General features: G+C 57.5%; 46 protein-coding genes and 2 pseudogenes (1 of these 48 cut by a window edge). 34 read left to right on the top strand and 14 right to left on the bottom strand.

Annotated elements, in window-relative coordinates:
• Positions 1–110 precede the first annotated feature (110 nt).
• The 3 genes from JWU58_RS12890 to JWU58_RS12880 are packed head-to-tail and all read right to left on the bottom strand — an operon-like array spanning position 111 to position 3,385.
• Positions 111–1,034 carry an HlyD family secretion protein gene (locus tag JWU58_RS12890; protein ID WP_420893289.1) on the bottom strand — a complete coding sequence of 308 codons (924 nt, stop codon included), beginning with the start codon at positions 1,032–1,034 and terminating at the stop codon, positions 111–113.
• Positions 1,035–1,059: 25 nt separating this feature from the next.
• The gene (locus tag JWU58_RS12885; protein WP_016774855.1) at positions 1,060–1,260 is read right to left on the bottom strand and encodes a DUF1656 domain-containing protein; all 201 of its coding nucleotides are present in this window, start codon (positions 1,258–1,260) and stop codon (positions 1,060–1,062) included.
• The gene (locus JWU58_RS12880; RefSeq protein WP_206422100.1) at positions 1,250–3,385 is read right to left on the bottom strand and encodes an FUSC family protein; all 2,136 of its coding nucleotides are present in this window, start codon (positions 3,383–3,385) and stop codon (positions 1,250–1,252) included. Before JWU58_RS12880 ends, JWU58_RS12885 begins: the two co-directional genes overlap by 11 nt.
• A gap of 170 nt (positions 3,386–3,555) precedes the next feature.
• Here JWU58_RS12880 and JWU58_RS12875 point away from each other — a divergent pair, with 170 nt between their 5' ends.
• The 3 genes from JWU58_RS12875 (at position 3,556) to JWU58_RS12865 (ending at position 7,914) form a co-directional block, all read left to right on the top strand.
• Positions 3,556–4,611: a tetratricopeptide repeat protein gene (locus tag JWU58_RS12875; protein ID WP_206422099.1), complete on the top strand. Its 1,056-nt coding sequence runs from the start codon at positions 3,556–3,558 to the stop codon at positions 4,609–4,611.
• Positions 4,612–4,744: 133 nt separating this feature from the next.
• On the top strand, positions 4,745–6,247 hold the full coding sequence (locus JWU58_RS12870; protein WP_024013082.1) for an ATPase domain-containing protein: 1,503 nt from the start codon (positions 4,745–4,747) through the stop codon (positions 6,245–6,247).
• On the top strand, positions 6,244–7,914 hold the full coding sequence (locus JWU58_RS12865) for an ATP-binding protein (protein WP_016774859.1): 1,671 nt from the start codon (positions 6,244–6,246) through the stop codon (positions 7,912–7,914). Before JWU58_RS12870 ends, JWU58_RS12865 begins: the two co-directional genes overlap by 4 nt.
• 91 nt (positions 7,915–8,005) lie before the next feature.
• Here the strand turns inward: JWU58_RS12865 and JWU58_RS12860 are convergent, their stop codons facing one another.
• The 5 genes from JWU58_RS12860 to JWU58_RS12840 are packed head-to-tail and all read right to left on the bottom strand — an operon-like array spanning position 8,006 to position 14,532.
• The gene (locus JWU58_RS12860; protein WP_016774860.1) at positions 8,006–8,383 is read right to left on the bottom strand and encodes a response regulator; all 378 of its coding nucleotides are present in this window, start codon (positions 8,381–8,383) and stop codon (positions 8,006–8,008) included.
• Between the two features lie 44 nt (positions 8,384–8,427).
• On the bottom strand, positions 8,428–9,642 hold the full coding sequence (locus tag JWU58_RS12855) for a hybrid sensor histidine kinase/response regulator (RefSeq protein WP_016774861.1): 1,215 nt from the start codon (positions 9,640–9,642) through the stop codon (positions 8,428–8,430).
• Positions 9,636–10,229, bottom strand: a complete 594-nt coding sequence (locus tag JWU58_RS12850; protein ID WP_206422098.1) for a chemotaxis protein CheB — start codon at positions 10,227–10,229, stop codon at positions 9,636–9,638. The genes JWU58_RS12855 and JWU58_RS12850 overlap by 7 nt, the downstream gene beginning before the upstream one ends.
• Positions 10,226–11,059, bottom strand: coding sequence for a CheR family methyltransferase (locus tag JWU58_RS12845; RefSeq protein ID WP_016774863.1), 834 nt, complete (start codon positions 11,057–11,059; stop codon positions 10,226–10,228). The genes JWU58_RS12850 and JWU58_RS12845 overlap by 4 nt, the downstream gene beginning before the upstream one ends.
• Positions 11,059–14,532 carry a response regulator gene (locus JWU58_RS12840; protein WP_122706356.1) on the bottom strand — a complete coding sequence of 1,158 codons (3,474 nt, stop codon included), beginning with the start codon at positions 14,530–14,532 and terminating at the stop codon, positions 11,059–11,061. Before JWU58_RS12840 ends, JWU58_RS12845 begins: the two co-directional genes overlap by 1 nt.
• Before the next feature lie 267 nt (positions 14,533–14,799).
• Here JWU58_RS12840 and JWU58_RS12835 point away from each other — a divergent pair, with 267 nt between their 5' ends.
• From JWU58_RS12835 to JWU58_RS12725, 25 genes and pseudogenes are all read left to right on the top strand, one after another.
• Positions 14,800–15,159, top strand: coding sequence for a response regulator (locus JWU58_RS12835; protein WP_016774866.1), 360 nt, complete (start codon positions 14,800–14,802; stop codon positions 15,157–15,159).
• A 118-nt stretch (positions 15,160–15,277) separates the two neighbouring features.
• Positions 15,278–16,582 carry a glycosyltransferase gene (locus JWU58_RS12830; RefSeq protein ID WP_206422097.1) on the top strand — a complete coding sequence of 435 codons (1,305 nt, stop codon included), beginning with the start codon at positions 15,278–15,280 and terminating at the stop codon, positions 16,580–16,582.
• A 98-nt stretch (positions 16,583–16,680) separates the two neighbouring features.
• Complete coding sequence (locus JWU58_RS12825) at positions 16,681–17,544, top strand: PI-PLC domain-containing protein (RefSeq protein WP_206422096.1); 864 nt, start codon at positions 16,681–16,683, stop codon at positions 17,542–17,544.
• Positions 17,545–17,632: 88 nt separating this feature from the next.
• Positions 17,633–18,538: an AraC family transcriptional regulator gene (locus JWU58_RS12820; RefSeq protein WP_206422095.1), complete on the top strand. Its 906-nt coding sequence runs from the start codon at positions 17,633–17,635 to the stop codon at positions 18,536–18,538.
• Between the two features lie 342 nt (positions 18,539–18,880).
• On the top strand, positions 18,881–20,191 hold the full coding sequence (locus JWU58_RS12815; RefSeq protein WP_039761571.1) for an ABC transporter substrate-binding protein: 1,311 nt from the start codon (positions 18,881–18,883) through the stop codon (positions 20,189–20,191).
• A gap of 156 nt (positions 20,192–20,347) precedes the next feature.
• Positions 20,348–21,274 (top strand): carbohydrate ABC transporter permease, encoded by a 927-nt coding sequence (locus tag JWU58_RS12810; protein WP_206422094.1) that lies wholly within the window; start codon positions 20,348–20,350, stop codon positions 21,272–21,274.
• An 8-nt stretch (positions 21,275–21,282) separates the two neighbouring features.
• Positions 21,283–22,113 carry a carbohydrate ABC transporter permease gene (locus JWU58_RS12805; protein WP_016774872.1) on the top strand — a complete coding sequence of 277 codons (831 nt, stop codon included), beginning with the start codon at positions 21,283–21,285 and terminating at the stop codon, positions 22,111–22,113.
• A 166-nt stretch (positions 22,114–22,279) separates the two neighbouring features.
• Positions 22,280–23,383, top strand: a complete 1,104-nt coding sequence (locus JWU58_RS12800; RefSeq protein ID WP_206422093.1) for an ABC transporter ATP-binding protein — start codon at positions 22,280–22,282, stop codon at positions 23,381–23,383.
• A 15-nt stretch (positions 23,384–23,398) separates the two neighbouring features.
• Positions 23,399–24,874: a mannitol dehydrogenase family protein gene (locus JWU58_RS12795; protein WP_206422092.1), complete on the top strand. Its 1,476-nt coding sequence runs from the start codon at positions 23,399–23,401 to the stop codon at positions 24,872–24,874.
• 123 nt (positions 24,875–24,997) lie between these two features.
• Complete coding sequence (gene xylB, locus JWU58_RS12790) at positions 24,998–26,494, top strand: xylulokinase (protein WP_206422091.1); 1,497 nt, start codon at positions 24,998–25,000, stop codon at positions 26,492–26,494.
• Positions 26,495–26,507: 13 nt separating this feature from the next.
• A complete protein-coding gene (locus tag JWU58_RS12785; RefSeq protein WP_110600416.1) occupies positions 26,508–27,446 on the top strand; it encodes a carbohydrate kinase family protein in 939 nt (312 codons plus the stop codon).
• A gap of 44 nt (positions 27,447–27,490) precedes the next feature.
• Entirely contained in the window at positions 27,491–28,111 is a 621-nt protein-coding gene (locus JWU58_RS12780; protein ID WP_016774877.1) for a transglycosylase SLT domain-containing protein, read from the top strand.
• 275 nt (positions 28,112–28,386) lie between these two features.
• Complete coding sequence (locus tag JWU58_RS12775) at positions 28,387–30,459, top strand: type VI secretion system Vgr family protein (protein ID WP_206422090.1); 2,073 nt, start codon at positions 28,387–28,389, stop codon at positions 30,457–30,459.
• Complete coding sequence (locus JWU58_RS12770) at positions 30,456–31,280, top strand: DUF4123 domain-containing protein (RefSeq protein ID WP_130929799.1); 825 nt, start codon at positions 30,456–30,458, stop codon at positions 31,278–31,280. The genes JWU58_RS12775 and JWU58_RS12770 overlap by 4 nt, the downstream gene beginning before the upstream one ends.
• A 49-nt stretch (positions 31,281–31,329) precedes the next feature.
• Complete coding sequence (locus JWU58_RS12765) at positions 31,330–32,190, top strand: hypothetical protein (protein ID WP_206422089.1); 861 nt, start codon at positions 31,330–31,332, stop codon at positions 32,188–32,190.
• Positions 32,191–32,201: 11 nt separating this feature from the next.
• Complete coding sequence (locus JWU58_RS12760) at positions 32,202–34,430, top strand: lipase family protein (RefSeq protein WP_130929797.1); 2,229 nt, start codon at positions 32,202–32,204, stop codon at positions 34,428–34,430.
• Positions 34,431–34,558: 128 nt separating this feature from the next.
• Positions 34,559–36,064 (top strand): annotated as a pseudogene (gene tssI / locus JWU58_RS12755) (type VI secretion system tip protein TssI/VgrG); the annotation flags it as partial.
• Positions 36,055–36,921: a DUF4123 domain-containing protein gene (locus JWU58_RS12750; protein WP_122611354.1), complete on the top strand. Its 867-nt coding sequence runs from the start codon at positions 36,055–36,057 to the stop codon at positions 36,919–36,921. The pseudogene tssI and the gene JWU58_RS12750, both read left to right, overlap by 10 nt.
• Positions 36,922–36,954: 33 nt before the next feature.
• Entirely contained in the window at positions 36,955–39,204 is a 2,250-nt protein-coding gene (locus tag JWU58_RS12745; RefSeq protein ID WP_241196163.1) for a hypothetical protein, read from the top strand.
• A gap of 38 nt (positions 39,205–39,242) precedes the next feature.
• Positions 39,243–40,262, top strand: coding sequence for a hypothetical protein (locus JWU58_RS27285; RefSeq protein ID WP_241196162.1), 1,020 nt, complete (start codon positions 39,243–39,245; stop codon positions 40,260–40,262).
• Between the two features lie 4 nt (positions 40,263–40,266).
• Positions 40,267–41,241 (top strand): tetratricopeptide repeat protein, encoded by a 975-nt coding sequence (locus tag JWU58_RS12740; protein WP_110645398.1) that lies wholly within the window; start codon positions 40,267–40,269, stop codon positions 41,239–41,241.
• Between the two features lie 6 nt (positions 41,242–41,247).
• Positions 41,248–41,997: an SEL1-like repeat protein gene (locus JWU58_RS27280; RefSeq protein WP_241196161.1), complete on the top strand. Its 750-nt coding sequence runs from the start codon at positions 41,248–41,250 to the stop codon at positions 41,995–41,997.
• Positions 41,994–42,386, top strand: coding sequence for a sel1 repeat family protein (locus JWU58_RS27275; RefSeq protein ID WP_241196160.1), 393 nt, complete (start codon positions 41,994–41,996; stop codon positions 42,384–42,386). The genes JWU58_RS27280 and JWU58_RS27275 overlap by 4 nt, the downstream gene beginning before the upstream one ends.
• A 270-nt stretch (positions 42,387–42,656) precedes the next feature.
• Entirely contained in the window at positions 42,657–42,926 is a 270-nt protein-coding gene (locus JWU58_RS12730; RefSeq protein ID WP_123442378.1) for a DUF2790 domain-containing protein, read from the top strand.
• Between the two features lie 90 nt (positions 42,927–43,016).
• Positions 43,017–43,415 carry a hypothetical protein gene (locus JWU58_RS12725; RefSeq protein WP_122746120.1) on the top strand — a complete coding sequence of 133 codons (399 nt, stop codon included), beginning with the start codon at positions 43,017–43,019 and terminating at the stop codon, positions 43,413–43,415.
• On the opposite strand, the gene JWU58_RS12720 is transcribed toward JWU58_RS12725, so the two are convergent.
• Positions 43,412–43,681 carry a DUF1652 domain-containing protein gene (locus JWU58_RS12720; protein WP_123442377.1) on the bottom strand — a complete coding sequence of 90 codons (270 nt, stop codon included), beginning with the start codon at positions 43,679–43,681 and terminating at the stop codon, positions 43,412–43,414. The two genes, JWU58_RS12725 and JWU58_RS12720, sit on opposite strands and share 4 nt — an antisense overlap.
• A gap of 369 nt (positions 43,682–44,050) precedes the next feature.
• On the opposite strand from JWU58_RS12720, the gene eco reads away from it, so the two are divergent.
• Positions 44,051–44,536, top strand: coding sequence for a serine protease inhibitor ecotin (gene eco / locus JWU58_RS12715; RefSeq protein ID WP_016774886.1), 486 nt, complete (start codon positions 44,051–44,053; stop codon positions 44,534–44,536).
• Positions 44,537–44,572: 36 nt separating this feature from the next.
• On the opposite strand, the pseudogene ilvA reads toward eco, so the two are convergent.
• Positions 44,573–45,562, bottom strand: a pseudogene (gene ilvA, locus JWU58_RS12710) (threonine ammonia-lyase, biosynthetic); the annotation flags it as partial.
• Between the two features lie 286 nt (positions 45,563–45,848).
• On the opposite strand from ilvA, the gene JWU58_RS12705 reads away from it, so the two are divergent.
• Both JWU58_RS12705 and pncA read left to right on the top strand, forming a co-directional pair.
• Complete coding sequence (locus JWU58_RS12705; RefSeq protein WP_159894620.1) at positions 45,849–46,016, top strand: hypothetical protein; 168 nt, start codon at positions 45,849–45,851, stop codon at positions 46,014–46,016.
• 50 nt (positions 46,017–46,066) lie between these two features.
• Complete coding sequence (gene pncA / locus JWU58_RS12700) at positions 46,067–46,693, top strand: bifunctional nicotinamidase/pyrazinamidase (protein WP_206422179.1); 627 nt, start codon at positions 46,067–46,069, stop codon at positions 46,691–46,693.
• 5 nt (positions 46,694–46,698) lie between these two features.
• Here the strand turns inward: pncA and JWU58_RS12695 are convergent, their stop codons facing one another.
• Together JWU58_RS12695 and JWU58_RS12690 are read right to left on the bottom strand one after the other, a co-directional pair.
• Positions 46,699–48,000, bottom strand: a complete 1,302-nt coding sequence (locus JWU58_RS12695) for an ATP-binding protein (RefSeq protein WP_123442375.1) — start codon at positions 47,998–48,000, stop codon at positions 46,699–46,701.
• 4 nt (positions 48,001–48,004) lie between these two features.
• Positions 48,005–48,706 carry a response regulator gene (locus JWU58_RS12690; protein WP_016774890.1) on the bottom strand — a complete coding sequence of 234 codons (702 nt, stop codon included), beginning with the start codon at positions 48,704–48,706 and terminating at the stop codon, positions 48,005–48,007.
• 254 nt (positions 48,707–48,960) lie between these two features.
• Between JWU58_RS12690 and JWU58_RS12685 the strand changes: the two genes are divergently transcribed.
• The 3 genes from JWU58_RS12685 to JWU58_RS12675 all read left to right on the top strand — a co-directional run bounded on the left by JWU58_RS12685 (position 48,961) and on the right by JWU58_RS12675 (position 54,028).
• A complete protein-coding gene (locus JWU58_RS12685) occupies positions 48,961–50,118 on the top strand; it encodes an efflux RND transporter periplasmic adaptor subunit (protein WP_123442374.1) in 1,158 nt (385 codons plus the stop codon).
• 15 nt (positions 50,119–50,133) lie between these two features.
• Positions 50,134–53,232 carry an efflux RND transporter permease subunit gene (locus JWU58_RS12680; RefSeq protein ID WP_123442373.1) on the top strand — a complete coding sequence of 1,033 codons (3,099 nt, stop codon included), beginning with the start codon at positions 50,134–50,136 and terminating at the stop codon, positions 53,230–53,232.
• Positions 53,233–53,386: 154 nt separating this feature from the next.
• The gene (locus JWU58_RS12675) at positions 53,387–54,028 is read left to right on the top strand and encodes a DUF1345 domain-containing protein (RefSeq protein ID WP_123442354.1); all 642 of its coding nucleotides are present in this window, start codon (positions 53,387–53,389) and stop codon (positions 54,026–54,028) included.
• Between the two features lie 67 nt (positions 54,029–54,095).
• Here JWU58_RS12675 and JWU58_RS12670 read toward each other — a convergent pair whose 3' ends face one another.
• Together JWU58_RS12670 and JWU58_RS12665 are read right to left on the bottom strand one after the other, a co-directional pair.
• Positions 54,096–56,744: an autotransporter outer membrane beta-barrel domain-containing protein gene (locus JWU58_RS12670; protein ID WP_241196159.1), complete on the bottom strand. Its 2,649-nt coding sequence runs from the start codon at positions 56,742–56,744 to the stop codon at positions 54,096–54,098.
• Between the two features lie 247 nt (positions 56,745–56,991).
• Positions 56,992–57,671, bottom strand: the final stretch of a protein-coding gene (locus JWU58_RS12665; protein ID WP_206422087.1) for a hypothetical protein. Its footprint extends 2,152 nt past the window's final position; the window shows 680 of its 2,832 coding nt (coding positions 2,153–2,832); its start codon lies beyond the right edge, outside the window — the gene reads right to left on this strand; its stop codon occupies positions 56,992–56,994.

Below are 57,671 nucleotides of genomic sequence, written 5' to 3'. Positions count from 1 at the left end.
GCTCCGCGTGGGAATGCCTCGAGGGACGCTCCGCGTCCAGTGACGCGGAGCGTCACGGGCTGCATTCCCACGCGGAGCGTGGGAACGATCAACACAGCTCCTACCGGGGATCAGGGTTCCAGGACGGTGACGGTGGCGGTTGTACCGGCGCGCAGGCGATGCTTGCCGGCAAAGTCGCCATCGATACCGATACGCACCGGCACCCGTTGCGCCAGTTTCACCCAGGTGTAACTCGGGTTGATGTTCGCCAGCAGACGACTGCCCGGCGCGTTTTCGCGGTCGGCGATGGCGAAGGCGATGCTTTCTACCGTGCCGCCGAAACGCTCACCGCTCATCAATTGAATGCGTACCCGATCACCCTCCTCGATTCGCGGCAGCTTGGTTTCCTCGAAGTAACCACTGACATAGAACGAATCGCTGTCGACCAGCGCCAGCAGTGCGCCGCCGGCTTGTGCATAGTCACCCTGGCGGGTCAGCAGGTTGGTCACGTAACCGCTCACTGGCGATTCAACGCGGGTGCGCTGCAAGTCCAGTTCGGCTTGGGTCAGCGCGGCAATTGCCAGTTGCACATTGGCTTCGGCCAGCCCGAGGTTGGCCTGATTGCGCAACAGATCCGCCTGGGCAACCGCCACGTCGGTACTGGCCTTCTCCCATTCTTCACCGGAAATCGCGAAGCCCTGTTTCAGCGTGCGCCGCCGGCGCTCCTCGCTTTGACGTTGTTTGAGCAACGCCTCACTGGCGACGATTGCCGCTTGCGATTGCCCCAGCGAGGCCTTGGACACTTCAACCGAACGCCGGGCGTGCTCGACCGCCAGTTGATAGCGCGCCGGATCGATCTCCAGCAACAATTGGCCCTTGTCGACATGCTGGTTGTCCTGCACTGCCAGTTTGACGATTCGCCCCGAAACATCCGCCGACAGCGTCACCACATCCGACCTCACCCGAGCATCCCGTGTCCACGGCGCGCGGGTGTAATACTCCCAGGCGAACCAGCCGAGGACGATCGCCAGGATCACCACTGCCACGGTCATCATTCGTGCAACTAGTGCTTTCAAGACATCAGGCTCCCATCAACAGAATCAGCGTGGCGCAGACACAGGCATACAGTGCGCCTTCGAACAGTGCTTCATGCCACACCAGGCGCAGCACGCCGAGGCGCCGCAGACACCAGTCCAGCAACATGAAAATCGGAATCGCCAGTAACAGTGCCTGGGCAATCGGCGGCAGATAAACCCCGCCAATTTCGAAATCAATGGGCAAGTTGCGGTTCTCCTTCCAGGCCTTGAGGTTGCAAATAGTCGCCGTGCCGCTCGAGGAACGACACCACAATCAGCAGCGCCACACGCATGCGAAACACCGACCATAGATGTTCATGACTGACGGCGTGCAGCTCGTCCAGCTCGTCTCCGAGCTGGTGCAACGTGGCCAGCAGCGCCGCAAGCTGGACATCGTCGCGACCGGCAACCAAACGACCAGTCTTGCGCAACGCCGACGCCAGGCGTTGGCCGAACGCATCGGTAAGTAGCGCGTTGTTCTGCGCCTGCTGTCGCAGCTGATGCATCGCCACGCCCAGGGCCACGCATGCCAGGCTGATTTCATACAAACGCTGCATGGCACGATCGTTCGCCGCTGGCAGCAGGCCGAGCATGCTGGTCAGGCGATCGGTCATCCGACTCTCGAAAGCGAATTGTTGTTCATCGGTCGCAGGCAATTTGCTCAGCTGGTACACCTGCTCCCGCGCTTCGCCGTACAGGCGGCGGATGCGCAAGCCCGGGCGGAACGGGAAGATCAGCGCATAAACGATCAGGGCCAGCATCGCTGCGCTGACGTAGGCGCCGGCAAATTCGAACCATTGAATCGCTGTGTTCTGCCCAGTGCCGGTATTTTGCGGTCCGAGCATGAGAAAACTGGACAGGCCAAGGCCCATGCCGATACCGGCGGTGGCCGGACTGGAAATGCCCACAGCAATGGCATACAGCAGCGGCGCCAGCAGCAAGGCCAGCAGCTCGAAATCACTGATCGCCGGCACCAGCATGAATTGATAGAACGCCGACACCACCAGCGCCAGACCCAAGCCTCGCGCATAGCTTTGCGCAGCCATCAGCGGACGCGGAAAAGTCGCCATCAGCGAGCAGAGAATCCCCACCAGAATCATTCCGCCGCGCGCGCCATCCCAGGCCGTTTCGATCCAGATCAACCCGCTGACCAACAGCGCGGTAAAGGCGCGGATCGCATTCATCGAGGCCAGGGTGAAATCCAGATGCAACGGACTGCTCTGGCCGCGATAGAGACAACTGGCCGGGCGCCCTTCCTGAATCGCGTCGCTCAGTTCGAGGATCTGCTCAAGTTGCTGCAACAGGCGCGCCTGCTCCCAACGCAGCGCCCAAGCCAATGAACGCAGGGTCGCGCTCATGTTCTCGGTCTGCTGCTCGGCCTTGTACGCCAATGCTTCGAACTGTTGCTGCAAGGTGACGAAACGCTGCCGATCGGCGCCAGACAGCGCGCGGCCCTGTTGCGCCAGCTGCTCAAGCAACGCCAGTTCCTCGGCACGCAGCTGCTGGACCTCCAGCGGCAGATCGCCCTCCCAGCGTTCGATGAGCAATTCACGCTGATGACGCAGCGCGGTCAGTCGCGACGTCAGCAGCATCAGTTGGTTGCCGAGCAGCAATACCAGGTTGTCGGCACTGCGCAAACGTGGGGCATCGAAATACAAATGACGTCGTAAACCTTCCAGTGCGCTGATCTCGCCGAGCAGCTGCATTTGCCTACGCTGGAAATCGGCTTCGCTTTCTTCCGTACGAAGCACCTCGGCAGCGTGGCTGGCCGCCAGTTTGATGACCTGATCGATTTTGGCGAAATAGCCCTTGGCGACGGCTTCAGGCCGGGCCGTCAGCAAACTGACCACACAGACACAGGCCACCGCCAACAAAGTTTCGGTGACACGGGTAACCGCTAGCAGAAAGGTGCCGTCCTGATCCGGAATCGCCAGCAAGGCCACAACCACTGCGGTGTAGCCACTAAGCACGAACGCCTGGGAACTGGTGTAGCGCAGCAAGGTGCCGCCCGCCGTGCACAGCGCCAGCCACAACGCCAATGTCGTGATGAACGGCAGCGGCGCCTGAGGGAAAATCGCCATGATCAGCACCGCCACCGCCGCACCCACGGTGGTGCCGATCACCTGGCCGAAACTGCGCGCCAGTGCCATCCCTGCCAGTGGCTGGCTGACGATGACCACGGCCATGATTGACCACTTCGGCTGTTCGAGATCGAAGATGAACGCCAGATAAAGGGTCAACAGCCCGGCGGCGATGGTCCGCAGGGCAAACAGCAGAACAGCCTGACCGGGATGGATCAAAGCCTTGAAATAGGTGTACAGCGCAGACATGGGCACTCTCTTTAAAACGACTTCTGCAAGCGTAGACATTGCAGCAAAAGCCTGACGGATTTCACAGTCGACACGTGTTGTAGGACGATTCGCTGGCAACGGTTTGACTCACGCGCCAAGCTGAACGAAGCTTGCCGCTCTGCTCAAGTTCGAAGCTTTCGGAAACCCGCATGACTCAGTCCCGCCGCAACCTGCTGATCGGCTTAGGCCTCGTACTGATCCTCGGCGTCGTCTGGCTGTCCTGGCGCAGCAGCACTCCGACCATTCCCGATGCTATCAAACATGGCTACAGCGAAGCGCTGAACGCCGCGCGCACCGGTGAACCCGGAGCGGCGCGCCAGTTGTACCAGCAATTGGGCCGCCCGGACATCTCGGTCAAGCGCCGGGTCTGGCTGCATGGCGAACTGCCCAACTACCCCAGTCCGCAGGCGTTGAAGCTGGCGGACATCGACTTGCATCACGAAGCGCCGCAAGTGCGCGTCGCAGCGATCAAAAGCATCGTCGGTCTGGTGCCCGGCGGCCAGCGCAGTCTGCTGCTCGGGCCGTTGCTCGATGATGAAGAACAAACTGTCCGTTTCGCCGCGATCAATGCCCTGCTCGGCCTGGCCCCGGACGAGCTCGGCCTGTATTTCGCACCGCTACAGCAGACCATCGACGGCTGGCAACAGACCCTGGAAAGCCAGCCGGAAAGCGCCGCCAACTATGCGCAACTGGCCCGTCTCTATATTCACAACGCCGAATACAAGCTGGCCCAACAGGCTTTGGACAATACCCTGCGTCTGGAACCCGGTAACCTGGCGGCGCTGGTCATGCAGATCGATGTGCTCGACCGCCAGGGCCAGAGCGATGCCGCTCGCCAGTTGCTCGCCCGCCAACTCAAGGCGCAGCCTGATTCCGCCTATTTGCAACATGCCCTCGGTCTGTGGCTGCTGCACCATGGCCAGCGCGAATACGCCCTGCTCGGCCTGTCCAAAGCGGTCGAGCTGGAACCGGACAACAAGGATTATCGCTACGACCTCGCCACCACCCTGCACAGCGCTGAAGAACTGGAAGCGGCGCAGAAACAACTGCAGGAAATCGTTCAGCGCCACCCCGCCGACCGCAAGGCGCGGGTGTTGTTGATCAACTATTGGAAGGAAAGCGGCCAATTGCAGAATGTGCAGATTCTGCTGGCGCAACTGGAGCAGCTGAATCCGGACGACCCGGCCCTGCAACAGGGTCTTTAATCAAGGTAAAGCGGGTGCAATCAACCACCTGTCGAAAGAAAAAGCGGAACCGTGAACATGCCCTGAGGTCAAGTTATTCAGGCGGTTCACTTAAGCCAGCCGCCGGATTACCCTAGTCATAAGAGGGCGTTTTTTGACTACATCAAACGAGTTGATCAGTGCAAAGGCCGCCGTCGGCATTGTAGGTCTGGATGACATCCTTGCCGGTGGCCTGTCTCGCGGCCATGTGTTTTTGCTCGAGGGGGAACCCGGAACCGGCAAAACCACCGTGGCTTTGCATTTCCTCCGCGCCGGTGCGCTGGCCGGGGAACGCTGCTTGTACATCACTCTCTCGGAAACCGAGAAAGAACTGCGTCAAGGTGCGCTCTCCCACGGCTGGGAGCTGAACGAAAACATCAAGATCTTCGAGCTGACACCGCCGGAAAGCCTGCTCAATGCCGAACATCAGCAAAGCCTGCTGTATTCCTCGGACCTTGAACTGGGCGAGGCGACCAGGCAGATTTTCGAAGTGGTCGAACGCTTCAAGCCGACCCGCGTTGTGCTCGACAGCCTTTCGGAGATTCGTCTGCTGGCGCAGAGCTCCTTACGCTATCGTCGGCAGATTCTGGCGATCAAGCACTACTTTGTGCGCTACGACGCCACCGTCCTGCTGCTCGATGACCTGACCACAGAATCCCTCGACAAGACCGTGCACAGTGTCGCCCACGGCGTGATCCGCCTTGAAGAGCTGACGCCTAGCTACGGCGCCGAGCGTCGTCGGGTACGAGTGGTCAAGTATCGCGGGCAGAAATACCGTGGCGGTTTCCACGATTTCACCATCATGGGCGACGGCGTCCATGTTTTCCCACGCTTGGTAGCGGCGGAACATCGCGGCGACTACCCACGTCTGCAGCTGTCCAGCGGCATCCCGCAAATGGACGCCCTGCTCGGCGGCGGCATCGAGACCGGTTCCAGCACGCTGATTCTCGGCCCGGCCGGTACCGGCAAATCGATGATTTCGATGATCTTCGCCGCCGCAGCGGTGGCCCGAGGCGAAAAAGCCGCGCTGTTCATTTTCGATGAAGAGCTGGGCCTGCTGTTCGAACGCATGCGTCATCTCGGCATCGACCTCAAAGCCTTGCAGGCCACCGGTAATCTGCTGATCGAACAGGTAGACGCCGCCGAATTGTCTCCCGGTGAGTTGTCCCATCGCGTGCGCCGTTGCGTCGATGAGCTGGGTATCAAAACCGTGGTGATCGACAGCATTAACGGCTATCAAGCGGCGATGCCGGAAGAAAACGCGCTGGTGCTGCACATGCACGAGCTGCTGCTGTACCTTAACCGCAAAGGCGCGGCGACTTTCATGACGGTCGCCCAGCACGGTCTGGTGGGCGATATGCAGGCGCCGGTTGATATCACTTACCTGGCCGACACGGTGATTCTGTTGCGCTACTTCGAAGCCCTCGGCAAAGTCCGCCGGGCGATCTCGATTATCAAAAAACGTACCGGCAACCACGAGTCGACCATCCGTGAATACCGGATTTCCTCGCGTGGCATGACCATCGGCCAACCGCTGGAATCCTTCCAGGGCGTGCTGCGTGGCGTGCCGACCTACATGGGAGCGAGCAATCCATTGCTTGAGGATGAAAGCTTGTGACGGTCAACACGCCGTTGGCCGAGCGGGTGCTGGTGCTGGCGCCCATGGGTCGCGACAGCCAGATCGCGTTGATGATTCTCAACGAAGCCGGTTACGGCGGCATGGTGGCGCCGAATCTCGGCGCTCTGTGCACCGAACTGGAGGTCGGCGCCGGGTTGCTGCTGATTGCTGCTGAAGCGCTGCGCGGACCGGAACTGGAAGGGCTTATCGCCTACCTTGACCAGCAACCCGCGTGGTCGGACATGCCCATCGTGCTGCTGACTCATCATGGCGGCGATGAACAAGGTCCGCCGTCGCGTCTCAGCACCCTGCTCGGCAACGTGACTTTTCTCGAGCGCCCCTTCCATCCCGCGACGCTGGTCAGTCTGGTCTCCGCCGCCCTGCGCGGGCGGCGACGACAATATGAAGCACGCGATCGGCTGATCGACCTGAGTGAAAGCGAACGACGCCTGCAATCGACTCTGGAAACCCTCGAGCAACAGGTTGAAGAGCGCACCGCACAACTTCGCCACAACGAAGAAGCGCTGCGCCAATCGCAGAAAATGGAAGCGGTCGGCCAACTTACTGGCGGCATTGCTCACGACTTCAACAATATGCTCACCGGCATCATCGGTAGCCTGGAACTGCTGCGCCGACGTCTGGCCCGGGGCCGCACCGAAGACCTCGACAGTCTGATCGATCTAGGCGTGACCTCCGCCAACCGCGCCGCCGGCCTCACCCACCGCTTGTTGGCGTTCTCGCGTCGGCAATCCCTCGACCCAAAAGCCGTGCAAATGAACACGCTGGTGCTGTCGATGGGCGAGTTGCTGCAACGCAGCCTCAATGAGAGCATTCATCTGGAAATGCGCCTGGACGACAACCTCTGGGTTGCCGAGGCCGATCCCAATCAACTCGAGAGCGCCCTGCTCAACCTGGTCATCAATGCCCGCGATGCGATGCCCGAGGGCGGCAAACTGGTGGTGGAAACCAGCAATCAGGTCCTGCATAGCGACTTCACTGCCGCTTACAGCAATCTGGAGCCGGGCGATTACGTGATGCTCAGCGTGACTGACAACGGTAGCGGCATGCCGCAGAGTGTGGTCAGCCGCGCGTTCGATCCGTTCTTTACGACCAAGCCGATCGGCCAGGGCACCGGCCTCGGACTGTCGATGATCTATGGCTTCAGCAAGCAGTCGCGCGGGCATGTGTCGATCGACAGTGAAGTCGATCAAGGCACCACGGTAAAACTCTACCTGCCGCGTTTCCGTGGTGAAGAAGTGGAAATTCCCGTCTCGGATTCGCAGCAGGCTCCGTATGCGATGGATGGCGAAACCGTACTCATCGTCGAAGACGATCCGGCTGTGCGCGTGTTGGTCAGCGCCGTGCTCAGTGAGTTGGGTTATGCGTTCGTGGAGGCCGGTGATGCCGACGGCGCCATGCCGATTCTAAATTCGACGCAGCGTATTGATTTGCTCATCAGCGACGTTGGCCTGCCGGGGATGAACGGTCGTCAACTGGCGGAGGTTGGTCGGCAATACCGGCCAGGTCTGAAAGTGTTGTTCATCACCGGTTATGCCGAGCACGCGGCGGTGCGCGGTGGCTTCCTCGACTCGGGAATGCAGATGATCACCAAGCCCTTCACCTTTGATCTGCTCACCGCCAAGGTGCGCGAGATGATCAATAGCTGAATCTACAGGAGCTGCCGAAGGCTGCGATCTTTTGACCTTGATCTATAAAAAGCAAAATCAAAAGATCGCAGCCTTCGGCAGCTCCAACATATCAGGCCAGCAATTCCTGAATCTTTTCCTGCAGCACATCCAGATCGAACGGTTTTTCCAGGATCGGTGCCTTGCTGGTGATCGGGCTGCCGGTTTCACGGATTTCCTGCGGGTAGCCGCTGATGAAAATCACTTTGAGGTCCGGTCGCAATTTCACCGCTGGCTCGGCAATCTGCACGCCGGAGATCCCGCCCGGCAGGCGGAAATCGGTAATCAGCATGTCCAGGTGAGGTTTGCTGGCGAGGATCTCGAAAGCCTGCTCGCCATTTTCCGCTTGCAACACGCGATAGCCCTGCCCTGACAGGTAATCCGTCAGGACCATCAAGATAACCGGTTCGTCTTCGACGACGAGTACTACATCTTGCGCATCTACGCTCATGGGAAGCCTTTGTTCGGTCAATAGCTGCTGATACGACCGTGTGGTCACTCAGAGGTTGCGTCGGATATGCCGTTTTCCTGGATCGGCAGACAAACGCGAAACAGGGCGCCTTCGTTGATTTCACTCTCGACGACGATGGAGCCGCCATGGGCGGCGACGATCTGCTCGGAAATGAACAGACCCAGCCCGAGCCCGGCCACCACCGTCTTGGCGGACACCCGTTCGAACTGCTGAAAAATACGCTTCTGGTTCTCTGCGCTGATGCCGATGCCGTGATCCTGGACCTCGACCCGAGCCTCGTCAGCTTCGCGATAGACGCGCACCTGAATCGGGCTGCGACCGCCGTAACGCAAGGCGTTGGTCAGCAGATTGGACACCACTTGCTCGATGCGGAACTCGTCCCAGCAACCTTCGACCGGCTCGGACGCCTCAAAGGAAACGCTGGTTTCCGCCGCTTCCATTTGCGGTGCAAAATTTTGCAGCAGATTGCTGACCAGTTGCACCAGATCGAAACGACTCGGGCGGATCGACAGTTTGCCGGTGCGTATCCGCGAGACATCGAGCATGTCTTCGATCAGACGGATCAGACTTTTGATCTGCCGCTCATCGCGGTCGACCATCGCCTGCATCTTGTCGAGGGTGAACGCCGCGGCGTTGTCCCGCGCCAGGTGCATCTTGCGCAGCTGGGTTTCAAGAATCAGCCCATTGAGCGGCGTGCGCACCTCGTGGGCAACGATGGACATGAAGTCATCGCGCATGCGCACCGCTTGTTCCAGCTCAAGCTGCGTGCTTTGCAGCTGTTGCAGCAGCGCTTCCTGCTCACGGCGGGCCTGCTCGAGCGCCTCGACCTGCTGTTTCATGGCCTTGCTCTGGCGATACAGATCGACGAAAACGTTGACCTTGCTCTTCACCGCATGAATGTCCAGCGGCTTGTGCAGGAAGTCCACAGCACCGCTTTCATAGCCTTTGAACGCGTAGTTGAGTTCACGGCCAGCGGCGCTGACGAAAATGATCGGAATGTTCTTGGTCTTCTCGGTGCCGCGCATCAACTCAGCCAATTCGAAGCCATTCATGCCCGGCATCTGCACGTCGAGAATGGCCATGGCGAATTCGTGTTGCAGCAACAGCGACAGTGCTTCGTCCGCCGACAGAGCCTTGTAGACCGTGCGATCCTCGCGCTTGATCAGCGCTTCCAGCGCCAGCAGGTTTTCTGGCAGATCGTCAACGATCAACAGTTTGGCTTGGATATTACTCAGCATGCGATTCGTTCCAGCTCGACTAGCAGACGGCCGATGCCGTGAATGGGTAGGACATGATCCGGCTGCAGAACGTTCAGTGCAGCCTGGGGCATGGTGGCGACTTGTGCATCATCGGGGTCTTGAACAATGGTCAGGCCGCCGCAGCGCTTGACGCAGGCCAGCCCGCGCGCGCCATCCTGATTGGCGCCGGTCAGCAGCACGGCGGCGAGTGTCTCGCCGTAAACGTCAGCGGCCGATTCAAACAGGTAATCAATAGACGGCCGCGAATGATGTACGCGGTCCTCCAGGCTCAGCGACAGGCTGCGATCCGCTTCGACCGACAAGTGATAACCGGGCGTGGCGAAATACACCGTGCCGGCTTCAATGTCCTGCTTGTCTTCAGCTTCCTTGACCGGCATCGCCACACGGCGGGAGAACACTTCGGCCAGATGACTGCGGCGCTCTTCCGGCAGATGCAGAACGATGATGATCGGCAGCACATAGCCTTTGCGCAATGGCCCGAGCAGGGTCAGCAACGCCTCGACACCGCCTGCGGAGGCGCCGATCACGACGGCCTCGATGCGAGGCAGGCTCGGGGTGTCGTTCATGATTTGCGGTAGATCCGTTCTTGTTTGACCAACGCCTCGAACTGGTTCGAATAGTTGGAAAAATCCAGGGTTTCCTTGCTGCCCAGCACCAGAAAGCCGCGATGCGACAACGATTCATGGAACAGCCCGAACGCCCGGTCCTGCAACTTCTTGTTGAAATAGATCAGCACGTTGCGGCAGGAAATCAACTGGGTTTCGGAGAACACGCTGTCGGTGGCCAGGCTGTGGTCGGCGAACGTCACGTTCTCGCACAGGCTCTTGTCGAAAATCGCGTAGCCATAGGCTGCCGTGTAGTAATCGGCAAACGAACGCTGACCGCCGGCCTGCTGATAGTTGGCAGTGTAGGCGCGGACGTTTTCCATGGAGAAAATCCCTTGCTTGGCCTTCTCCAGCGAGCGCGGGTTGATGTCGGTGGCGTAGATGATCGTGCGGTCGAGCAGGCCTTCTTCGCGCAGCAGGATCGCCATCGAATAGACCTCCTCGCCCGTGCTGCATCCGGCAATCCAGATCTTCAGCGACGGATAGGTGCGCAGCAGCGGCACCACTTCGTTGCGGATCGCCAGGAAGTGCGACGGATCGCGGAACATCTCGCTGACCGGGATCGTCAGCAGTTGCAGCAGCTGCATGAACGCGGTCGGGTCGTGCAGGACTTTTTCTTGCAGGGCCGAGATGGTCGCGCACTCGAACTGACTCAGCGCGTGCTGCACCCGGCGCTTGATCGAAGCGCCGGAGTAGTCGCGAAAGTCATAGCTGTATTTCAGGTAAATCGCCTCGATCAACAAGCGTAATTCGATTTCGCTGTTGCGCTCGGCTGAACTGCTGCGTTCCACTAGATGCGTTCCATTTTCGGTAACCACACACGTATCAGCGAGAACAGACGATCAAGGTCGATGGGCTTGGCCAGGTAATCGTTGGCGCCCGCTTGCAGGCAGCGCTCCTGATCGTCCTTCATGGCCTTGGCCGTCACCGCGATGATCGGCAGCTTGCGCCAGCGCGGATCCTTGCGGATTTCCATGGTGGCTTCGAAGCCATCCATTTCCGGCATCATTACGTCCATCAGCACCAGGTCGATGTCCTCGACTTCATGAAGTTTCTCAATCGCTTCGCGGCCATTACGGCCGATCACCACGACTGCGCCTTTGTGTTCCAGCGCGCTGGTCAGGGCGAAGATGTTGCGCACATCGTCGTCCACCAGCAGCACTTTGCGACCTTCAAAGACTTTGTCGCGGCTGCGCGCGGTCTTGAGCATCTTCTGCCGTTCATGGGACAGCTGCGATTCGACTTTGTGCAGAAAGAGTGTGACCTCGTCGAGCAACCGCTCCGGGGAGCGTGCGCCCTTGATGATGATCGAGCGCGAATACTTGCGCAGTTCGGCCTCTTCATCGCGGGTCAGATTGCGTCCGGTGTAAACGATGACCGGCGGGAACGAGCAGATGTCCTCGGTGGACATGCGCTTTAGCAGATCGTTGCCGAGCATGTCCGGCAGCTTGAGGTCGATGACCATGCAGTCGTAGATGGTCGTGCGCAGCAGCTCCAGCGCGTCCTGGGCCAGGCCGACGGCAGTGATTTCGATGTCTTCGTCGCCAATCAGCCGCGCGATGCTTTCGCGTTGCAGATCGTCATCTTCGACCAGCAACACGCGTTTGACCTTCTGCGTCAGCTTGGCCTCGAGACGGGCGAACACATCCTTGAGCTCTTCGCGGGTGGTCGGCTTCACTGCGTAGCCGATCGCGCCCATGTGCATGGCCGCTTCGACGCGGTCTTCCACGGAAATCACGTGCACTGGAATGTGCCGGGTTTCGGCGCGTTCTTTCAGGCGTTGCAGCACGGTCAGACCGGAATGATCCGGCAGGCGCATGTCGAGCAGGATCGCATCCGGAACGAATTCGCGCGCCAGGTCGTAACCTTCGTCAGCGCCGTGGGCGACCAGACACATGTAGCCCAACTCATGGGCCAGGTCATAGAGGATACGGGCGAAGTTCGGTTCGTCCTCCACCACCAGAATGCAGCGGGTGGCGAACGGTGCCTTGTCGCGATCGTCGGCAAAGCGCGGGATGACTGCCGGAATCGCCGATGCGAGCGGAGCCGCAACAGCAACTGGCGCAGGCGTCACAGGTGCCGGGTGGAAGGTCAGCGGCGCGGCCGGCGTTTCACCGAATTCGTGATACTGACGCGGCAACACCAGCGTAAACGTGCTGCCCTGCCCCGGCACGCTGTCGACGCTGATCGAACCGCCCAGCAACGTCGCCAGATCCCGCGAGATCGACAGGCCCAGACCGGTGCCGCCGTACTTGCGATTGGTGGTGCCATCCGCCTGACGGAACGCCTCGAAGATACTTTCCTGCTGATCCGCGGCGATACCGATCCCGGAATCCTTGACGCTGAAGGCGATGTGATCATTCGGCTGCGCGGTGATGGTCAGGCTTACGGCGCCGTGCTCGGTGAACTTGATCGCGTTGGACAGCAGGTTCTTGATCACCTGCTCCAGACGCTGACGGTCGGTGAACAGCAAGCCCGGTGCGTCCGGCTGAACCTCGACGCTGAAGGCCAGTTTCTTGTCCGCCGCCAAGGGTTCGAACATCGAGCGCAAGCCGTCGACCAGACGATCGACGCGGGTGTTTTCGGCAATCACTTCAAGCTTGCCGGCCTCGACCTTGGAAATGTCGAGAATGTCGTTGATCAGGTTGAGCAGATCGTTGCCGGCCGAATAGATCGATTCGGCAAACTTGACCTGTTCCGCCGACAGATTCTGCTGCGGGTTCTCCGCCAGCAGCTTGGCCAGAATCAGCGAACTGTTGAGCGGCGTGCGCAGTTCGTGGGACATGTTGGCGAGGAATTCGGATTTGTACTTGCTCGAGCGTTGCAGCTCTTCGGCACGCTCTTCGAGCTGGATCTGCGCCTGATTCAGCTCGGTGTTTTTCTTGTCCATCGCATCGCGCTGTTCGGCGAGCTGCTCGTTGGTCTGCTCCAGCTCCACTTGCTGGGTTTCCAGATGCGCCTGGGATTCCTTGAGAATCCGCGACTGTTCTTCCAGCTCTTCGTTGGCAGTCTTCAGCTCTTCCTGCTGCACTTGCAGCTCTTCATTGAGCTGCTGGGTTTCGGCGAGCACTTCCTGCAAGCGCTGACGGTAACGCGCCGCTTCGATCGAGGTGCCGATGTTGCCGGCAATCAGTTCCAGCAGTTCGATGTCGCGCTCGGACAGCGGACGCAGGAAGCCCAGTTCGATCACACCATTGACCCGATCATCATCGCTGGTCGGCACCACCAGCACACTGTGCGGCAGGCCTGCGCCGAGCCCGGAGCTGACTTTGAAATAGTCGCCCGGGACCGCGTCGAGACGGATCAGGCGTGCCTGTTCTGCCACTTGGCCGACGATACCTTCGCCGCTGTAGATCGTTTGATTGAGCTCTTCCTGCTCGCGGGAGAAACCATAAGTCGCCACGCGCTTGAGGCCGCCATGTTCTTCGCGCACATAAAGCGCGGCGACGGCAGTGCCGAGGTATTGCGCGCAGAATTGCAGAATGTTGCGCCCCAGCAGGTTCAGCGTCAGTTGACCCAACACCTGCTCGGCCAGTTGCGTCTGGCCGTTGCGCAGCCACGCCTGTTTCTCGAGGCGTTCGGCGCTGGCCAGTTGGGCGGCGAGGTTGGCGCTGTAGTTGGTCGACAGGTTGAGCAGATCACGGCGGCCGATGTAGGCCAGCAAACCGCTGATGCCAACGATGAAGATCAGGTAAAGGGTGATGCTCCAGATCGTCGTGCGGCGCACATCCTCATTGCGCGTGGCGCGCAGCACCTGCTCGGTCTCGATGACGTCCTCGAATTGCTTGCGGATTTCATCGGTCAGGCGCTTGCCCCGCCCGGCCTTGACCGCACCGCGATAGTCGCCACTGCTGCGCTGCAGATCGATCATAGACTGCGCGTAATTGGCCCACTCCACCTGCAAGGCTTGCAAACGGCGCAGGCGATCGGTCTGCACCGGATTATCGGCGGTCAGCTCCAGCAACGTATTGAGAGCGACCTCGATACGCGGCTTGGCAACTTCGTACGGGTCGAGAAAGTGCTCGTCACCGCTGAGCAGATAGCCGCGCATGCCGGTTTCCAGATCAACGGTGAGCTTCACCGCTTCATTGGCGTTATTGATCACCCGGTCGGTGTGCTCGACCCATTGGATGACCGACAGCAAATAAGTGATCAGCGAGACGAAGAACACGGCGCTGAGCACGCCAACGCCCAGCGGCAGGCTGACGTTGCGACTCAGAAGTTTGCGGAACCGTTGTTCATCAACCGAGGACGGAGAGGACATGGGGCAGCCTTGTCGAACTGTTGAAAACCCGAGAGTTTGCCCCAAAACCCCGCCATGGATCCATTTTTCTCACACAAATGATGGCATTTTCCTACACACGCCTGCGCATTGGACGACGCCAACGGTTATCCTTGCCGCACCGCACTGACCTGTTCTTTTTTGTATCAGCTCGGGAACTTGTGGCTATGCGCCACTTACTCATGCAAGAGTCCGGCAAAATTCGCTTGCCCGGTATCCCCCGATTTCATTTTTTCTGAGAGTCCTGCCATGTCTGCCAATGCCTCCACTATCCTTGTCGTAGAAGATGACGACATCGTGCGCATGCTCATCGTGGATGTGCTGGAGGAGCTGGAATTCACTGTGCTGGAGGCAGATGACGGTAAAGCGGCACTCAAGATTCTCGGGGACGCTGGCAAGCTGATCGATTTGATGATGACCGACCACGGCCTGCCTGGCATGGATGGCCGCGAACTTGCTGAAAAGGCGCGGGAGCTGCGCCCTGCTCTGCCCATCCTGTTTGCCAGCGGTTATGCCGAAACTATCGAAGTACCCGGCGACATGCATGTCATCGGCAAACCGTTTTCGATTGACCAGTTACGCGACAAGGTCAAATCCATACTGGAATAGTCCTGCACATCTACCGGCATTGGCTGGAACCCGAGCAATCGTGATCAACCGGCACTGGCGATGAGCACGCATCACTGTGGTTTAATTGCGCCCTTTTTTACGCGCCGAGAATCCAGTGATGTCCCACTCCGTTCCCACCAAAGTCCTGGTCATCGGCTACGTCTGGCCCGAGCCCCGCTCTTCGGCGGCCAGCGGGCATGTCATGCAGATTCTTGAAGCGTTCCTCGAGCAAGGCTGGGACATCACGTTCAGCAGCCCGGCCGGCCCGGGGGAACACAAAGCTGATCTGACGGCGCTGGGCATTTGCGAAGTGCCGATCGAACTCAACAACAGCAGCTTTGATACGTTCATCAGCGAGTTGGCGCCGGATATCGTGCTGTTCGATCAGTTCATGATGGAAGAACAGTTTGGCTGGCGGGTGGAGAAACACTGTCCGGACGCCCTGCGCATCCTGGAAACCTCCGACCTGCAAAGCCTGCGGCATGCGCGTCATCAGCGTCTGAAAGACCGGCTGAAAATCAACGACGAGCAGACTGATTTCACCGAACTGTTCGCACCGGCATTGCACGAAGAATTCCAGCTGATGGCGAGCACCGATCTGGCCAAACGGGAAATCGCTGCGCTGTACCGGTGTGATTTGAACCTGATGATTTCCGAAGTCGAGATCGACCTGCTGGTGGAGGAATTCGGCCTGCCTCGTCAAATCCTGCATTGGTGTCCGTTGATGATTGATCTTCCGGACACCGCCGCGCCAAGTTTCGAAGAGCGCGCGCATTTCCTCAGCATTGGCAACTTCCGTCATGCGCCAAACTGGGATGCCGTGCTCTGGATGAAGACCACGCTCTGGCCGCTGATCCGCGCGCACTTGCCTCGCGCGCAACTGCATATCTATGGCGCCTATACGCCGCCCAAAGCCACCGCATTGCACAACCCGGCCCAAGGCTTTCACATCATGGACTGGGCCGAAGATGCGCTTGAAGTGATGTCGGCAGCGCGGGTCTGCCTTGCACCATTGCGCTTTGGCGCGGGAATCAAGGGCAAACTGGTCGACGCCATGCTCTGTGGCACGCCAAGCGTGACGACACCGATCGGCGCCGAAGCCATGCACGGCGATGCTCCTTGGCCGGGCGCCGTTGCCCTGGACGCAAACACCTTCGCCGAACAGGCCGTGCAACTGTACGAAGATCCAGCGCGCTGGCAGCAAGCGCAGATTCAGGCTTCGGCACTTTTGCAGCAACGTTATCAGCGCAGCGTACATGGCCCGCGTCTGATCAACCGGATAGCTGATTGCCGACAACACTTGGCACAACTTAGAAACGACAACTTCACCGGCGCCATGCTGCGACATCACACACTCAAAAGCACTCAATACATGGCTCAATGGATCGAAGCGAAAAACCAGTTGAATCCAACAGATCGTTAATTACATGACTTGCATTAAAAGCGAACTTTCGCAATAACACGAACATACCTATAAACATCCTGCGCGCAACTAATCAACCACTTCGCAGGATATGCAACATGGAAAACTTCGACGATATACCAACCCATCAATGGATGGCTGATTCACCACAAATCGATAATCTTTCGTTATTCGAAATGACCCTGCCCGGCGCGCACAACGCCGGCTGTGACTGGGAAGCTTCTTATGCCCTGATTCCCGGGAAAAACTGGCTTGCCTGCCAGGACGTTTCGTTTTATTCGCAGTTGAATCGCGGCGCTCGCGCACTTGATGTACGCCTTGTTTACAACAGCAAGGCGAAACAACTGGCGAGATTCCGTTTCCAGCACAATGGATTCAACTCTTCGCGAACGCTTGAAGACCTGATCAGAGACCTCAAGGGGTTTTATGAAAGAAGCCCGAACGAGTTTATCGTTCTGGACTTTCATGAACTTTCCAACGCTACAGATCCATTCAACCATGAGGAATTCAGAACAGCTTTGCTGGAGCACCTTGGGGAACGGATCATTCCCACCGAAAATCTGCATCTGACAATTGGCCAACTCAAAGCCATCGATCCATTGCAGCGCATTATGGTAGCTGCGCCGATGACCTGGGAAACCCTGGACTTCCGCTTTTATAGCCAGATCAATCACAAGTGGATCGGCAAATCACAGGTCAGCACCTCGGATCTTTATGGCTATATAGACAACGTACTGAGCACACCTGTCAGTACGCGCCGCCCGTGGTCGCTGTCGGCAACCAGTTACACACTCGGCGGGCCACGGCGAATCCTCGACAGTCTTGACGAGTGGTTCGATCCGGAAAAATCCGATTGGGCGCGCAAGTGCAACATCATCAATTTCGACTTCATCAAGAATTCGAACATCGTGCGCTTCTGCCAAATGGCCAACTTGCAAAAGGCCCGCGACAAGCTCAGTTGAGCGGTCTCCACGGACGGCCGGTCGGAAGTGGCACAAATGGCAAAAAACGAGGCATGATCGCGCAGCGATAATAAAAAAGTGCCTCGTCATGACCCGAACCGCTCGCGTGACCGACCCTTCCTACGAGTTGATGGACGACCATAACGGCTTGTCCATCATCTACCGCCAGCACGGCTTTCCCTGCCCGCTGGTGCGCTGGCATTTCCACAAGGAATACGAACTGCACCTGATCGTCGCCAGCTCGGGCAAGGTGTTCATCGGCGATTACATCGGCAACTTCTATCCGGAAACCCTGTTTCTGACCGGTCCCAACCTGCCGCACAACTGGATCAGCCAGGTCGCTGAAGATGAAGTGGTGGAGAAGCGCGACATGCTGGTCAACTTCACCGACGAATTGTTCGAGAGCGGCCACCAGGTGTTCGCTGAGCTGAAATCCCTGGCGCCACTGCTTGAGCGCGCGCATTACGGCATCGAATTTCGCTGCAAGCGCACGATCCGTCAGGCCATGACGCTTATGCAGCGGATCGCCGACAGCACCGGCATCACCCGCCTCGGGCATTTTTTCATCCTGATGGAATTGCTTGCGGCCAGTGATGATTACCAGTTGCTGTCCGGTGCCACCACCCCGCAACTGGCCGACGAACACAACATCGACCGCACCAACCGCGCCGTCGATTACATCTTCAGCCATTACGCCCGGGACATTTCACTGGAAGAAGTGGCCGAGCACCTGGGCATGACGCCAACTTACTTCAGCCGGGTATTCAAACAGGCCACCGGGCGCAACTTCATTGAATTCGTCAACCGCCTGCGCATCAGCAAATCCTGTGAGCTGCTGGCCGACGGCGACAAACCGGTGACCGAGGTGTGCTTCGAGTCGGGCTTCAACAATATTTCCAACTTCAATCGACGCTTTCAGCAACTCAAGGGCATGACGCCGTCGCACTATCGACGGCTGGCGGTGCAGCGGCTGACTGAACAGAACCATCTCTGACGACACACCACCTGTGGGAGCGAGCCTGCTCGCGAAAGCGGTCTGTCAGTGAAAAATCCTGTGGCTGACACACCATCTTCGCGAGCAGGCTCGCTCCCACAAAAAACCGTGCCCCGGCTGGCGAAATCTGTACGCATTCGCTAACGGTCCCTCGCGCAAAACCCCTTCCCTGCGTTCCCCCGCCCAAACCCCAGTGCAAAAAAGTATCAACAAAAGTGCTAGGGATGATTTGTCAGCCCCGCCGTGGAAGGCTGTAATCAGCGCAGATTCTTCCTGCATTCGGAAGACACAAAAACAATAACTGTCCTTCTGCCCCGACGGGTGCCAGAAAAGGAGTGCACGATGCAACCCACTGCAAAAGCTCTGCTCGCTCTCACCTGCATGACCCTCAGCAGCGTCAGCCTTGGCGCCCAGACCCTGACCATCGCCACCGTCAACAACAGCGACATGATCCGCATGCAGAAACTCTCGAAAACCTTCGAGAGCGAGCATCCGGACATCAAGCTCAATTGGGTGGTGCTGGAAGAAAACGTCCTGCGTCAGCGCCTGACCACCGACATTGCCACACAGGGCGGCCAGTTCGACGTGTTGACCATCGGCATGTACGAAGCCGCACTCTGGGGCGGCAAGGGTTGGCTGGAGCCGATGAAGGACCTGCCGGCCAGTTACGCCCTCGACGATGTCTTCCCGTCGGTGCGCGAAGGCCTGTCGGTGAAGGGTTCGCTGTATGCGCTGCCGTTTTACGCGGAGAGTTCGATCACCTATTACCGCACCGACCTGTTCAAGGCAGCCGGGCTGACCATGCCGGAGCGTCCGACCTGGGAAGAGATCGCCGGGTTTGCGGAAAAGCTCACCCAGAAAGACAAAGAGCAATACGGCATCTGCCTGCGCGGCAAGGCCGGTTGGGGCGAGAACATGGCGCTGGTCACCACGGTCGCCAATGCTTACGGCGCGCGCTGGTTCGATGAGCAATGGAAACCGGAATTCAGCGGACCGGAATGGAAAAACGCGCTGAATTTCTACGTCAACACCATGAAGAAATCCGGCCCGCCGGGCGCATCCAGCAACGGTTTCAATGAAAACCTCGCCCTGTTCAACAGCGGCAAATGCGCGATCTGGGTCGACGCCAGCGTCGCCGGTTCGTTCGTCACCGACAAGACCCAGAGCAAGGTCGCCGATCACGTCGGTTTTACCTTCGCTCCGCATCAGGTCACGGATAAAGGCTCGGCGTGGCTGTATTCGTGGGCGCTGGCGATTCCGACCAGCTCCAAGGCCAAGGACGCAGCAAAAACCTTCAGCGCCTGGGCCACGTCCAAAGAGTACGGCGAACTGGTTGCCAAGACCGATGGCATCGCCAACGTGCCGCCGGGCACCCGCGCTTCGACCTACAGCGATGCGTACATGAGCGCTGCGCCGTTTGCCAAGGTGACGCTGGAATCGCTGAAGGCCGCTGACCCGAGCAAGCCGACGCTGAAACCGGTGCCGTACATCGGCATTCAATTGGTGACCATTCCTGAATTCCAGGCAGTGGGCACCCAGGTCGGCAAGCTGTTCTCGGCAGCGCTGATCGGCCAGACCACGGTAGATCAGGCGCTGGCGGCGGCGCAGCAGACTACGGAACGCGAGATGAAGCGCGCGGGTTATCCCAAGTAAGCGCTGAGCGACTTGCTCCTGCCTCTTGTGGGAGCGAGCCTGCTCGCGAAGGCGTCGTGTCAGCCAACACACATGACACTGACCCAGCGCTTTCGCGAGCAGGCTCGCTCCCACATGGGGATCTCCATAGGTCTGTATGACTCGGTTGTGAATGCCATGAATACTTCAACTGCCAAAGCCCACATCGACCTGTCGCCACCCCAGCGCAAGCTGCGGGTGCGCAATCCCGGCTGGTTTCTGGTCAGCCCTTCGGTGGCGCTGTTGCTGCTGTGGATGATCGTGCCGCTGGGCATGACCCTGTACTTTTCGATGATCCGCTACAACCTGCTCTACCCCGGCGAAAACGAATTCGTCGGGCTGGAGAACTTCACCTATTTCCTCACCGATTCGGGCTTCATGCCCGGCGCCACCAATACGTTGTTGCTGGTCGGCAGCGTGTTACTGATCAGCGTGGTCTTCGGTGTGTTGATCAGCGCGTTGCTGGAGGCCAGCGAATTCCTTGGGCGCGGCCTGGTGAGGGTGATGCTGATCTCGCCGTTTTTCATCATGCCCACCGTCGGCGCGTTGATCTGGAAGAACCTGATCTTCCATCCGGTCTCGGGGATCCTCGCCTACATCTGGAAGCTGTTCGGTGCGCAACCGGTGGACTGGCTGGCGCACTACCCGCTGTTGTCGATCATCATCATCGTTTCGTGGCAATGGCTGCCCTTCGCGATCCTGATTCTGATGACCGCCATGCAGTCGCTGGATCAGGAACAGAAAGAAGCCGCACGCCTGGACGGTGCCGGCCCGATCGCGATCTTCTGGCATCTGACCCTGCCGCACCTGGCGCGGCCGATTGCCGTGGTGGTGATGATCGAAACGATCTTCCTGCTCTCGGTGTTCGCCGAAATCTTCACCACCACCAACGGTGGCCCCGGCTACGCCTCGACCAACCTCGCCTACCTGATCTACAACCAGGCGCTGGTGCAGTTCGACGTCGGCATGGCCTCGGCGGGCGGTTTGATTGCCGTGGTCATCGCCAACATCGCCGCGCTCATTCTGGTGCGGATGATCGGCAAAAACCTGACTGACAAAGCGTGAGGCCTGCCATGACCCTCCAACAATCCCGCCGCCTGCAAAGCCTGCTGCTCGGCACCCTGGCCTGGGCCATCGCGATCGTGATTTTCTTCCCGATCTTCTGGATGGTGATGACCAGTTTCAAGAGCGAAATCGACGCCTTCGCCACGCCGCCGCAGTTCATCTTCACGCCAACGCTGGAGAACTACCTGCACATCAATGAGCGCAGCGACTATTTCAGCTTCGCCTGGAACTCGGTGGTGATCTCCTTCAGCGCCACGGCCCTGTGCCTGTTGATCGCGGTGCCGGCGGCCTACTCGATGGCGTTCTATGAAACCCAGCGCACCAAAGGCACGCTGCTGTGGATGCTCTCGACCAAGATGCTGCCGCCGGTGGGCGTGCTGATGCCGATCTACCTGCTGGCCAAGAGTTTCGGCCTGCTCGACACGCGCATTGCGCTGATCGTGATCTACACGCTGATCAACCTGCCGATCGTGGTCTGGATGGTTTACACCTACTTCAAGGACATCCCCAAAGACATCCTCGAAGCCGCCCGCCTCGACGGTGCGACGCTGTGGCAGGAAATGGTTCGCGTGCTGCTGCCGATCGCCAAGGGCGGCCTCGCCTCGACCGTGCTGCTGTCGCTGATCCTGTGCTGGAACGAGGCGTTCTGGTCGCTGAACCTGACCTCTTCGAATGCCGCACCACTGACCGCGTTGATCGCCTCGTATTCAAGCCCCGAAGGATTGTTCTGGGCCAAGTTGTCGGCGGTCTCGACCCTGGCCTGTGCGCCGATTCTGATCTTTGGCTGGATCAGCCAGAAGCAACTGGTGCGCGGCCTCTCGTTTGGTGCCGTGAAATGAATATCCCTGAACCAACACGACTCCTGTGGGAGCGAGCCTGCTCGCGAATGCGGTGCGTCATTCAACGTTGAAGGCGGCTGACACGGCCCCATCGCGAGCAGGCTCGCTCCCACAGTCAGAATGTGCGGCTGGTTCAATCGAATAATAAATTGCGGAGGCCCATCTCATGGCCAACCTGAAAATCAAGAGTCTGCAAAAAGGCTTCGAAGGCTTTTCCATCATCAAGGGCATCGACCTTGAAGTGAACGACAAGGAATTCGTGGTCTTCGTCGGCCCGTCGGGCTGCGGTAAATCCACCCTGCTGCGCCTGATCGCCGGCCTTGAAGAGGTCAGCGGCGGCACCATCGAACTCGATGGCCGCGACATCACTGAAGTCAGCCCGGCCAAGCGTGATCTGGCGATGGTGTTCCAGACCTACGCGCTGTACCCGCACATGACTGTGAAAAAGAACATGTCGTTCGCCCTCGATCTGGCCGGCGTGCCGAAAGCCGAAGTCGAGCGCAAGGTCGGCGAAGCGGCGCGCATTCTCGAGCTCGGGCCGATGCTCGAGCGCAAACCGAAACAGCTGTCCGGCGGTCAGCGTCAGCGCGTGGCGATCGGCCGCGCCATCGTGCGCAACCCGAAGATTTTCCTCTTCGATGAACCGCTGTCCAACCTCGACGCGGCGTTGCGCGTGCAGATGCGTCTGGAGTTGCTGCGTCTGCATAAAGACCTGCAAGCGACGATGATCTATGTAACCCACGATCAGGTCGAAGCGATGACCATGGCCGACAAAGTCGTGGTGCTCAATGGCGGCAGGATCGAGCAGGTCGGCTCGCCGCTGGACCTCTATCACAACCCGGCCAACCTGTTTGTCGCAGGCTTTCTCGGTACGCCGAAAATGGGTTTCCTCAAAGGCAAGATTGCCCGCATCGACGGCGCCAGCTGCGAAGTTTCGCTGGACGCCGGCACGCGCATCACCCTGCCGTTCAACGCTGCCAACCTCAGTGTCGGCAGCGCAGTCACGTTGGGTATTCGCCCTGAACACTTGGAGCTGGCGCAACCCGGCGACTGCACGCTGCAGGTGACTGCCGATGTCAGCGAACGGCTTGGCAGCGACACCTTCTGCCACGTCACCACCAGCGCCGGTGAAGCCCTGACCATGCGCGTGCGCGGCGATCTGGCCAGCCGTTATGGCGAGCAATTGAGCCTGCGTCTGGACCCGACTCACTGCCACCTGTTCGACGCCGAAGGTGTGGCGCTGACCCGCCCACTGCGCGCTGCCGCCTGATTTCGAGACTATCCGATGAAACTCAACCAACAGAACCTCAACCGCCTCGCCGCCGAAGTGCAACTGCCGGGTTACAACCTGAGCGACACACGCAAGGGCATCGCCCACATTGGCGTCGGCGGTTTCCACCGCGCGCATCAGGCGTATTACACCGATGCCTTGATGAACACTGGCGAAGCGCTGGACTGGGCAATCTGCGGCGTCGGCCTGCGACCGGAAGATCGCCGTGCCCGCGATGATCTGCGCGAGCAGGATTACCTGTTCACCCTCTTCGAACTGGGCGACAGCGACGACACCGAAGTGCGCGTCATCGGTGCAATCCGCGACATGCTGCTGGCCGAAGATGGCGCGCAAACGCTGATCGACAAACTCGCCGAACCGCAGATCCGCATCGTCTCGCTGACCATCACCGAGGGCGGTTACTGCATCGACGACAGCAGCGGCGAATTCATGGCGCATCTGCCGCAGATTCAACACGACCTCGCACATCCGGAAGCGCCGGGCACCGTGTTCGGCTTCCTCTGCGCCGCGTTGGCCAAACGCCGTGCGGCGGGTGTTCCGGCATTTACCGTGATGTCCTGCGATAACCTGCCGCACAACGGCGCGGTCGCGCGCAAGGCGCTGCTGGCGTTCGCCGCGCTGCGTGATCCGCAATTGCGCGATTGGATCGACCAGAACGTCAGCTTCCCCAACGCCATGGTCGACCGCATCACGCCGATGACCAGCACCGCGCATCGCCTGCAACTGGCCGACAAACACGGCGTCGACGATGCCTGGCCGGTGGTCTGCGAACCGTTTGTGCAGTGGGTGCTGGAAGACAAATTCGTCAACGGCCGCCCGGCATGGGAAAAGGTCGGCGTGCAGTTCACCGACGATGTGTCGCCGTACGAAGAGATGAAAATCAAACTGCTCAACGGCAGTCACCTGGCGCTGACCTATCTGGGTTTCCTCAAGGGTTATCGCTTCGTCCACGAGACCATGAACGATCCGCTGTTCGTGCGTTACATGCGCGCTTATATGGATCTGGATGTCACGCCGCAGCTGGCACCAGTGCCGGGCATTGATCTGAGCGAATACAAGGACACGCTGGTGGCGCGGTTTTCCAATCAGGCGATTGCCGATCAACTGGAGCGCGTGTGTTCGGATGGCTCGTCGAAGTTTCCCAAGTTCACCGTGCCGACGATCAATCGGCTGATTGCCGATGGCCGCGAGACCCAACGTGCGGCACTGGTAGTCGCGGCGTGGGCGCTGTATTTGAAGGGCATGGATGAGAATGGCGATACGTATTCGATTCCGGACCCGCGAGCGGCGTTCTGTCAGGGATTGGTAGCGGACGATGAGTTGATCACCGAGCGCCTGTTGGGCGTGGAAGAGATTTTCGGCACGGCGATACCGAAGTCGGCGGAGTTTGTTGCGGCATTCGAGTGGTGCTGCCAGAGTTTGCGCGAGGTTGGGGTTTCGCGGACTCTGGAGAAAGTTCTCGCGACCTGATCGTTCCCACGCTCCGCGTGGGAATGCAGCCCGGGACGCTCCGCGTCCCATCAAAAGCGGACGCAGAGCGTCTATTGAGGCGTTCCCACGCAGAGCATGGGAACGAGCAGCCGTGGAGTCTTCATGACAACAACAAAGCTCTTCCTGGGTATCGACTGCGGCACCCAAGGCACCAAAGCGATCATCCTCGATGCCGACAGCGGTCAGGTGCTCGGTCTGGGCGCGGCGCCGCACACGATGATCAGCGGCGCCAACGGCCGCCGCGAACAAGACGTTCAACAGTGGCTCGACGCGTTCGTCAGCGCCACCCGCCAGGCGTTGCGAGCGGCCAATGTCGACGGCCAGGCGATCCTCGGTGTCGGCGTCTCCGGCCAGCAACACGGCTTGGTCCTGCTCGATGAGCAAGGCGCAGTGCTGCGCCCGGCCAAGCTCTGGTGCGATACCGAAACCACGCCGGAAAACGAGCGCTTGCTCGCGCAACTGGGTGGCGAGAAAGGTTCGCTGGAACGCCTCGGCGTGGTCATTGCGCCGGGCTACACGGTGTCGAAACTGCTGTGGACCAAAGAGCAGCATCCCGATGTGTTCTCGCGCATCGCGCGGATTCTGTTGCCCCACGACTACCTCAACTACTGGCTCACCGGCCGCGCCTGCAGCGAATACGGCGATGCCTCCGGCACCGGTTATTTCAACGTGCGCACGCGGCAGTGGGATTTGCAGATCCTGCGCGACATCGACGCCAGCGGCCGTTTACAAGCCGCACTGCCGGAGCTGATCGACGCGCACGCGGCCGTTGGCACTCTCCTGCCGGCAATCGCCGAGCAACTCGGCATCAACCCCAACGCGGTGGTTTCCAGCGGCGGTGGCGACAACATGATGGGCGCCATTGGTACAGGCAATATTCAGCCCGGCGCGATCACCATGAGCCTCGGTTCATCCGGCACGGTCTACGCCTATTCGGAGGAGCCGAACGTCAGCGCCGATGCCTCGATTGCCACGTTCTGTTCCTCCAGCGGCGGCTGGCTGCCGTTGATCTGCACCATGAACTTGACCAATGCCACCGGCGCCATTCGCGAACTGTTCAAGCTCGACCTGCCGACCTTCAACGAATTGGTCGCGCAATCGCCGATCGGTGCCGAAGGCGTGAGCATGTTGCCGTTTCTCAACGGTGAGCGCGTCCCCGCCCTGCCCCACGCCACCGGCAGCCTGCATGGCCTGACCATGGACAACCTGACCCAAGCCAACCTGTGCCGCGCCGCTGTCGAAGGCACCACCTTCGGTTTGCGTTACGGGGTGGATTTGCTCCGCCAGAATGGTTTACAAAGCCTGCGCATTTGCCTGATCGGCGGCGGCTCGAAGAGCGCGGTGTGGCGGCAGATCGTCGCCGACATCATGAACGCTCCGGTGATCTGCACCGAACAAAGCGAAGCCGCCGCACTGGGTGCCGCGATTCAGGCGGCCTGGTGTGCGTCGCGCTCGAACGGCGATGAAGTGTCCCTGGCCGATCTGTGCGAGCGCTGCGTGAAACTCGACGCGGGCAGCGAAACCCTGCCGATCGCCGCCAATGTCGCGGCGTTCCAGCAGGCCTACGAACGCTATCAACAGCATGTCGCAACCCTATAACGAGCAAACAACTATGTACCTGGTGTGTGGCGAAGCCCTGTTTGATTTCTTCAGCGAAAACGATGCCAGCGGGCTGGCCTCGAAAGTCAATTTCAAGGCGATTGCCGGCGGTTCGCCGTTCAACGTCGCCGTCGGTCTGCGCCGCTTGGGCGTGGACTCGGCGCTCTTCGGCGGCCTGTCCACCGACTACCTCGGCCGCCGTTTGCAGCAAGTCCTGCAGGACGAAGGTGTGCGCCCGGACTATCTGGTGGATTTCGCCGCGCCGACCACCCTGGCAATGGTCGCGGTAGGCGCCAATGGCTCGCCGCATTACAGTTTCCGTGGCGAAGGCTGCGCCGACCGGCAACTAAGCGAGGCACATCTGCCGACACTCGGCGACGAGGTGCGCGGCCTGCACATCGGCTCGTTTTCGCTGGTGGTGCAGCCGATTGGCGACACCTTGCTTAAGCTGGTTCAGCGCGAAAGCGGTAAACGCCTGATCAGCCTCGACCCCAACGTGCGCCTCAATCCCGAGCCGAACATCGAGCTATGGCGCGAGCGCATCGCCACGCTGGTGCGCCTGGCCGATCTGATCAAAGTCAGCGACGAGGATCTGAGCCTGCTCTATCCCGAGCAGGATCCGCAAAACGTGATTGAAGGCTGGCTCGAACATCGCTGCCAGATCGTATTCCTGACGCGCGGAGGCGACGGCGCAACGGTGTTCAGTCGCGCGCATGGCTCGTGGTCGGTGCCGGCCAATCAGATTCAGATCGCCGATACGGTAGGCGCCGGCGACACCTTCCAGGCGGCGCTGATCACCTGGCTGACCGAACATTCGCTGGACTCGGTCGAAGGCGTGCAGCAGCTCAGTCGAGAGCAAATCGACGGCATGCTCAGGTTCGCCGTACAAGCCGCCGCACTGACCTGCAGCAAAACCGGTCCGGATCTGCCCTATCGTCATCAATTGAGCTGAGCGCGTAGACTGTCGGCCTTTTTGCGCACGACGGAAAACAGCTCTTGAATCACAGGCACATCCTCGCCCTTCTGACCCTGGCCACCCTGCTGAGCGGTTGCGGCACCTCGCCGCCCCGCTCGCCGGAAGACATCTGCGCAATCTTCCGCGAGAAAAGCGACTGGTACGACGCTGCGCAAGTCACCCAGAAACGCTGGGGCGTGCCGATCCAGGTGCCTTTCGCGATCATGTATCAGGAATCCGGCTATCGCTACGACGCCAAGACGCCGCGCAAATATCTGCTCTGGGTAATTCCCTGGGGCCGCGTCTCCACCGCTTCCGGCTACGCGCAAGCCAAGGATGAAGTCTGGGCCGACTACCAGAAAAGCACCGGCCGCAACTGGGCCGATCGTGAAGACTTCGACGACGCCATCGACTTCGTCGGCTGGTACATGGACAAGACCACCTCGATCAACGGCGTGTACAAATACGACGCCTATAACCAGTACCTGAACTACCACGAAGGCTGGGGCGGCTTTCGCAACAAGACCTACGCGAGCAAAGCCTGGTTACCGCCGACCGCGCGCAAGGTGCAGAACCGTTCGGATCTGTATGCGCAGCAATATGCCGGCTGCAAGGAAGACCTCAATCGCGGGTTCTGGAGCCGGTTCTGGCATTGGTTGTAGAAGCCCTTCGCGAGCAGGCTCGCTCCCACAGGACCTTAGTGAACGCCGATTTTGTCTACACCCGAGAAACCTGTGGTAGCGGGCTTGCCCGCGATGGCAATCTCTCAAACACCATCAAAGTCTATGAAAGGCCCGATTTCACTGACCCAAACCGCCCTCCTAAGGGTTTTCCCTATGGCATCAAGGCCCCACACCTACGCCATTTGCGCCTTGAATGAGGCCGTCTAATCCTGCAACATCCATCACCTGCTTATTCAACGGACGGAATTCAAGGCATGCTGGACGCCAATGCAACCCACATCACCCTCTCGATCGAAGACGCCAACGCCGACCTGCAAGTCCTCAGCTTCACCGGTCGCGAAGCCCTCAACGAACCGTTCCGTTTCGACCTCGAACTGGTCAGCGCCCGCCCCGACCTGAAGCTCGAAGAGCTGCTGCACAAGCGCGCCTGTCTGACCTTCGGCGCTACCGGCGAAGGCAAGATTCACGGCCAGGTCTATCGCATCGAGCAGGGCGACTCCGGCAAGACCCTGACCCGCTACAGCATCAGCCTGATGCCGCAACTGGCCTATCTGCAGCACAACCATGATCAGCAGATCTTCCAGCAACTGACGGTGCCGAAAATCATCGCCCAGGTGCTGGAAGATCGCGGCATTCTCTCTGACGCCTACAGCTTCCAGCTCGGCGCCGAGTACCCAGAACGCGAGTATTGCGTGCAATACGACGAGTCCGACCTGCATTTCATCCAGCGTCTGTGCGAAGAGGAAGGCATTCACTTCCACTTCCAGCACAGCAGCAGCGGCCACAAACTGGTGTTCGGCGACGACCAGACGGTGTTCCGCAAACTGAAGCCGGTCAGCTATCAGCAGGACTCCGGCATGGCTGCGGAGAAACCGGTGATCAAGCGCTTCAACCTGCGGTTGGAAACTCGCACCACCCGCGTCAGCCGCCGCGACTACGATTTCGAAAAACCCAAGCTGCTGCCCGAAGGCGCGGTCAAATCCGAATTCGCCCCGGACCTGGAAGACTACGATTACCCCGGCCGCTTCACCACCCGCGAGCGCGGCAAGTTCCTCTCAACCCGCGCCCTGGAGCGCCATCGCAGCGACTACAAACTCGCCGAAGGCAAAGGTGATGAACCGACGCTCACCAGCGGCCATTTCCTCACGCTCGCCGAACACCCGCGCGCCGAGTGGAACGACCTGTGGCTGCTGCTGGAAGTCTTCCACGAAGGCAAGCAACCGCAAGTGCTCGGCGAAAACGTCACCAGCGACGTCACCGACAACAAAAGCGATTTCCACCAGGGCTACCGCAACAGCTTCCTCGCCACCCCGTGGGACGCGCACTACCGCCCTGCCCTCGAACACCCGAAACCGAAAGTCCTCGGCAGCCAGACCGCCGTCGTCACGGGTCCTGCCGGTGAAGAAATCCACTGCGACCAGTACGGCCGCATCAAAGTGCAATTCCACTGGGACCGCGACGGCCAGTCCGACGACAAAACCACCTGCTGGATGCGCGTCGCCAGCGGCTGGGCCGGAGCAGCCTACGGCGGCATTGCCATCCCGCGCATCGGCATGGAAGTCCTCGTCACCTTCCTCGAAGGCGACCCCGATCAGCCCCTCGTCACCGGCTGCCTGTACCACAAGGAAAACGTCGTCCCCTACGACCTGCCCGCCAACAAGACCCGCAGCACATTCAAAACCCTCAGCTCCCCGGGCGGCAAGGGCTACAACGAATTCCGCATCGAAGACAAAAAAGGCGCCGAACAGATCTACATCCACGCCCAGCGCGACTGGGACGAAAACATCGAACACGACCAGAAAATCCGCGTCGGCAACGAACGGCATGACACCGTTGAAGCCAATGTGCTCAGCGAGTTCAAGGTCGAAGAACATCGGATCACCCATCTGGACCGAATCAGCGAAATGCGCGCGGATGATCACCTGACGGTGGGTGTGACGCAGCATGTGAAGGTGGGGACGGGGCAGTTTGTTGAGGCTGGGACGGAGATTCACTATCACGCTGGTGAGAAGGTGGTGATTGAGGGTGGCATGGAGCTCACGGCCAAGGCTGGCGGGAGTTTTGTGAAGGTTGATGCGGGTGGTGTCACGATTAGCGGCGCTGAGGTGAAGGTGAATACCGGTGGTGCGCCGGGGGTGGGGACTGGGATCGGGATTCTCGAACCCGTCATTCCATGGGCCGCCGCGAAAGACAAGGCAGGCGCCCTGCTTGTTCCGGCGGCCGTACAGATGGCCATGGCCAAAGCCGCTCGTGCAGCGGGTAATATTCGTTGCCCTATTTGCGAAGCCTGCCGGGAAGGTAAATGCGATTTGGGAGCTACGGCATGAGTGACGTGCTAAATAACTGGATGGGCGAACAATCCCGCCTCAACCGAGTCTTGATCCTTGTACTCGACAGCCTCGCCGAACCAAACCCGGTGACACCGCTGTATAGCGCTGGCGTCATGCAGCGCTCAGTGCAATTGTACCGACGCACCGAGTTCTCACAGTTCGCGGCTATCAGTCCGTGGCTGACCGAATTGCAAAACCCTGGCAACGATGCCTTTCGCAGACTGCTCGATGACCCTGAACGCAACTGGGGCTGGATCGGCAGTATGGACAGGGCCGACCTCGACAGCCTGACCCAGCATTGGATCGCGCGCATGGTAATCGACGAAGACGGCGACCGCTCGCTGTTTCGGTTCCAGGACAACCGGGTGCTGGCGCGCTGCCTCGCCAATATGAAGGATAGCGAGTTGCCGCTGCTGCTTGGGCCAATCGGCAGTGTGCTGTATTGGGACGAGAATCAATGGAAAAGTGCGGACAACAGCAGATCTGGAATGTATCCGGTACCTAATCCAGAGCCATGGTTGCGCAATCCCGAGTCCGGTGAACAGGCTCGCAGCATCTTGCGCGAAAACCTAAAACGATGGTTATTGACCTATCACCTTGAGGCAGCTGCCACCCTAGCTGAGACCCGAGTGGTCAGTGAATGGCTTGAATATCAACTGGATTTACTTGATGTCTGGGGCTGGCAACTACCAGAGCAAAGGGAGTTGATGTTGAGTCGTCGACTGTCAGAACAATGTATGCAAGATGTCGCATGGTCTCCTTTGCCAAATGAAACTTCTTTAGAGCATTTTGAAAGATGCAAACGAGTATTCAGCTGAGTTTATCAACCCACTTTAGTTATGTTTTAAGTTTTCTCGGGACGCGACGATGAGCAAGTTATCAGCTTCACTCACTTTAAATTCATTACTACTTATGGCGCTCCCTTTATTCGGCGCCTGTACCTCCGCCAGCCAAATTGCTCAGAGCAGCATTGAAGACATTACCAGCCACTACGGGTCCGACTCGTTTACCCTGGTAGCGACTACACCTGCAAATTTTGGTCTAACAGCAAAATCACAATATTCACCACTAGCTGGTCAGAATTGCAAAACTTATTCAGCGGGCTTAGGAGGAGAAGTAACCCGACGGCATCAAAAAACAGATCAGATTGATGTGAAGAATATCGAACAAACTGCCCGCTTCGATATTCCGCTCAGTTATAGCATAGCCGGATGCAAGATGGAGTTGACTCGCGTAGACATGGCCATTGACGGCCGCTATGGCACATCTTCATTGGATATCGGGGGAGATTTCGGCGGAATAACTGTAAAAGAAAATACGACCAATGACGGATCGTCTTCATTAGGCGATGATCACTCTGAATTTAGAGGTCTATGTACTTGGATGTTCCAACTAAGCGTGGAAAGAATCGAAAAAGACGGAATTTCAAAAATATTATCGTGCAGCGCAGCTAATTCTGAATGGAACGTGCCCTCCGACTATTTTGAACGCAATAAGCCGGGCGGAACTGTTCAACGATCAAGCATTAAAAACAAAGAAGTAAAATTCACATTCCGCTTGGCGAGAGATGAAGAACCTAGCATGGACAATCGGTGGATCAAGACCACAGAAGGATGGAAGCCCTGCCAGGAAACCGCAACATCAAAAAGGTGCCAAACACCTCCAGTTTTCAAAAAATTCAAAATGGACGGCCGCGAGTGTACGGTATATCCAACTTGCGCTGAATAAGGACATTCGCTATGACGGATCCATACCTGTGTGATAAAAGCGTGTGCCCCGCCAGAGGCAGCTGGATCAGCTTTAGATTGGTGGACGAATTTGGAGATGGCAAACCCTACGCCGGCTTGAGCTATGAATTGACCGATGCAGAGGGTCAAAAGTACGATGGCACTCTGGACAGCGATGGCTACGCCAAAGTAATCAATAACTACAAAGGCCCGGTAACTCTGACGTTAGCAAAACCATATGCGGGTGGAGACGCTTGGTATGACACCCTTGCCGACCGAAAAGATTACCGAATTCCTCTGACTGAATTTCAGGTCGCAGCTGAAAAGACGTTACATCGGCCAATCGGCAGTACAGCAAAAACTGGCGCGTACAGAGCCTCCTCAGAACAAGCCGAATTTTACAACGTAGAAGTTCGGCAATTTGTAAAACACAAACGTCACTTGCCGGCCCCGGCAAAACTATCCAAGCCGGTACCTTACGGCTGGACAAAACTTGCCTGTGATTTCGCCGCGGGAAGAGTTCCGGATTACGGAACGGCTCTATTACCAGATAAACACTATGTACTGGAAGTCCGTGCGCTACGGGCGTTCAGGCCATTAATTTCTTTGGCGCCTGACTTCAGCGCGGTAAATCTTTATAACCTTTCTTTATTGGCGACGCTGAGCTACGGCGATTTCGGGCAAGTACCTGAGAATCCTAATGCACCAAAAGACGTCGACAACCCGAAGGCACAAGAACCTGGGGGAGAAGTAAAATTCCCTGCGGTAGGAACTATCGGCCATGTGCTACAGACTTGTTTGGCCTGTTATCAGGAACCCATGCGTTATGCCGACGCCAAGACTGTAAATTATCCCATTGTTGAAGATGTGCCTTATTCAAAACGATTGGAAATCATACCTTACGATCCGCAACATTATAAGAGTGCCGACGAACAGGAAACTCCTTCGCAAGTTCATTTTTTTAATGATAAGCGCGGATACTCATTGGATTCAAAAAAAACCGATACGCAAGCCTACGCCACACATGATGACCGAATGATTCTCATAGCCGTACGCGGAACAGCGGAAAAGTGGGATGCCTTGCGCGATGGTGACGCGGAGCAAGTACCAGTAAAAGATGGCGTCGGCAAGGCTCACAAAGGATTCCACGAAGCCTATGAAGTATTACAACCTTTTGTGGTTAAGTATCTCGCCAGATTCCGTACAAATAACCAGCGAGTTGTGGTTTGTGGCCACAGCCTGGGTGGGGCGATAGCGCTTCTGTTAGCTGAATGGATACGTAATAAATTTGACGACCAAGCAATACTTTATACCTTCGGCTCACCTAGAGCAGGTGATGCGGACTTTGTCGAGGGAGCCAAACCTCTCGTTCATCACCGAATTGTAAACAACAATGATCCGGTACCCAGCGTACCCGCAGCTTGGATGGATACCAAGCAAGCAGTCTGGGTTACCGGAGTCGCAGCCACTGTTACTGGAGGAGTCGCACCGATTGTAGGGGGAATCATATTTGGTGCCGGATTGAATCGGTTCGGCGGGAAGCCTTACCGGCATCATGGCATACAACGCTACTTCACCCCTTTGCGACTGCCAGGTAACCAGATTTCATCGGTATTGTGGACTCCAGGTTGCGAAGGGTATGAAGAGTCGGCAATGACACAGCTTTGTTATGCGAATATCAAAAATAATGACACTCCTGAACGTAGCAACTTCGGAGTACAGGTGATGAACGGGGCAGACCATACAATGCTTGGCGGCTACATTCCCGCCTGCTGGGCGACTTTGCGACGCTGGCAAGATACGCAAACCAGCGGCGGGAAAATCATTACGCCTCGCGAAGCGCTCAATCTGCGGACACAATTAAGGTTCTACCGCTCCGAACTAGAAAAATGGCAGAGCGCGCAGCAAGTGGAATTTCCAGGAGGAACGATTGAAGGCAGACCTCAGGATCGCGCAACGGCTCTCCAGAGAAGATCAACTATGTCTGATCTCCAAACTCGCCAGAAGGAAATTGCTCTGGCAGTGAGCCATAATCAAAAAGAGCTCGAAAATATCGAGACTACGCTGAAGAACATAGATTTATTGGAGCAAACAACTGTAGAGCTTTCCGACGTTTACGGTGATCGTGCCGAGTTACCGGAACTGAAAACTCAAATCCAACGATGGGCTGATCACAAAGAGAATCAAGCCATCGTGCGAGTTGCCCAAGTCCCGCAAGGGGCGATAGCGAACACCGCTTGAGCTATCCGAGTTCGAACACAAACAGAGAGCCATGGGTAGGCGATTGTTCTACCCAAGGCTACGTTTCTATATGCACTTTAATGGTGAACATCTTAGAGGACACGCACTGGCAAAAAAGATGGAGCTTAAATCGAATCGCGTTCCGCAAACTGAAGCCGGTCAGCTACCAGCAGGACTCCGGCATGGCCGCCGAGAAACCGGTGATCAAGCGCTTCAACCTGCGCCTGGAAACCCGCACCACCCGCGTCAGCCGTCGCGACTACGATTTCGAAAAACCCAAGCTGCTGCCCGAAGGCGCGGTCAAATCCGAATTCGCCCCGGACCTGGAAGACTACGATTACCCCGGCCGCTTCACCACCCGCGAGCGCGGCAAGTTCCTCTCGACCCGCGCCCTCGAACGCCATCGCAGCGACTACAAACTCGCCGAAGGCAAAGGTGATGATCCGACCCTCACCAGCGGCCATTTCCTCACGCTCGCCGAACACCCGCGCGCCGAGTGGAACGACCTCTGGCTGCTGCTGGAAGTCTTCCACGAAGGCAAACAACCGCAAGTGCTCGGCGAAAACGTCACCAGCGACGTCACCGACAACAAGAGCGATTTCCACCAGGGCTACCGCAACAGCTTCCTCGCCACGCCGTGGGACGCACACTACCGCCCTGCCCTCGAACACCCGAAACCGAAAGTCCTCGGCAGCCAGACCGCCGTCGTTACGGGTCCTGCCGGTGAAGAGATCCACTGCGACCAGTACGGCCGCATCAAGGTGCAATTCCACTGGGACCGCGACGGCCAGTCCGACGACAAAACCACCTGCTGGATGCGCGTCGCCAACGGCTGGGCCGGCGCAGCTTACGGCGGCATTGCCATCCCGCGCATCGGCATGGAAGTCCTCGTCACCTTCCTCGAAGGCGACCCCGACCAGCCCCTCGTCACCGGCTGCCTGTACCACAAGGAAAACGTCGTCCCCTACGACCTGCCGGCCAACAAGACCCGCAGCACCTTCAAAACCCTCAGCTCCCCGGGCGGCAAGGGCTACAACGAATTCCGCATCGAAGACAAGAAAGGCGCTGAACAGATCTACATCCACGCCCAGCGCGACTGGGACGAAAACATCGAACACGACCAGAAAATCCGCGTCGGCAACGAACGGCATGACACCGTTGAAGCCAATGTGCTCAGCGAGTTCAAGGTCGAAGAACATCGGATCACCCATCTGGACCGAATCAGCGAAATGCGCGCGGATGATCACCTGACGGTGGGTGTGACGCAGCATGTGAAGGTTGGGACGGGGCAGTTTGTTGAGGCTGGCAACGAAATTCATTATTACGCCGGCCAGAGAGCCGTGGTCGAAGGCGCCATGGAACTGACCGCCAAGGCTGGCGGCAGCTTCGTCAAGGTCGATGCGGGTGGCGTGACCATCAGCGGCGCTGAGGTGAAGGTCAATACCGGCGGCTCGCCCGGGGTGGGCACGCCGGCGGCGCCGTTGTTGCCGGGGCCGATGAAGGTTGTGGATGCGGATAAGGCGGGGAAAGTCCCTGTCCCGCTGCCCAAACGTCTGAATGAGTCTGGAATAACGCCGTTGTGCGGCAAGCAAAGCAACGGCGCCTGCAGCCGTAAGGATTGCACATGCATGTGAAAGCGCTCAGCGCACTCCTCGAAGCTCCACGCCATGGGTTCGTTGATTTACCGAGAGAAAGCTCTGAATCAACAGTGTGTTTCATTATTGACCCGGTTCGACAGCCTGACGCGATGAGCCGCCTTTATCGTGTTGGCGAACCGGTGGTAGATGCACAGAGCCTGTTCCTCAAAACCGCCTTCGCTGAGATCGCCGCTGACGGTCCGCTCTGGATCACCGCGCCGTGGGGCAGTCGCCTTGCGGCCGAGGCAGCAAAGCTGTGCGAGGAAAATTTCTCTGGCATTGCCATTACCACAGCTGATTCTGACAAAGCGCTCGCCCATGCGCGCTGGCTCTTGCGCGCTAATGATGGCTCTGGCGGACAAAGCCTGCTGAGCTACCACAAGCCAAGCCTGTGGGCCGCGCTGGCCTATACCGCTGGCGACAACTCCCATCAGCTGTTCGGCCCTTGGCAGCACGTATACAGCCCAGCGCCGGTTCATTTTGGGCGCAATAAAGGTCCATGGCTCAGTTGGCGCGCCGTCTCGGAAGTCGAATGGCTGGGCGATACTTCAGTGTTCAGCCTGCCGCCATCCGCGGCGAACGTTCAAGAGCATTTGGGTTGGATTTATTGGGCAGATGAACATCACGCAGATTACGGCGAGCCGAGCGATGAGCATCTGCCCAACCTTGTGGCAAACCTCAATGTGCTGGTTGCCCACAATATTTACGAAGGCCGTCACTTGCTGAAGCTGGGGTCAATCACAAATGGCCCACTGCTTGAAACACAGCCACAGGCAATGGCCATCCTGCAATCCAGGGAAGAGTCGTTCATCAAAGTACAGCAGCTGCAGCAACTCACCACCAGCGTTGCTTGATGAACCCGTCCGTTAAGAATGAATGGAAGCGAAATGGATACTGAAATCTCAGAAGCAACAAAGGTAGATCGCGACAGCTCTGCGGCAACTGCCTCAGCCCCGTCGACACCGGTTGAAACGAAACCTGCCTTGGAGCTTGATCCTCAGCCTGTAATGCCTGCCAGTTGCCCCAACGCGTTCGACAAAGTGGAAACGGCTTGCTCGACAAGTTATGGCGAGGTGATCTACGCAACCAAGGAAAGAATGTTCTATCTGCTGCCTGAACGCGCTGCAAGCTCGATCAAAGAAGCGATGAATGAACTTGAGCAACATATCAGCGCAAGCAAGTCTCCTGAGGAACGTTTAAAGGGGATGAACACCGCGGGGTTGCTCGAGTACTTCCTCGAACCCAAGTTGTCAAACTTCCTGCAAGGTGAACAGAAAAGCCGAATGCTGGAAATCGAAGCTCAGGAGCCGGATATTGCGCAGCCAACCATGGCCATGCGCTTGAAATCCGTGAGCCGTGACGCCCGAAATTCAGCGGCGCTGGAGAAGTTGCCGGATCAGAGTGAGTACGCACGGAACCGGGCACTGGCCGGTCAGCAACAGGCTAGCCTGCTTGAGGCCAACTCCGAGGGGCAAAAGCTGCAACGACTCTACAACGAGTGGAAGAAGCTGAAGGCTGTAGCAATAGAGCAAGCCAAGATAGCTGGCTATATCTATGAAAGTGGCAACCTGTTTTCGCCCGGTGCTCTTGAGGCTAGAACTCGTGTTCAGACCTATCTGAAAGCCCGTGCGGCACTCACAGCCAGCGGCAAGCTGACTACTCTCAAAGAAGAAGATTTCAAGAAGAACAAGAAGGCGTATCTGGACGCCACAAACTGTGTGATCGATGGCAAGGCCCGGATGTGCGGTTATTTGAACGATGTGGCCAACGAACGCAAAAAAATCGAAAAAGACTTTGCTGCCTATATCGATTCGATTTTGAAAGTCGCCGACTATGGCTTGGCACTTCCTGAGTTTGCCCTCATTCCTGACACAGGCGAAATCAGCGCAGGTATCGAGAAATTCAAATCATATCTCGAGATGGAACAGCGGCAGGTCAAACTGGCTGAACAAATCCGCACCAAATACAAAGCCTGGATTGACGCCAGCGGCCAAAACGTAGCGGCACCAGCGGGCATCGTGCAGGCTGAAAAAACCGAGTGGCAGCGCATTCAACAAGAGCGCATGAAGCTTCGCGATGATGCAGAAGCCGCTGTAGCCGCAGCCCTACCACTGCGCCATCTGTTGTGGGAGCCAGAGCAATTTCAGCCGAAACCGGAAGAGCGCCTGGTCAAGGCTGGCTTTCCGTTGCGCGAAGTGGCGCTTTTCAATAGCCCCAACAGTCCGGTCAAGCATTTGAGTCTGCTTAATCTGGAAGGCATTGAAAAAGCCTTGAAAAAAGACGTAAGCGCGCTCGGTGCTACTGCAAGCAAAGACCTGCAGAAACTTCCCGGCAACAGCAACGGGAAAGCGCAAACTGACACAGACGATAACCCTTTCCATGAATGGCTACGCCTCGAAGGCGCGATGGCCATCAAGGATCAGGAAAGCAACTGGTTCGATGAAAAAGGCTGGTTCGATGTAGAACTCTTCCATTCCTATCTCAAGTCGAAAAAACTGACAGTGGATACTATTGAGGACGCAGGCGCCCGCAAAGACTGGGGGCTGCGCCTTCGGCAGCTGCTGTTCAAAGAAGAAGTTCGAAGTTCGTTGCGCCTGTTCGATAACAGTCCTCAAGCACAATTGGTTCGTTGCCTCACGCCACCACAGTCCTCCATCCACACTGGAACCAAGGTCACTGGTCCGAGCTTCAGCGTCACCGATAACTTCAAGGCCTCTGCCAAAGCCGAAGCCAGCCTTGGGATTGACTTGGCACGCGGTGAAGTTGAGTTGATGAAGATGGATCTGCCGGGTAAAGATCAAGCAAAAGACATCCTGATCCCGTACCTGGATTACGAGAAAAACCGCAAAAACCTGAATCTCGGCAGGTTTTCGATCCATTTGGGCGCTAGAGCGTGGGGCTACACAGGCGCTACCCTCCTCCTCTCCTCCAGCGTGCAGTTGGGACGTGCAAACGTACAAGGCGGCCTCAATCTTCCGGAAATCACCGATGCAAAACGTCCGGAGACCACCAATGCCGTAGCAACTACAACTAGAAGCGAACCTGTTCTGGCGGGCGACGCGCGAAAGTACGGGTTGAAGATGGGGCTAAAGCCCAATTCAATCTCTTTGCAGGAGTTCAGGCTGGGATTCTACTGACAGGCGCCTTGAACTGGGCTCCGCCGAAAGATATCGCTGTGTTGCGCACCGCCCCTTCGCCCGGCATGGCGAACACCGTCAACAACGCGAAAGCTAGCCAATGGGCGAGCCTGGCCAGACTCACAGCAGGCTTTACTGCCGCGTATGGGCTGGGTACTACGGCAGATATTGGGATCTCCTTGCATGAAGGCCGCTTCATCATGCGGTTCAAGGCTTCCGTCATCGTCGGCGCTGGCGTCGGCGGCGAATTTCAATTTGAAGTAGGCTATGACGGTGTTACTGACTTGATTAACTTGCTGCGACGGGAAATGCATAAAAATCAGGATAAATCGCTAATTTTTGTGACGGACGAAGCCGCCGACTACATCGACAAACTAAACTTTCTTGGCGCTGCCGGGATGGAAGTGGCGATGACTTACATGCAAGGCGTTGATATGGTGATGTCGTTATATGAGGCGTTAACCGGGGGCGGCAGAGGAGCAATTATCGCTCATACGATTATGAATTATCATAATCAAGCTGAGTTAGACCAATGGATCTTGGCAGCGACTCCAGGTGCGCTTGGCCCAATGTTGATGACATTGATTTCCGCGCCGGAGAAATTCAAGATTTCGGAATATGGAGCGCCTAGTGCAAGCTCTAAAGCCACAGAAAAGTCTTATACAAAAGACCAGTGTCAACTGCTTCAGCAGCAGGCTGTTGAGCGCATACTAGGATTGATTGTCCGCCAAGCGGAAAAGCAAGGAACAATAACCCTTGCCCAAGCACAATTTGAAGAAGCATGCATGAGCATGAATCGGTTCGGAACCAAAGCCGCAGACGAAGCAGAACAGCTATATTGCGAGAATCGACTGCATATGGACAATTTCATGTCAGAAGCAATTCTGCGACTGCACGACGATGCGAACGACGAAATGCGTGCCCGGTATAAAGCGCACGTGAACCTTTTAGGCGCGAACCTAGATGGCTTTTGTCACAGAACCCGATACTACGGACAAACTTTTGTTCCTGGCGGAAAAGCAAAATATGTCCCTCCAGCTACATACATCAAGGGATAAAAAAATGTCGCGCACACTTATATATATAGCAACCGCAATTGCAACCCTCTTATCAAACAATGTACTTGCCGAGCTTACACCAACTCAGCAGGCCGCAAAAACTCGTGGGATAATGCTTTTCAATCAATACAAACCAGCAGAACTGGAACTTCGCATAGCAGCCGAAGCGGGCGATGCGGAAGCACAATTCTATTTAGCTGACGAGCTTCGTCAAAAAAAACAAGGAATGACTGTCGAAGCGCAAAAATGGTACGAGGCATCAGCATCACAGGGTGATTATTATGCGATGTTTAAACTCGCCACCGTATCGGAAGACCTGTGCTCGGTTGTCAACCAATGTCCTGCTAGTAGTAAAAAACCAAGTGACTGGCTAGATTTATTGATAAAAACTGCTACGCCTCGCGCTTTGGGTGGCGACGGCGAAGCGATGGCTGTGCTTTACAACGCGACTGCAGAGTTGGATTGGTTGCAGAAATCAGCAGCGGCTGGATATGCGCCGTCACAGTGGTTGCTCGCTAATCGTTACGCCGAGGGGGAAGGCACATTTTTGCTACCTTGGAAAAGAAAGAGTGCCGAGGAGGAGTTGCTAAAGGCTGCTTCGGAAGGAGGTTACCCTCCTGCAATGATCGAATATATTTCGATTCTTTCCCAGCGAAATGATCTGGCAGGTGTTCGGCATTGGTGGGAAGAAGCGGCGAAAACCGGTTATCAAAATGCCGTCGCAACCTATGGTGCATATCTTTCCCACACGCCCGACAAAGTTGGCTACCCCGTCGATTTGATCAAGGGCTACGCACTGGTCTCTTTGCTTAAAGAATTGGATGGCGGTGGAAACGTTCAAGTCTATGTGGAAGGGAAGCTTCCTAAAATTGCTGCAAAAATGACATCGAACCAGATTGAGGAAGCGGAAAAATATGCAATTGAGTGGAAGGCCACCCACCCGCCCCTTTCTTTCTTTCCAAGGAAATTAGGTTTTTAATTAGTAATGAAGCAGAATGCAAGAAATAACCGGTACGAGGCTAATCTTCCCCAATTAGAACAATCGACAGCCTTGTCGTCCGCGCTCTGCCGTATCGTTTTCAAAAGTTTCACAAAGACCGATATACCAGCTAAACAACTGCAACCGAGAAACAACTTAGCACTTACACTACCAAAAGTGATCACCACTACGCTTATTTTATTAACGTTAGCGTCGCCCCAGTCACTGGCGCTTACGAACGAACAATCTCAGGCAAAAATCAAGGGCATTGAACTATACAATCAACACAAAGCCATCTCCGCAATTGAAACATTACAAATAGCAGCCGAAGGCGGTGATGATGAAGCACTTTACTATTTGGGTGAATCTATAAGAAAAAACAACAGATACATGGCTCAAGAAGCGCGAAAGGCTTACGAGGAATCAGCAAAAAAAGGCAATATTTACTCTATGATTCGGCTCGGCGGCGCGGATCAAGATTTGTGCGTAACTATGAATAATTGTTCTTCCTCTGAGCAATCGACTAAAGATTGGATGAACAAAGCCAAAACCCTTGCTACAGATCAGGCATCTCATGGTGACGCTGAGTCGATGTACCTACTATGGGAGATAACAGGAAACGATGAATGGCTTGAAAAGTCCGCAGAAAAAGGTTTTGCATTAGCGCAATTTCGTTTAGCGACCAAGTATCAAGAGGGGGGGGAGGCATGTTCCTACTACCCTCTAGCAGATCAGATGAAATCGAAAAATGGATGAAAGCCGCTGCAGAGAATGGTTATCCACCAGCCATGATGGGATTTGCCGCTACCAGGATTGAAAAAGCCGATTTGTCATCATTTAGAAAATGGAATGAAAAAGCTGCAGCCTCAGGCTATGCATCTGCAGTTTTTGGTTACGCGTCATATATTGGCGAAGCTGAACCAAAATACGGATTCCAATCAGACCCGGTAAAGTCATACGCACTATTGTCGAATCTACTGGAGCTTGATGGTGGTGGAAACGTAATAAACAACGTTAACGACGTATTGCCGGAAGTAGAAAAAAAGCTGTCAAAAGAGCAATTAGAAAAAGCAAAAGAACTCGCAAAAACGTGGAAGGCCACTCACCCACCGCTCTCGTTTTTTCCAGATAAGTTAGGGTACTGAAATTTAGCAGTACAGCCTTATCATTAATTTTTTTCGAGCACGTCAAAGCCCGTACCCTAATGATTCATATCGCAAACGACAAATGCCCGAGACAAGGGAAAAGCAACCGTAAATAACTCAGCTCATGTTCAAATCGGTTAACTCAGCCTTAACGCCACAGTCAGAGACTCCATATCACCGCACACCCTCAGCTCTCCCCCGCTGACGTCCAGTGCGGCAGGCTCGTTCGGCTTCGTGCCGGGCGCCTATCCGTTACGCTGGAGTCCTCTCATGAACATTCGTCCCTTCCTGCTCACCGCCACCCTCGCCTGCTGCTCATACGCCGCACTGGCCCAAGCCAACGACACCTCCGCCACATCGAATCAAACACCCTACCAATACGGCATGCCACTACACGTGGCGAAGGTACTTTCGCTAACCGAACCGCCGACCTTCGAGTGCAAAGTCATCACCGCCGACATGAAATACATCGACAACACCGGCAAGCCCGCACAAATCAGTTACAGGAAATTATCTGACGCATGCCGTCAGCAGAACTGACAGACGCTTCTGATTTTCCGGTTCGCCATAGGCGTGGGGTGGCTTCGGCGGTTATGCTCGGGGCCTTCCCTACTGCCGCAAGGACTGGCCATGCAGTTGTCGTTCCGCACGTTGTCGAGCTTCACTTCAATCCTGTGTTTTTTGCTGGCGCTGGTCTGGGGATTTTTTCCGGAGGTGTTGCTGGCGATCTGGAGTATTGGCTATTCGGAAGGCACTGGCGTAGTCGCAAGGCGCAGCGCGGTGCTGTTTGCGGCGTTGGGGGTGATGTTTTATTTGCTGCGCAATGCTCCGCCGTCAGCGGCACGCAGTGCGCTGAGCAATGGTTTTATCGTCGGCTGTTTCGGTTTGGCGGCGTTGGGTTTTGGCGAATGGCTCAATGGCCATGCCGGCCCCGGGATTTTGCTCGCGGTGCTGGTCGAGTTCGCGCTGGGCCTAGGTTTCGTGCAGGCCCGGCGCGTGACGGTCGAACTGGGTGAAACGGTGGGTTAAACGGCTCGAGAACGAGCGCTGGTGTGATGTGTCGTGGTTTGCTGCGCGAGGTCGGAACGCAGGCCAGCGACCAGGTTGTTGATTTCACGGCAGCTGTTCAGGCGGCTGGCGTCGATTCCACTGACGTAGAGATCGGCCTCGTCGGTCCGATGGTCGCCAAATACTTTGACGGACATCGACAAGTCGGGTGACAGCGTGCACCGGCAGCGTTTCGGCAGGAAGCTGCTTTCAATGATATTGCGTAATTCCAAGGCAGATAAAAACATGGCGAACCCTCTCCTTTCTGTGCGATTGCCAATCAAGTATTCACGCTGACCCTTTGCTGCGCCTTCACGGGTGTGCCCCCGCTGTTTCCTTGGTGCGGCAAATGGTGGTACTGCGAAATGCCCATTGGAGTGTAGGCGTCCAAATCCGGTGCGCCTCACCGGAAGAACGCATAAAACGTGCCTTTGATCGGTTCGTTTGGCGCCCTGCAAAATCAAGCACTTGGAAAGATGGCCAGTATCCTGCTATTTGCAAAATGCATGAACCGACCGCCCATCCACTGCAATCTGCAATCTCCGGCCGAATTTGCTTTCGAAGACCATGACGGCAAGAATGTCTCCCATTGCAATTCAACTCGCACGGAGGCTTCCATGAATTCCTTACGCATTTGCGCGATCACTGGGCTGTTAATCGCCAACCTTTCCACCCTCGCCCACGCCGCCAAGCTCGAAGACGTGGCGCCGTATCCCAAAGCCGAAGCCGGGTTTACCCGTCAGGTCATCCATCTGCCGAAACAAGAGCAGGAAGAGAATTTCCAGGTTGAAATTCTCGCTGGCAAAACTCTGGAGGTGGATTGCAACCGTCAACGTCTGGGCGGTGTGCTCGATGAAAAGAACCTGCAAGGCTGGGGCTATCCGTTCTATCGCCTGGAAAAGGTCATCGGCCCAATGAGCACGATGATGGCCTGCCCGCCCGGCAGTCAGAAAAAACGTGCTTTCGTTCCGGTCGTCGGCGACGGCTTCATGTTGCGTTACAACAGCAAATTGCCGGTTGTGGTGTACGCGCCGTCGGACGTCGAAGTGCGTTATCGCATCTGGTCGGCGTCGGACAAAGTCGGCACCGCCCTGCAGGAATAACCCGAGCGCTTGTTACGCCGGCACGCCGCAAGCAGCGGCGCGCTCGGCGACATGGCGCAGGCTGTCGAAGTTGATGTTGGCCCCGGAGTCGATGGCGACGAATGTCTGATCGCGAACGCCGCTGCGCGCTACGTACTGCTTGATCCCCGCCACGGCCAGCGCACCTGAAGGTTCAGTGATCGAACGGGTATCGTCGTAGATATTCTTGATCGCGGCGCAGAGCTCGTCATTGCTGACCGTGATTACCTCATCTACACAAAAACGGCAAACCTCAAAGCCATACGCGCCGATCTGCGCCACCGCTACGCCATCGGCAAAGGTACCGACGCTTGGTAGAACCACCCGCTCGTCCGCGCGCAATGCGGCTTGTAGACAGGCCGAATGTTCGGATTCGACGCCAATGATCCGCACTTCCGGGCGCAGGTATTTGATGTAGGCCGCGATACCGGCGATCAAACCTCCGCCGCCGACCGGGATAAAGATCGCATCCAGCGCGCCTTGATGCTGGCGCAGGATTTCCATTGCCACGGTGCCTTGGCCGGCGATCACGTCAGGATCATCGAAGGGTGAAACGAACGTGCGTCCTGTCTCCTCGGCCAGTTGCAGCGCGTGGGCCAAGGCAAAGGGAAAACTCTCACCGTGCAGCAATGCTTCGGCACCGCGACTGCGCACCCCGAGCACTTTGAGCTCAGGGGTGGTAGACGGCATGACGATCGTCGCGCAGATGCCCAACTCCCGTGCCGCCAGCGCTACACCCTGCGCGTGATTACCCGCCGACGCAGTGATCACTCCCCGCGCTCGCTGCTCATCGCTCAGTTGCACGAGTCTGTTGTAAGCACCACGGATCTTGAAAGAGAACGTCGGTTGGAGATCTTCGCGCTTGAGCAGGACCCGATTGCCCAATGCTTGAGACATCGCTGGCGCAAGCTGCAATGGCGTGCGCACCGCAATGTCGTACACCGGTGCGGCCAGGATCTTTTTCACGTAATGCTCAAGCAGGGATTGCTGGTCGGGGCTGTGCGGCATGGTCGTCTCCTGACAGTTTTCAGAACCCCGGAGACAGAAAGTAAAAACCCGCCTCTAGGGCGGGTTGGGTGCTGCAGTCGTGAGCTAGCCCGCCAAATGAGGAATGGCGGTAATAATGCTTGGCTGGCAGCGCGATACGGTGAAAGTCATGGACTGGAAATTAGCCTGCCGTTGGATGACAAGTCAATGGCCCGCTGCAGAACTTTGAATCTTCCGCAGAACTGAACAGTCACTGCAAAGGAGAACAACAACTTCTGCTCCAAGCCGATGAAAGTGGAGATCGACCATGAATATCCGCCAAATGCTGTTCGCCGTCCCGCTGCTGGTCGCCGCCCTGTCCAGCCCTGCTGCTTTCGCCGTCGATGAAAGCGACGCCGTGAAAAAGCCCGAATGTCCGAAAGGCCAGGTGTGGGACAGTAAAACCCAGCAATGCGTGCTGCAGACCAGCGGCTGACAGAAGCCCTGCTAAACTGGCCGAGGTTTTATTCTCAGGAAGATTTCCCCGTGCCCATTTCGTCCCGCGCTGCATTGCTGGTCATCGATGTTCAAAACGACTTCATTCCCGGCGGCCAATTGCCGGTGCCTGAAGGTGAACAGATTGTGCCGCTGATCAACCGCCTCGCGAGCCAGTTCAGGCAAGTCGTGATTGCGCAGGACTGGCACCCGAGCGGGCATATCTCGTTTGCGTCCAGCCATCTTGGGCGCCAGCCCTACGATGTCATTGAGTTACCGTACGGCGCACAAACGTTGTGGCCCAATCACTGTGTGCAAGCCAGTGTCGGCGCCGAATTTCATCCGGAACTGGATCTACCGCACGCGCAATTGATCATCCGCAAGGGGTGCAATCCCGATATTGACAGCTACTCGGCTTTTCTCGAAGCGGATCGAAGCACCACCACCGGGCTCGCCGGCTATTTGAAAGAGCGCAGCATCGACACCGTTTACATGGTTGGCCTGGCGCTGGATTTCTGTGTGATGTTTTCGGCACTGGATGCGCGCGCGGCGGGTTTTAATGTCTGTGTGGTGCTGGATGGCTGTCGCGCGATTGATCTGGACGGTTCGCTGGCAGCCGCCATAGCGCGGATGCAAGAGGCCGGCGTCAGCCTGATTCAATCATCCGATGTCCGTTAGGATATTCAGGCCATGGCCGGCAACCACAGCCTGAATCGCGCCCCACCCAGCGGCGAACTTTCAACCGTCAAGGTACCGCCCTGCGCTTCCAGTGCGCGGCGGCTGATCGCCAAACCGAGGCCGAATCCGCCGGTCGCGCGATCACGGCTGCGGTCGAGCCGATAGAACGGTTCAAAGATCCGCTCGCGCTCGTCGTCGGGAATGCCGATGCCATCGTCGTCAACCCATATCTCACATCCGCCGGCAATCACCTGCACGCCAATCTGAATGCGCTTTTCGCAATAGCGCATGGCATTGCGCAACAGGTTCTGGATGGCCCGGGCGGTCAGGCGTGGATCCAGCGCGAAGCGTTCGAGTTGACCGTGCAGCAGAACGTCAATCACGATGTCTGGCGACTCCAGTTCTTCATCGACACTGCCGAGAATGCTGTCAATGAACTCGTCGAGCGACACCTCGATGCGCTCGGGCGATTGCGCCGGATTCTGCAAACGGCTGTAGGAAAGCAACTCCAGCACCAATTCATCCAGCTCACGAATATGCGCGACCAGGCTCTGCAAGCGCTCGCGGCTGGCGGCCGGCAAGTCTTCCGACAAGGCCAATGCCAGGCCGAAATCCAGACGCGTCAACGGCGTACGCAATTCATGGGAAACGGCGTTAAGCAGATCACGCTGCTGGTTGAGCAGGTTCTCGATATCGCCGGCCATGGTGTCGAACACGTTGGCGAGGCTGCCGATGTTCGAACTCGGGGCGATTCTGGTTCGCTCGCTCAAATGCCCCTTGCCGAAGCGTTCGGCAGTGCTCTTCAAACGTTCAAGATCGCGCCAGTGCGGGCGCAACCAGAGCAGCAGGCAGCCGAGCAACATGGCGCCGATCAGCACGTTGATGCTCCAGTACAAAAGATCGACGTCGACCGGATCGGGCGGCACGACCATGCGCACGGCCATGTCCGCATTCAGCGGAGTCACCGCCAATGTTCGCCAGCCCCAGTCGCCGATGCGCACAACGTTTTCACCACGGTGCAGACGCTCCTGCTCGATGGGAGTGAACACCGGGTCGTCGATTGGCGTCAGGACGATGTGCAGCGGCTGGAATTCCTTGTCCATCGCCGCTGCAATCTCCGGCCACTGCTCTTGCGGCGCGGCATGAAACTGCTTGGTGATCAGCGATTGCAGACCTCGGGAAAAGTCCAGGTTGTAGGTGACGAAGCGATCCCGGAAGGCCATGACCACCAGATCCGGCACCAGATAGATCGCCGCGCTATAGGAGACGATCGTCACCAGATACAGGCGAAACAGAATGCGAAACATCAGCTCAACATTCCCACTCGGAGCGGCTGAACAGATAGCCCTTGCCCCACACAGTCTTGATCTTGCGCGCCTCGCCGGCGTGATCATCGAACTTGCGCCGCAGCTTGGAAATCGCCACGTCCACCGAGCGGTCAGTACCATTGAACTCGATGCCGCGCAGCCGCTGCAGAATCTGATCGCGACTCAGCACTTCGCCGGCGTGCCGGGCCAGCACCACCAGCAAATTGTATTCGCCGCTGGACAGCTCAACCGCTTGATCACGCCAGGTCACGGTGCGCTCGGACAGGTCAATGCACAGATTGCCCATGACGATCCGGTCATTGACCGCCAACGGTTCGCCCAGGCTGCTGCGCCGCAACAAGGTACGCACCCGCGCCAGCAGCACCCGTGGCTCGCAGGGTTTGGTGACGTAATCGTCAGCGCCCATTTCCAGGCCCAGCACTTGATCATGGCTGTCATCGCGGGCCGTGAGCATGAGGATCGGCAGTGTCGCTGAATCGGCGCGCAGCAAGCGGCACACTTGTAAACCGTCGAGACCTGGCAGCATCAGATCGAGGATCACCAGATCCGGCGGACTGATCCGCGCCCGTTCGCGCACATGGTCGCCACGGCCGATGACGCTGACGGAATAACCGTTGCGCTCCAGGTAGCTGGAAATCAGTTCGGCGAGGGCGGTGTCGTCTTCGACCAGGAGGATGTTGGGCATGGGGTGTTCCAGAAAATGCTGGGGCGACAGTCAGGGCTCATTTCGCTCGCACATTGAAATGCGATCTCCTGTGGGAGCGAGCCTGCTCGCGAAAGCGATCGAACTGTCGCAATAAATTTCAAGGCCTGCAGGATATACGCCCTCACCCGCCACGGAGCAAAACCCTTACACAATTTCACACAGCAGCTACAAAGCTTCACCGCTAACCTCCCCGTCTGGCCGTAGGATGCGGCCTTCAATATTGGGGGTTGTACATGTCTGGAAAACTGCTGGCCTGGCTCGGCCTGATCGCATTGGCGCTGACGCTGAGCGCTTGTGATTCATCCTCGAACGCCGAAGAGCAGACGCCGCCGGCCACCGTGCGCGTAGAGACCATTAAAGCCGAGCCCCTGTCGATCAGCAGCGAACTGAGCGGGCGCATCGCCGCGCCACGGATTGCCGAAGTGCGTGCGCGAGTGGCGGGCGTGGTGTTGCAGCGCACCTATCGCGAAGGCAGCGACGTGAAAAAAGGCGATGTGCTGTTCCGCATCGACCCGGCGCCGTTCAAGGCCGATCTGGACAGTGCCGAAGCGGCGTTGCGCAAGGCCGAGGCCAACGCCTTTCAGGCGAAACTGCAAGAACAACGCTATGCGCAGTTGATCGAGGACCAGGCCATCAGCGGTCAGGACTACGACAACGCCCGCGCCGCTGCCCGGCAGACCGCCGCTGATGTCGCCGCCAGCAAGGCAGCGCTGGAACGGGCGAAACTGAACCTCGGTTATGCCACCGTGACCGCGCCGATTTCCGGCCGCATCGGCCGCGCGCTGGTCACCGAAGGTGCGCTGGTGGGACAGAACGAAACCACACCGCTGGCGCTGATTCAGCAGCTCAACCCGATCCATGCCGACCTCACGCAGTCGACTCGCGAGCTCAATGAACTGCGCCGGGCGTTCCGTTCCGGGCAGTTGCAAGAAGTCGGTCAGGACCAGGTCAAGGCCACACTGATTCAGGATGACGGCAGCCTGTATCCATTGCCTGGCAAGCTGCTGTTCAGCGACATCACCGTTGATCCGGGCACAGGCCAAATCATCCTGCGCAGTGAATTCCCCAATCCGGATCTCGACCTGCTGCCGGGCAGTTTCATCCGCGTACGCCTTGAACAGGCAACCATTCAGAACGGCATTACCGTGCCGCAACGCGCGGTGCAGCGTGACAGTGCCGGCATTGCCCAGGTGCTGACCGTCGATGAGCAGATGCGCGTGGCGCAGCAACCGGTGCAACTGGGTGCGGTGCAGAATAATCGCTGGATCGTCACCGGCGGCCTGAAGCCCGGCGACCGCATTGTCATCGAAGGCCTGCAACACGCCCGTCCCGGAGAAAAAGTACAGGTCGACGAAACCCCTCTTCCACTTGCCCAGACCACTGGTCAGTAAGCAGGACGCTCTTATATGCCGCAGTTCTTTATCGACCGCCCGGTGTTTGCCTGGGTGGTCGCCCTGTTCATCCTGTTGGCCGGTGCGCTGGCCATTCCGCAGTTGCCGGTCGCGCAATACCCGGACGTTGCACCGCCGCAGATCGAAATCTATGCCGTCTACCCAGGCGCCTCGGCGCAGACCGTCGATGAGAGCGTGGTCAGCCTGATCGAGGAAGAACTCAACGGTGCCGATCACCTGCTCTACTTCGAATCGCAAAGCAGCCTGGGCAGCGCGACGATCAAGGCGACGTTTCAGCCGGGCACCAACCCGGAACTGGCGCAGGTCGATGTGCAGAACCGTCTGAAGGTGGTCGAGTCGCGCCTGCCGCAAGCGGTCAATCAGCAAGGCTTGCAGGTGGAGAAGGTCTCTTCCGGTTTCCTCTTGCTGATCACTTTGACTTCCAGCGACGGCAAGCTCGATGACGTGGCCCTCAGCGATTATCTGGCGCGCAATGTGATGAACGAAATCAAGCGCCTGGACGGTGTCGGCAAGGCGCAGTTGTATGGTGCCGAGCGGGCGATGCGCATCTGGATCGATCCGCAGAAGCTCATCGCCTTCAACCTGACGCCGGCGGATGTCAACGAAGCCATCGTTGCGCAGAACGCCCAGGTTTCAGCGGGTAGCATCGGTGATCTGCCGTCGCCTTCCACGCAGGAAATCACTGCGACGATTCTGGTCAAAGGCCAGTTGTCGACGCCGCAGGAATTCGCCGACATCGTGCTCAAGGCCAATCGCGATGGCTCCACGGTGCGCATCGGTGATGTCGCGCGCGTGGAGATCGGCAGTCAGGAATATCAATTCGGCACACGCCTGAACGGCAAGCCGTCCACCGCCGTCGGCGTTCAGCTCTCTCCCGGCGCCAACGCACTGAACACCGCAACGCTGGTGCGGGCGAAGATGGATGAGCTGGCGCGCTACTTCCCGGCCGGCGTGGAGTACAAGATTCCGTACGACACCTCGCCCTTCGTCAAAGTCTCGATCACCAAAGTGATCTACACCCTTGGCGAAGCGATGCTGCTGGTGTTTGCGGTGATGTTCCTGTTCCTGCAAAACGTGCGCTACACGCTGATTCCGACACTGGTGGTGCCGGTGGCGTTGATGGGCACTTTCGCGACCATGCTGGCGCTGGGCTTCTCGATCAACGTGCTGACCATGTTCGGCATGGTGCTGGCCATCGGCATTCTGGTGGATGACGCCATCGTCGTGGTAGAGAACGTCGAGAGGATCATGGCCACCGACGGCCTGTCGCCCAAGGAAGCCACGCGCAAGGCGATGACGCAGATTACCGGCGCGATTATCGGCATCACTCTGGTGCTGGTCGCGGTGTTTATTCCGATGGCGTTCATGCAAGGCTCGGTCGGCGTGATCTACCAACAGTTCTCGCTGTCCATGGCCACGTCGATTCTGTTCTCGGCGTTTCTCGCCCTGACGTTGACGCCGGCGTTGTGCGCGACCTTGCTCAAGCCTGTTGCCAAGGGCGAGCATCACGAGAAGTCTGGCTTCTTTGGCTGGTTCAATCGTCGTTTCGAGCAACTGACCGATCGCTATCAGGGTTGGGTCAGCTATGCGCTCAAGCGCACTGGTCGCTACCTGATGATCTACGTAGTCCTGTTGATTGGACTTGGGTTCAGTTTCGCGCGCCTGCCCTCTTCGTTTCTGCCTACAGAAGATCAGGGCTACACCATTACCGATATCCAGCTGCCGCCGGGCGCGACCAAGAACCGCACCGTGCAAGTAGCCGAACAGCTCGAAGCGCACAACGCCGGTGAGCCGGGAATCAGTGACAGCGTAGTGATCCTGGGTTTCAGCTTCTCCGGTAGCGGGCAGAATGCGGCGCTGGCGTTTTCGACGCTCAAGGATTGGTCGGAACGTGGCAGTGACGATGCTGCCAGCTCGATTGCCGATCGCGCCAACGCGGCGTTGAGTCAGATCAAGGACGCCATGGCCTTCTCGGTGCTGCCACCGCCCGTGGATGGCCTCGGCACGTCCAGCGGTTTCGAGTTCCGTTTGCAGGATCGCGGTGGCCTGGGCCACGCGACGTTGATGCAGGCGCGTACGGAACTGCTCGCCGCCGCCGAGAAAAGTCCGGTATTGATGAACGTCCGTGAAAGCGCGCTGGCCGAAGCACCGCAAGTGCAACTGATCGTAGACCGCAAGCAGGCGAATGCCTTAGGCGTTTCGTTCGCCGACATCGGTAATGTGCTGTCCACTGCGGTGGGTTCCAGCTACATCAACGACTTCCCCAATCAGGGCCGCATGCAGCGCGTGGTCGTGCAAGCCGAAGGTGATCAGCGCAGTCAGGTGGGTGACTTGCTGAAAATGCACGTGCGCAACAACACCGGGAACATGGTGCCGCTGTCCGCATTCGTCCAGGCCACCTGGATTCAAGGCCCGGCGCAGTTGACTCGTTACAACGGCTATCCGGCGATTGCCATCTCTGGCGAACCGTCGGCGGGGCACAGCACCGGCGAAGCGATGGCGGAAATCGAGCGACTGGTAGCGCTGGGGCCGAAAGGTCTGGGTCAGGAATGGACCGGTCTGTCGTTGCAGGAACGCCTGTCAGGCAATCAGGCGCCTATGTTGCTCGGTTTGTCGCTTCTGGTGGTATTCCTGTGTCTGGCGGCGCTGTATGAGAGCTGGTCGATTCCGACGTCGGTACTGCTCGTCGTGCCGCTGGGTGTGCTCGGCGCGGTGCTGGCGGTGACAATGCGCGGGATGCCTAACGACGTGTTCTTCAAGGTTGGTCTCATCACCATCATCGGACTGTCGGCGAAGAACGCGATCCTCATTATCGAATTTGCCAAGAGCCTGTATGACGAAGGTCACGACCTGATCGATGCAACGTTGCAGGCTGCTCGCTTGCGCTTGCGGCCGATCGTGATGACCTCGCTGGCGTTCATTCTCGGCGTGGTGCCATTGGCCATCGCCACGGGTGCCAGCTCGGCGAGTCAGCAAGCGATCGGCACTGGCGTGATCGGCGGGATGATCACCGCTACGCTGGCAGTCATCTTCGTCCCCGTGTTCTTCGTCGTCGTCATGAAGCTCGTACAACGATTCACCAAACGACACTGATCTAATTGTAGGAGCTGCCGAAGGCTGCGATCTTTTGACTTTGCTTTTAGAAGATCAAAAGATCGTCCGATCGCGGCCCGAGCCTTCGGCAGCTCCTACAAAAGCCGTATCGCCTGCGCTATGGTGCGCTGACAGTTCACCAACGTGAGTCCCCATGCGCTTGCTCGCCCGCACCCACCCTCGCCTTTCCGCTGCCGCCGTGCTCGGCCTCGCCACCGGCCTGCTGGTTCCGGCCGACTCCATCGTCAGCAAAATCCTCATCGGCTGGAACGCCGGTGTCTGGACTTACCTGATCCTGATGTTCTGGCTGACCATACGCGCGAAGGCCCCGGATGTGCGTCGCATCGCCGAAGTCGAAGATGAGAACGCCGGACTGGTGCTGTTTGTGGTGTGCATCGCCGCATTGGCGAGCCTCGCCACCATCACCCTCGAACTGGCCGGCAGCAGAGATCTGGAAACCTCACGCAAACTGATGCACTACGGGTTCACAGCGCTGACGGTGACCGGCTCGTGGCTGCTGATAGGAGTGATCTTCTGCGTGCACTACGCAAGGTTGTTTTACACCTGGAACGGCAAAGAGCCGGCGCTGCGTTTCGCCGAAGGGCTGACCACTCCCAATTACTGGGACTTTCTGTACTTTTCATTCACCATCGGTGTTGCCGTGCAGACGGCCGATGTTGGGGTTGCAACTCGAGATATTCGGAAAATCGTGCTGGCGCAGTCGTTGATAGGGTTTGTTTTCAATACAGCAATTCTAGGATTTTCAATCAATATCGCTGCTGGATTGTTCGGTTGAGCTACAGCGGAGCGTTTGCGACACAAAAAATGCCCCGGCATCGCCAGGGCACTTGAATGACATGTGTTCAGAAGAAATGACTTACTCTCAAACTCGCGCTCCAGTCCTGAGAAACGGTATTGCCTGCACCGCCGCCGACTTCGCCCGCGACCTGCCAGTTTCGCTGAGCAGGTGTCCACTTCAACCCGGCACGGTACTCCAGCGTGCTACTGGCGCGGTCGTCATCGAAGCTATCGTCGTTGATTTTGACTTCGTTGGTTTTGACGAACTCATGGTTTGCCCCCAGCGAAACACTGGGTTCCAGCAAGGCACCACCTTCAAGTGTCAACAAACGTCCACCCCGGATGCCGATGTTTCCTTGCACCGAACGCATGGTATCTGCATCAACTTCAAGACCGTTGTCCAGCCGATAGCTGTCACTCTGGGTTACCCCCGTTGACAGGCCGACTTGAGGTTCAAGAAACCAATCCCCTCCAAAGCGATAGTGCTTGCCCACCGTGACCGCACCACTCGCACCCAAGGCTTTGTAGTCTCCTTTGCTCCGGGTACCGTCACTCATGGTGACTTTGGCCTTGTTGTTGAACTGGTTGATCTTGAGCAAACCGTTGATGAATATACCGCTCACAGGATCAAAGGTGCTGCCGTAAACGCCGATACTCACGCTATCAATGGTTGCCGTGGAACCATATTTCAGATCCATATCAGTCCGACTTGTACCAACGAATGCGCCCAATACCGCATCTTGACCGGCGATATTCACCGTTGTATCGGCACCACCGGTAATCCCGGTCTGGTTTTGTGTATAGCCGTCGCCATAAGCATTCTTGACGTTGTATTGGTTGCCATACGTGCGTACCCAGACACTGTTGCTCAACTTGGTGGTATCGCTTTCACTGGCCGCGCGCATTGCTGCGTTGGGTCGGATACTGAGGCCGCGATCACCGATCTGAGAATTAAGCAGGTTCATTTCCGCGTTCGATACACTGCGCGCACTGCCAGCCAAGGCCAACGCTGTGTTGGTCGAAGTACTGACGGTTTCCCTGTCCGGGTTGAGGTATAAGCCTTGACCATCCTGTTTCAATCGATAGACGAAAGCGCCGGCATCAACCGTTTCACGCCCGCCAAGCGAGAAGCTGGCGTCGCCTGCAGCAATATTGCCGACCTTCACCGCTTCGGCCGTGACAGGCGTCGTGCCGGTAGCAGCGATCTGCAGTTGGTGTTGCCCGCTGGCATTGCCCGTGACATTTAAAAAATCGGTATTTCCATTGCCCAGATCCGTGCCCATCACAAAGGTACCGTGACCGGATAGATCGCCGACGTTGAGTTGCTGAAACTCCTCGTTTGTGCCCATGCGAACAATACCGCCATCCAGCGCCAGGCGTTGCACGGTGTTGTCACCCGTCATCACCCATCGCGCGGCATTGTTGATATTCAGGCTTCCCGAGTTGTTGATCTGCCCGGTGAGCGTCGAATTGTTGTTCAGCAACACAGTACCGTTGCTGGAACTGTCGACATCGCCCGTCAGAGCGCTGGCATTGTCCAGCGAGAGCTTGGCGATGTTGTTGATGTTGCCGTTAATGGCAGAAGCGTTATTCAGAACAACGACACTGTTCGCGTCGCCGGTGACGTTTCCGGTCAGTGCGCTGGAATTGTTCAGAGAAAGGCTGGCCACATTGTTGACGTTGCCGTTGATCGTCGATTTGTTGTCGATTCCAACCGTAGTTGCCGTCCCGGCGATTCCCAGTACATTGCCGTTCAAGGTACTGGAGGAGTCGAATAGTGACTTCGTAACGTTTTGCAGGTCGCCGTTGAGCGTGGCTGCGTTCTGCATGACAAGAGCAACAGTGCTATTGGTTTCGGCAATCACGTCACCCGTCAGAGTACTGCCATTGACATTGAAGTTGGCCGTAGAGCGGTTGGTCGCTTGCAACACTGAGCCATTGCCGCCAACCAGCTCGGAATTACCGCTGACATCGATGGTGGCGACAGTCCCGGCATTCCCTGACGAGCCAAGAACGATGGCCGATCCGCTTCCACTGGTGATACGGGTGTTATGGAGCGTCACGGTGCTGGCGCTGATGCCGACCGTGTCAGTCACGATTTGCAAGCCATCCTTTCCCCCGGTGATCGTGCTATCCGTTGCTGAAAGCGTTGCGCCGCCCAGTTGTACGCCATAACTGTTGGCGCCCGTGCCGACAATTTTGGAGTCCGCAACGTTCAGGACGGCGAAGCCTACGGCTTGCGCGCCACCGATAGCGCCAGTGATGACACTGTTACCGGTCACGGTGGCAGAGGAAGATGCAGGGGTGCTGATGTTACGTCCCAGCAACAGCCCGAAACTGTTGGTGCTGGTGATTGCCGAGTTGTCGATCGTTGCTCTGCTGTCGATCAGCTGGATCGCTCCCCGGCCCGTGGCGCTATTGACTTCAGCGCCGGACATGTTCAACGAAGAGGTGTTCGCATTGATACGCTGACTCTGGCCACCGTTGAAAATGACATTCGCACTTTGTGAACTGATGGTCAGGGCCGTCGAGTCGTCGATGGTCAGGGTGCCCCCTTGGGACACCACCCAGGCTTCTGGTGCTGGCGGATTGGTGACCACTTCACTCTCGCCTGGCAACAGGGTTCGACTATAAGCCTGGGGCGCAGCGATCAATGTCGCCGCCATCATCAGTCTGAGAGTGTTCGGGTGTTTGGAGCGAAAAGAAATGGACATGGGTACTTCCTCAAGTCTGCACAATAACAACCTCTGTTTTTTCGGCAGTGTTAAAAGCGCCCACCTAAAAACGTGCGATAGCCTAATAATAAAATTTGATGTTTTATGTAGGAATAGTCCTTATATGCACAGAGACTTATCCTTCCGGCTTGCAGTCTTAATCAAAATCCTCATGACTTGGGGTAACAATCGCGAGAGAGAAAATTGCCTCTCCCGCGATGAGAAAACAACGTTATTGATTGCAGCTCTAGACTGGCGCTTCTGTCAGATCGCAGTACTGGAAGCTGTTATTGATCGTATCCAACTGCTTAATGATTGGAATTGATGATTGCTGGCCGCCTTGGGCTTCATACCAGTATTTCCCCCATACCGCTGGACCTCGTCGCTTAGGCTGTGCGGCTTTGAAGTGTGCAGCGGTACCCACGCCAGCAACATCGAGCTCAGTGGGCCCCTTGATGGTATAAGTCGCCGACGCCGGCGTACCCGGAATCAACGCAGTACCCTGCGCATTCGAGTGTGCTTCAAAATGTGCCGTGATAACCGTGCCCTGCGGTAACAGCGCATCTTTTCTGATCTGCAGTCCCAGAACATAACCGCTCGTGGGACTGGTCATCGCGTAGCACTCGATATAGTCGCGAAGATCAGGCCTTCGGATTCTGATAGTAGGTTCCGGCAGGACGACCGGAATCCGATTGACCGTTACTGCCTGTGGCAAGGATTTGTTGACGTTCTTACCGACTCCGGTCTTCTCGATAGTATAACGAGCTGTATCGCTTGGCGGTGTTAACTTGGCCATATCACTTGCATCAATCTTGACCTCAAACTCTGATACAGAGACAAGCGGAGTGAACCTATCGAAAGGTATAGTGGAGTTGCCCAAGTAACACTTGACGGTATGCCCCGGTTCAATATCCGGATCTGAAAGAG

This window comes from Pseudomonas atacamensis, from assembly GCF_017167965.1.
Classification (GTDB): domain Bacteria; phylum Pseudomonadota; class Gammaproteobacteria; order Pseudomonadales; family Pseudomonadaceae; genus Aquipseudomonas; species Aquipseudomonas atacamensis.
This window is presented reverse-complemented; position numbering and strand designations above follow the sequence as displayed.

What these genes read in the sequence shown, in the direction of transcription:
- JWU58_RS12740 (WP_110645398.1), top strand. Translation starts at nt 40,267, where the DNA reads ATGTCGCGCACACTTATATATATAGCAACCGCAATTGCAACCCTCTTA.
- JWU58_RS27275 (WP_241196160.1), top strand. Translation starts at nt 41,994, where the DNA reads ATGAAAGCCGCTGCAGAGAATGGTTATCCACCAGCCATGATGGGATTT.
- JWU58_RS12770 (WP_130929799.1), top strand. Translation starts at nt 30,456, where the DNA reads ATGAGTGACGTGCTAAATAACTGGATGGGCGAACAATCCCGCCTCAAC.
- eco (WP_016774886.1), top strand. Translation starts at nt 44,051, where the DNA reads ATGAATTCCTTACGCATTTGCGCGATCACTGGGCTGTTAATCGCCAAC.
- JWU58_RS12805 (WP_016774872.1), top strand. Translation starts at nt 21,283, where the DNA reads ATGACCCTCCAACAATCCCGCCGCCTGCAAAGCCTGCTGCTCGGCACC.
- JWU58_RS12800 (WP_206422093.1), top strand. Translation starts at nt 22,280, where the DNA reads ATGGCCAACCTGAAAATCAAGAGTCTGCAAAAAGGCTTCGAAGGCTTT.
- xylB (WP_206422091.1), top strand. Translation starts at nt 24,998, where the DNA reads ATGACAACAACAAAGCTCTTCCTGGGTATCGACTGCGGCACCCAAGGC.
- JWU58_RS12830 (WP_206422097.1), top strand. Translation starts at nt 15,278, where the DNA reads ATGTCCCACTCCGTTCCCACCAAAGTCCTGGTCATCGGCTACGTCTGG.
- JWU58_RS27280 (WP_241196161.1), top strand. Translation starts at nt 41,248, where the DNA reads ATGAAGCAGAATGCAAGAAATAACCGGTACGAGGCTAATCTTCCCCAA.
- JWU58_RS12670 (WP_241196159.1), bottom strand. Translation starts at nt 56,744, where the DNA reads ATGTCCATTTCTTTTCGCTCCAAACACCCGAACACTCTCAGACTGATG.
- JWU58_RS12745 (WP_241196163.1), top strand. Translation starts at nt 36,955, where the DNA reads ATGGATACTGAAATCTCAGAAGCAACAAAGGTAGATCGCGACAGCTCT.
- JWU58_RS12690 (WP_016774890.1), bottom strand. Translation starts at nt 48,706, where the DNA reads ATGCCCAACATCCTCCTGGTCGAAGACGACACCGCCCTCGCCGAACTG.
- JWU58_RS12840 (WP_122706356.1), bottom strand. Translation starts at nt 14,532, where the DNA reads ATGTCCTCTCCGTCCTCGGTTGATGAACAACGGTTCCGCAAACTTCTG.
- JWU58_RS12705 (WP_159894620.1), top strand. Translation starts at nt 45,849, where the DNA reads ATGAATATCCGCCAAATGCTGTTCGCCGTCCCGCTGCTGGTCGCCGCC.
- JWU58_RS12730 (WP_123442378.1), top strand. Translation starts at nt 42,657, where the DNA reads ATGAACATTCGTCCCTTCCTGCTCACCGCCACCCTCGCCTGCTGCTCA.
- JWU58_RS12850 (WP_206422098.1), bottom strand. Translation starts at nt 10,229, where the DNA reads ATGAACGACACCCCGAGCCTGCCTCGCATCGAGGCCGTCGTGATCGGC.
- JWU58_RS12750 (WP_122611354.1), top strand. Translation starts at nt 36,055, where the DNA reads ATGCATGTGAAAGCGCTCAGCGCACTCCTCGAAGCTCCACGCCATGGG.
- JWU58_RS12825 (WP_206422096.1), top strand. Translation starts at nt 16,681, where the DNA reads ATGGAAAACTTCGACGATATACCAACCCATCAATGGATGGCTGATTCA.
- JWU58_RS12675 (WP_123442354.1), top strand. Translation starts at nt 53,387, where the DNA reads ATGCGCTTGCTCGCCCGCACCCACCCTCGCCTTTCCGCTGCCGCCGTG.
- JWU58_RS12815 (WP_039761571.1), top strand. Translation starts at nt 18,881, where the DNA reads ATGCAACCCACTGCAAAAGCTCTGCTCGCTCTCACCTGCATGACCCTC.
- JWU58_RS12685 (WP_123442374.1), top strand. Translation starts at nt 48,961, where the DNA reads ATGTCTGGAAAACTGCTGGCCTGGCTCGGCCTGATCGCATTGGCGCTG.
- JWU58_RS12785 (WP_110600416.1), top strand. Translation starts at nt 26,508, where the DNA reads ATGTACCTGGTGTGTGGCGAAGCCCTGTTTGATTTCTTCAGCGAAAAC.
- JWU58_RS12720 (WP_123442377.1), bottom strand. Translation starts at nt 43,681, where the DNA reads ATGTTTTTATCTGCCTTGGAATTACGCAATATCATTGAAAGCAGCTTC.
- JWU58_RS12765 (WP_206422089.1), top strand. Translation starts at nt 31,330, where the DNA reads ATGAGCAAGTTATCAGCTTCACTCACTTTAAATTCATTACTACTTATG.
- JWU58_RS12795 (WP_206422092.1), top strand. Translation starts at nt 23,399, where the DNA reads ATGAAACTCAACCAACAGAACCTCAACCGCCTCGCCGCCGAAGTGCAA.
- JWU58_RS12695 (WP_123442375.1), bottom strand. Translation starts at nt 48,000, where the DNA reads ATGTTTCGCATTCTGTTTCGCCTGTATCTGGTGACGATCGTCTCCTAT.
- JWU58_RS12855 (WP_016774861.1), bottom strand. Translation starts at nt 9,642, where the DNA reads ATGCTGAGTAATATCCAAGCCAAACTGTTGATCGTTGACGATCTGCCA.
- JWU58_RS12760 (WP_130929797.1), top strand. Translation starts at nt 32,202, where the DNA reads ATGACGGATCCATACCTGTGTGATAAAAGCGTGTGCCCCGCCAGAGGC.
- JWU58_RS12860 (WP_016774860.1), bottom strand. Translation starts at nt 8,383, where the DNA reads ATGAGCGTAGATGCGCAAGATGTAGTACTCGTCGTCGAAGACGAACCG.
- JWU58_RS12810 (WP_206422094.1), top strand. Translation starts at nt 20,348, where the DNA reads ATGAATACTTCAACTGCCAAAGCCCACATCGACCTGTCGCCACCCCAG.
- JWU58_RS12890 (WP_420893289.1), bottom strand. Translation starts at nt 1,034, where the DNA reads ATGATGACCGTGGCAGTGGTGATCCTGGCGATCGTCCTCGGCTGGTTC.
- JWU58_RS12820 (WP_206422095.1), top strand. Translation starts at nt 17,633, where the DNA reads ATGACCCGAACCGCTCGCGTGACCGACCCTTCCTACGAGTTGATGGAC.
- JWU58_RS12835 (WP_016774866.1), top strand. Translation starts at nt 14,800, where the DNA reads ATGTCTGCCAATGCCTCCACTATCCTTGTCGTAGAAGATGACGACATC.
- JWU58_RS12875 (WP_206422099.1), top strand. Translation starts at nt 3,556, where the DNA reads ATGACTCAGTCCCGCCGCAACCTGCTGATCGGCTTAGGCCTCGTACTG.
- JWU58_RS12880 (WP_206422100.1), bottom strand. Translation starts at nt 3,385, where the DNA reads ATGTCTGCGCTGTACACCTATTTCAAGGCTTTGATCCATCCCGGTCAG.
- JWU58_RS12775 (WP_206422090.1), top strand. Translation starts at nt 28,387, where the DNA reads ATGCTGGACGCCAATGCAACCCACATCACCCTCTCGATCGAAGACGCC.
- JWU58_RS12725 (WP_122746120.1), top strand. Translation starts at nt 43,017, where the DNA reads ATGCAGTTGTCGTTCCGCACGTTGTCGAGCTTCACTTCAATCCTGTGT.
- JWU58_RS12680 (WP_123442373.1), top strand. Translation starts at nt 50,134, where the DNA reads ATGCCGCAGTTCTTTATCGACCGCCCGGTGTTTGCCTGGGTGGTCGCC.